The sequence below is a fragment of the Jiangella endophytica genome (assembly GCF_003427025.1).
Taxonomy (GTDB): domain Bacteria; phylum Actinomycetota; class Actinomycetes; order Jiangellales; family Jiangellaceae; genus Jiangella; species Jiangella endophytica.
Genome location: NZ_QVAI01000003.1, coordinates 402,144 through 456,619, shown reverse-complemented (window position 1 = coordinate 456,619; position 54,476 = coordinate 402,144). Strand labels below are relative to the sequence as shown.

Genomic DNA, 54,476 nt, shown 5'->3' with positions numbered 1-54,476 from the left:
CGGTTTGGTCTGCGATGATTTCCGAAACCTATGCCGTGGAAGGGCCTAAACGTAGTAGTGGTGGCGAACCAGGATCATCTTGTTAGGACACTGTGACCTTGGACATCAGCCGTCAACACCCACGACTTCCCAGGCTCCGTCGCGCAGTACGCTGAACCGCACGCCGCCGCCGGCGCGGTCGCCGAACCCGTCGAACGAGACCTCTCCCGTGGCTCCGGCGAAGTCCAGTTGACTCATCTCGCCCAGGCAGCCGCGGCGGGCCGACGACGCCGAACTGGCCGGGGGAAGACAGCGCGCCAGCACCGTGCCCACCGCCGTCCCGGCGTCGTAGGCGGCGGCGCCGAACTCCCCCAGCGCGACGCCGATCTCATCGGCCAGCCGGCCCGACCGCACCCCGGCCGTCGCGTCGAGCTCGGCCGGTCGCGCCCGCACCGCGCCGGAGGCCGCGTCGTCGGCGAAGTCACCGCCGAACGCCGTCGCGCCCAGCAGGGTCGCCTCCAGCCGTGAGCTGCGGACCTGCCGGTCGACCCGGGCCGCGACCTCCCGGTCGCCGGCCACGAACACGGCGGTGGCGCCCTCGGTCTTCGCCTTCGCGATGACGGTGGCGACGTCGGTACCACTGGCCACGACCGTGCCGCCGAGGTCGTCGACGGTCTCGGTGAACGCCCGCGCCTCGGCGGCGTCTCCCCCGTCGACGACGGCGACGGACTCCGCCCGCAACCCGCTGACGGCGTACCTGGCCAGCGCCGCGGCCGGCGGCTCGGCGCCGATCGCCGTGCGGAAGTAGGAGCGGTACGGCCGCAACGGGGCGCTCGGGTCGGCGCCCAGGGTGTGCGCCGGCACGACGTCGGCCGGCGACACGAACAGCACGTCGTCGTCGTCGAGGACCGGCTGTGCCGCCCGCACGGCCCGCGTGTTCAGCCCGCCGACCACCGCGACAGCGTCGCCGTCGACCAGCTCCGTGACGGCGTCGGCCGTCGCCTCGCCCTTCTCACCCTCGTCGACGGCGACCACCTCGACCGTCCAGCCCGCGATGTCGCCCGCCGTCTCCTCGACGGCGGCGCGGACCGCCGCCAGCACCGCCTCGCCGTCGGCCTGCTGCCAGCCGCTCCCGGGCACCAGCACGCCGACGGTCGCCGTCTGCGCGCCCGCGTCGTCGTCGCCCAGCGCGCCGAGCATGCCGCAGGACGAGAGCAGGACAGCAGCCGCCGTCAGCGCGGCCCACCCCGCGCCACGACGCAACGACATGTCAGCTCTTCGGCTCGCCCTCGGTGTCGGACAGGACGACCTTCGCGACCTCGCGCATGGACGTGCGCTTGTCCATGGCCGCCTTCTGGATCCACCGGAACGCGTCGGGCTCGCTCAACCCGTACTTCGTCTGCAGGACCCCCTTCGCGCGGTCGACCAGCTTGCGCGTCTCGAGCCGCTCGTTGAGGTCGGCGATCTCGTTCTCGAGCTGGGTGAGCTCTTCGTGCCGCGACAGCGCCATCTCGATGGCCGGCACGAGGTCGGCCTTGCTGAACGGCTTCACCAGGTACGCCATGGCCCCCGCGTCGCGGGCGCGCTCGACGAGGTCACGCTGGGAGAAGGCGGTCAGGATGAGGACGGGCGCGATGCGCTGCTCGACGATGCGGGCCGCGGCCGAGATGCCGTCGAGCACCGGCATCTTCACGTCCATGACGACGAGGTCGGGGCGGTGCTCCTCGGCCAGCCGGACGGCGCTGGCGCCGTCGGCGGCCTCTCCCACCACCTCATAGCCCTCTTCACCCAGCATCTCGATGAGGTCGAGGCGGATGAGCGACTCGTCCTCGGCGACGAGAACACGTCGGGCGGGCGCGGCTGGCGTAGGCGTTTCGGTCACTCGCGAAGCCTACTCGGCGCATGTTACGGATGAGGGTAGGCTGGGCCCCTGTCGCCGCCAGAGCGCGGCCCGGTAGGCAAATTGGCAAAGCCGCCGCACTCAAAATGCGGTGTCTGTGGGTTCGAGTCCCACCCGGGCTACCAGCACAAACACCCTCTGAACAGTTACTTTCAGGCCGCCCTGTGAGCACAGTGAGCAGGCGTTCCCCCGCTCCCTCACAGCCGGGTCCAGGCCGACGCGAGCCGGTCAAGCAGGTCAGCCAGCTCCTGCGCATCCGTGTCGAACAGGTCCGCGTAGACATTCAGGGTCATCGAGGCGTCCTTGTGGCCCAGCATCCTCCGGACGGCGAGCACGCCGGCCCCGGAGGCGATGGCGATGCTGGCCGCGGTGCGCCGTAGATCCCGCGGCGTGACGGTGGGCAACCACGAGCTCGGCGCCATCTCCGGGGCCTCGATCCTGGGGATCCCCGTCCGCTACGTCGACGGCGACGAGGCCCCGAGGCTGTCGAATCGAGCTGGTCGGGGCCGGTAGCGTCCGGCCTGACTCCGCGCCGAACCCCGGTGGGCGGCGCTGACCCAACGCCAGCGCCGCCGCGGGTCGGGACCGTTAGCAGCAACCGGTGTCGCAGCAGTCCGCTGTCTGGTCGTCGCAGCAGTCCATCGTGGTCACCTCCCCTCACGCACGAGCGGTGGGGCGCCGGTCAGGTGGTGACGCAGCAGGCAGTGCCGCGGCGGGCGGCACGTGTTGCCCAAGCGTCGCGGATACGCGCTGTCGCGCGTCCTAGGGCGCCCGGGCGGCAGCAGGTCGCCAACGCGGCGAGACGGTTGCGGGCGGCCTCGGCGAACAGGTCGCGCCGGCGCTCCGCGGCCATCGTCTCGGGCAGGTACGGGTCCATGACGCCTCCTCGGCAACATCCACGGGGCCGGAACAGACCGACCTTGTTTCGATGTTCATCTAAACACTGATTCGATGAATGTCAAAACAAACTTCGAGAATCATGGAAACAGCGGATCGCCCGAGGTAGCCTGGAGCGACGATGACCACCACCGCGATCAGCCCTATCGCGCCGGGGAGCGCTCGCACCCTGCCGGTGCTGAACGACTGCTGCACGCCAAGCTCGACCATGAGCGACGACGACGCCTCGCTGCTGGCCGGCATGTTCAAGGCGCTGGCCGACCCGGCCCGGGTGAAGATCCTGTCGATGCTGCTCAACGCCGACGAGGTCTGCGCCTGCGACTTCTCGGCCAGCATCGGCAAGACGGCGGCCACCACCAGCCACCACCTCAAGCTGCTGCGCGACGCGGGCCTGATCACCGGAGATCGTCGCGGCACCTGGATCTACTACCGCGTGATCCCGGAGCGCCTGGTTGCCATCCGCGACGCCCTGTCATTGGGCCGGTGACGTCAGGGCGGCTGGAGGTAGAGGGGCTGCCCGCGGAGATGACGCTCAGGGCGCTCATAACGTTGCCACCCCAGAGACGACCAGAACTCGTCGGCGTGCTCACTGAGCGCCATGAGCCGGCAGCCCGGGTGGAGGGCCGCGATGCGCGTGACCACCTCGGTTCCGATGCCCCTACCACGGTAGGCAGGCGCAACTTCGATGAACTGGATCTCGAGTGCGGCAGCACCCAGTTGGGGTGCACCGAAGTCGCGGGCGAAGCCAACCCGATCGTCGAGTTCGACGCGGGCAACCTCAACGCCGTCCAGACGCACCTCAAAGTAGGTCGCACTGTCATCGAAGAGCCGCGGCTCGTTCCACCAGCGTTCGTTGAAGTGCTCGCTCAGCTCGAACCGCTGCCAGGTGTAGCGGTCGTCGTCGGGCCTTCGGCGCTTCTCGATCAGCACCAGACGCACGGCGTTCAGCAGCAGACCTTGAGGTAGTTCTGCAGGTCATCGAGCGCGCGGGCCATGCCGTCCTTGTCAGCGCGGTAGTAGACGGTCTTGCCGTCGCGCCGCGAGGTGACGATGCCACCGCGCCGCAGGAACTTGAGCTGCTCTGACGCGGTCGACTGGCCGATGCCGGCGAGTTCGGCGATCTGCCCCACCGACAGCTCGGCGCCACGAGCGAACAGCAGCAGGATCTTCTGCCGCGCCGGACTGGCGAGCGCCTTGAGGAACTCGAGCGTCGCGTCGCCGAGCTCGGCCAAGTCGTCGGTGACCAGCGGCAACGACCTGCGCTCCCCCGCTTGGACGACATCGCTCACGCCGTCGAGCATACGCAACACATCGCCATTTTGATATATCGCGATTCGACGATACGTTGTCGTGATGACCAGCCCAGCACACCCTGTGATCGTCGTCGGCGCCGGCCAGTCCGGGCTCGCCGCGGCCCGCGCCGTCCGCGACGCCGGCCTGCACCCCGTCATCCTCGAGGCGAGCGATCGCGCGGCCGGATCCTGGCCGCACTACTACGACAGCCTGCGGGTCTTCTCCCCCGCCCGCTACAGCGCCATGCCGGGCTTCCCGATGGACGGCGACCCCGACCGCTACCCGACCCGCGACGAGGTCGCCGACTACCTCGACCGCTACGCCCAACACCTCGACGCCGACATCCGCACCGGCACCCGGGTGACCGCGGTGGAGGCCGACGGCACCGGGTTCGTCGTGCACACCGCCGACGGCGACGCTCTGTCGGCCGCGGGCGTGGTCGCGGCGTCCGGGTCGTTCGGCAGCCCGATCGTCCCGAACCTGCCCGGCCAGGAATCGTTCGCCGGGGAACTGCCGCACGTCGCCACCTACCGCGGCCCCGCCCCGTACGCCGGCAAGCGTGTCATCGTCGTCGGCGGCGGCAACTCGGGCGTGCAGATCGCCGACGAGCTCGCCGCCGTCGCCGACCTGACACTGGCCACGCTCACACCGGTGCACTTCCTCCCCCAGGTGGTCCGCGGCCGCGACCTGCACCACTGGCTCGAGGTCACCGGCTTCGACCACCTGCCCGCGGCCTGGCTGCGCCACATCGTCCGAAAGCCGCTCGTGCTGGACACCGGCCGCTATCGCGAGGGCATCGAGTCCGGCCGCATCCCCCGCCGGGCGATGTTCACCGCCTTCGACGGCGACGGCGTCAGCTGGCCGGACGGCGAGCGCGAGCACGTCGACGCCGTCGTCTTCGCTACCGGCTATCGGCCCAGCGTCGACTACCTGCGCCCGCTCGGCGCCCTGGACGAGAACGGCCTGCCGCTGCACGTCGACGGCATCTCCACCACCCATCCCGGGCTGGTCTACCTGGGACTGGAGTTCCAGCGCTCGTTCTCGTCCAACACCATCCGCGGTGTCAGCCGCGACGCCGACCACGTCGCACGGCCGCTGGCCGCGCACGTCCGGCAGGCACACGCGATCATCGGGCTGTGAGACGAGTCCGCCCGAGCGGGGATCAGCGCGGTTCCAAGCTCGCCGGTCCCCGCGGCGTGTTGGCCGCCTTGTGCCTGACCCAGATCGTCGGCTGGGGCGTCCTGTACTACTCGTTCCCGGTCGCGCTGCCCGCGATCACCACCGGCACCGACTGGTCCGAGTCATCGACGACGGCGGCGTTCTCGGCCGCCCTCGTCGTCGCGGCCGTCGCCGGCATCGCGGTCGGCCGGATCATCGACCGGCACGGCCCACGCTGGGTCATGACGCTCGGGTCGGTCATCGGCGTCGCCGCGACGCTCGCAGTGGCCTCCGCACCGAGTGTCGGCTGGTTCGCCGCCGCCCCGCCACCGCGGCCCTGCTCGACCACCTCTCCTGGCGGCAGACCTACCTCGCCCTAGCGGTGCTGCTGGCCGTCACGACCATTCCGGGCCACGCGTTGGGCCTCAACGCTGCATGGCCGACCACCGACCACACAGCGCACGCGCGACTGCGAAACGGCCACGTCCACACGGTCGCGACCAGCCGGGCGTTCATCTGCCTCACCATCGCCTCGGCACTGACCGCGTTCGCCATGGCCCTCGCGCCCTGGGCCGGCAGTGCCATCGCCGCCACCGTCGGCTCCTACCCGGCCATGTTCGCCGTGCTCACCGCGATCGCCGGTGCCGCTGCCCTCATCGCACTCGGGACGGCAACCATCAACGATGCCGCCAGATCTTGATCGCCGACAGCAGGAGCAGAGTGACGAGAGCGGGGATCAGGACGAGGTCGGACACCACGCCCAGGAGCAGGCCACCGATAACGGTGCCGGCGATGGAGCCCGCCGTCATGATGATGACGAACCGGGACTGCTGGCGCACGACGACGAAGCTGCGGTCGCGGCTGTACCGGGCGAACGCCACCAGCATCGTCGGCAGTGATACGGCCAGCGACAGACTTCCAGCGATCTTGATGTCCACCCCGTAGAGCAGCACGATCGTCGGGATGAGCAGCTCACCACCAGCCACCCCCATGAGGGCCGCGACCACACCGATCCCGACCCCGGCCATGACGCCGACAACGACGGTCAACCCCGCTGGCAGATCGAGTCCGTCAGCCGGCCCGAGATGATTGGCTGCCAGAGCGGCGGCGATGGCCACGAGCAGCACGGCAAGAACCCTGTAGAGCGTGGCCGAGCGCACCCGCGTCGCCCAGGTGGCTCCCAGCCAGGCCCCGACGAGGCTGCCGAGGAGCAGATTGACCACGACGTCCCAGTGCGGTGTCAGGTCCTCCAGAGGCACCGCAATCAAGCGGGCCGGGATCGCGGTGAGAACGACGACAAGGCTCATCGCCTTGTTCAGGATGACCGCGGCCAGTGCGGCGAACCCGAACACGCCGATCAGGAGCGGCAGCCGGAACTCGGCTCCGCCGAGCCCCATCATCCCGCCGACGAGGCCGACGACGGCACCGGCACCCAACACCACCACCGGGTGACGACGCCACCCGGCCCGCGCGGCGCGGTCCGCCATCGGCGCGGACTCCCCCGAGGGTTCCACCGGCACATCGTACGAACGGCGCCGACGGCGGACCCGTGCCTATCCGCGGGTCAGCGCACGCACCTGCGTCGGGAGCTGGTGCTCGCGGACCCAGGCCTGGGTGGCCATCTGGGTAGCGTCCCAGGGTGAGCCGAGCGGCGGGGTGTACGACAGGTCGAGCTCGCTGAAGGCGTCGACGGTCATGGCGTGGAACAGCGCGGTGGCGTAGGTGTCGAGGCGTTTGGCGGTCTCGGTGCCGCGCGGCCCGACCAGCTGGGCACCGAGGAGCAGGCCGGTGCCGGCGTCGCCGGTGATGCGGATGGTGATGGGCTGGGCGCCCGGGTAGTAGGCCTTGTGGTCGTCCGGTGTGGCGGTGCTGCTGACCGGCGTGAACCCGGCCACCGTCGCTTCGTGCTCGCGCAGTCCGGTGCGGGCGGCGACGAGGTCGAACACCTTGACGACCTGGGTGCCGAGGCTGCCCGCGTATCGGGTGGCACCGCCGAGCGCGTTCTCGCCGGCCACCCGGCCCTGCTTGTGCGCCGTCGTGCCCAGCGGCAAGTAGGTGACGCCGAGCTGGCGGTGGTGGGTGACGACGCAGTCGCCGGCGGCCCAGACGTGCGGCAGCCCGGTGGCCATGGTCTCGTCGACGACGACGGCGCCGCGCGGCCCGGTCTGTGCCCCGGCGGCGACGAGCAGGTCGGTGTCCGGGCGCACCCCGACCACGACCAGGACGACGTCGACGTCCCAGGCGAGCGGCTCGCCGTCGGGCCCCGCGGCGTCGACGTGCAGGCCTGCGGCCCCGCGGGAGATCGACGTGACGGTCGACTGCGTGTGGACGGTGACGCCGTGGCGGTCCAGCTCGGCATGCACCAGCGCGCCGAGTCGGGCGTCGACGGTGGGCAGCACCTCGGGCAGCATCTCGACCTGGGTGACGGCGATCCCGCGGGCGGTCAATCCCTCGGCCATCTCCAGCCCGACGTCACCGGCGCCGACGATGAGCACCGTCGAGGGCTTGATGCGATCCAGGCTCTGCTCGAGCGCGAACGTGTCGCCCATCGAGTGCAGCACGTGCACGCCGTCGGCCGCGCCGAGCTCGTCCAGGCCGGTGATCGGCGGGCGCACCGGCAGCGCGCCTGTGCCCACGATCAGCTCGTCGTAGCCCAGGGTCGTCTCGGTGCCGTCGCTCTCCCGCAGCGCGAGCCGCCGCCCGGTGACGTCGATCGCGGTGGCCAGGGTGTCCAGCCGCAGCCGCATACCGGTGGCCTCCAGGTCGGCGTGGGTGCGGTGCGCCAGGTTCGACCAGTGCCCGACCTCGCCGGAGATGTAGTACGGGATCCCGCAGATGGAGAAGTTCGGGTAGGCGTCGGCGACCACCACGTCACCTCGGCCGACGGGTCCAGCTCGCGAGCGCGCAACGCGGCGGAGATGCCGGCGTCGCTGCCGCCGATGGCGACGATGTGCACGGGTGCCTCTCAGGCTCGGGCGGGTTCGGCATCGACGATGACGGCGTCGGCCGTGCGGACCGCGATCGGGTACAGGACGAGCACCAGCAGGACGCCGACGGCGCCGCCGGCCAGCTGGGCGCCGACGAACCCCGGAACCGAGGACGGCGCGATACCGGCGAACGTGTCGGTGAACATCCGCCCGACGGTGACGGCGGGGTTGGCGAACGAGGTGGAGCTGGTGAACCAGTACGCCGCCCCGATATAGGCGCCGACCGCCGGAGCGCCCAGCGCGGCCCGGCCGGATCGGGCGAGGGCGAAGATCAGCAGCACCAGCCCGGCCGTCGCCACCACCTCACCGACCAGCAGGCCGGCGCCGCTGCGTTCCGTCGTCGCCAGCCCGGCGTCGACGGAGAACATGACGTTCGCCAGCAGCGCCCCGCCGATGCCGCCAGCACACTGGACGACCACATAGGCCCCGAGTTCGCTGCCGGAGAGCCCGCTGCCCGATCGGCGGCCCAGCCACCAGTCCGCCAGCGACACCACCGGGTTGAAGTGCGCCCCCGACACTGGCCCGAACAGCAGGATCAGCACCGTGAGCCCCAGCACGGTCGCGGTGCTGTTCTGCAACAGCTGCAGCCCTACGTCGCCCGGCGACAGCCGCTGCGCAGCGACCCCGGAGCCGACAACGACGGCCACCAGCAGACCCGTGCCAAGGAACTCGGCGAGCAAACGTCTCCGCATCACGGCCACATCTTGACGGAGCGGATTAGCTCAGTCAAGATTGAGGCAATGAATGTTGAGCGAACCGAGTTGGAGCGGCGCGCCGCGACGCACGCAGCGCTGTCCGATCCGGCGCGGCTGCACATGGTCGACCTGCTCAGCCTCGGCGATCTCTCCCCCAGTGAGCTGCAGGAACGGCTCGGGATGCCGTCGAACCTGCTGGCCCACCACCTCAGGGCGCTCGAGGCGGCGGGACTGCTGACGCGCCGCCGGTCCGAGGCAGACCGGCGGCGCAGCTACGTCCGGCTCAACCCCGGCGCACTCGACGGGCTGTCCCCCGGCGCCGTCGGGCACGCGCACCGCGTGGTGTTCGTCTGCACCGCCAACTCCGCCCGCTCGCAGCTCGCAGCGGCACTCTGGCGGCGCGCCAGCAGTATCCCCGCGACGTCGGCCGGCACCCACCCCGCCGCGCGCATCGACCCCGGTGCCGTCGCCGCCGCACGCCGCCATGATCTGCCGATACGACCGGCACGTCCGCGCCGGCTGGCCGACATCGCCGCCGACGACGACTTCGTCATCACCGTCTGCGACCACGCACACGAGGAGATCGGCGACCTCGGCGGCCTGCACTGGTCCATCCCGGATCCCGTCCCGGCCGGCACGAACGAGGCCTTCGATGCCGCCGTCACGACACTCGCCGACCGCGTGGGCGGCCTCGCCCCACGACTCACCGCTTCCTGAACGGAGCACCTCATGTCGAACACCTACGAACGCGAACCGCTCACGCTGGACCAGCAGGTCGCCCTCACTACCGCCGCCACCCGCCTGGCCAGCGACTTCGAAGGGACCTTCGGCACCGAGACGATCGAGCGGTTCCTGCACACCTCCTACGACCAGTTCGCCGGCCGAGCCGTCGTCGCGAACTTCCTCCCGCTGCTGGCCGAACGGTTCGCCCGCCAGCGCCTCACCGCCCTCGCCCGGGTCGAGGGCCTGAGCCACGACGGCCGACCCACCGTGCTGTTCCTGTGCGTGCACAACGCCGGCCGCTCCCAGATGGCCCTCGGCTTCTTCCGCCACCACGCCGGCGAGAACGCGATCGCCTGGTCCGGCGGCTCCGAACCAGGCGAGCAGGTCAACGCGATCGCCGTCGCCGCCATGGCCGAACGCGGCATCGACATCGCCGCCGAGTTCCCCAAGCCCTGGACCGACGAGACCGTCCGCGCCGCCGACGTCGTCGTCACCATGGGCTGCGGCGACGCCTGCCCCGTCTTCCCCGGCAAACGCTACGAGGACTGGACCCTCGACGACCCCGCCGGACAGAACCTCACCGCCGTCCGCCCCATCCGCGACGAGATCGAACGCCGCGTCCTCACGCTCCTCGACGAACTCGAGGTCAGTGCCGGAAGACGAGCCTGAGTCCGGAGGTGCTCCGAACCGCACCGATCGTGCTCCACCAGGCGCACGGGTCGCGAGCCTCGGCCATCCAGCGCGGACGCTGAGGCTCGCGGCGCCGCTCGAGGTGATCGACCAACTCGTCACGCACGGCAACGACGCCGGCCTCGCAACGCAAGGCGCCGTGTCACCGGGTCGTCTCGTCAGCGAGAACGAAGTAGTTCTCCTCCTCCTGCGCGAAGTGAAGGAGGAGGACCATGTGCAGCCCGTAGAGCGAGGCGAGCAGGTCGTCGAACTGCTCCGGACGCACCCCGCCGGCCGCCTCGGCGACGGCGAGATGATGCCCGATTCTTCGGGCGAGGCGTTCGATCTCCGCATGGCTCCTACTCATGGTGGCGGTGGCTTCGGAGCCACCGAGCACCTCTGCGAGCGCCGGATAGAGATCGGCCTCCTCGGCTCGCTCGTGCGGGAGCAGTTGCTCCGTCAGGTAGCCGACGACGCCGCGCAGGGCAACGAGGGCCTCGTCGTCGACGCCGCGGCTGAGCTGGTCGGCGGCCCGGCGCAGGACGGTCAGGGTCTTGCGGAGGTCGTCGTGTTCCGCGGCGAACCCCTGTACCAGGCGCGCGGTGCCGCCGGGCAGCGCCACGTCCGTGCCACGGCCGCCGCGCAGCGCTCGCAGCGCGTTGAGGATCACTGCCACGTCGATGCCCTCCTGCAGCAACGCGCCGGCCGCCGGAGGCAGCCAGCCGATCGCGGCGACGCCCATGGCCGCGATCGACAACGCCATACCCACGACCGCGCTCTGCACGGCGATCCGGCGAGAACGACGGGCGATCTGCATGGCGTCGCCCAGCCGGTCCAGCCGGTCCGCCATGAGCACGATGTCGGCGGCCTCCGACGAGGCGGTGGAACCGCGCGCACCCATGGCGACGCCGACGCTCGAGGCCGCCAGGGCGGGGGCGTCGTTGACCCCGTCGCCCACCATGACGGTGACCGCGCGTTGCCGCTCCGCACGGACGGCGGCGACCTTGTCCGCCGGACTCTGCTGGGCGTACAGATCGTCGAGACCGAGCACCGACGCGACTTCCGCCGCCGGCTCACGCCGGTCACCGGTCAGCATGATCAGCCGCGTCAGACCCGCGCTCCGCAACCGGCGCAACGTGCGCGGAGCGTCCCGTCGCACTGGATCGCGCAGAAGCACCGCACCGACCGGCTCGGTATCGACACTCACCCAGGCGATCGCCGCAGCGTCGAGTGCGGCGCGGTTGAGCGCCGCACTCGCCCACGACACGTCGGGAGGTGAGCCGCGCGCACCGCCCACCTCGACCCGGTGTCCGTCGACGGTCGCGCTCACTCCCCTGCCGGGCTCCTCCACCACACCGACCGGATACGACAACGCCAGCCTTCTCACCCGCGCCTCGGCGACGATCGCGGAAGCAAGCACGTGCGGTGACAGTTGATCGGCCGATGCGGCCAGCCTCAGCACCTCGTCCGGTTCCCAGCCCGGCGCGCAGGCGACATCGAGGACCGCCGGCCGCCCGGCTGTCAGTGTCCCCGTCTTGTCCATCACCAGAGTCGTCGCGTGTCCGAGGTTCTCCAGGGCTGCGCCGTCGCGGACCACGACGCCGCGACGAGCGGCCCGCGACAGACCGGCCACGATGGCGACTGGCGCGGCGAGCAACAGCGGGCACGGGGTCGCCACCACCAGCACGGCGACGGCTTGGACGGCCGAACTGCTCACGATCCACGCGACACCGGCCACCAGCAGCGAGAGCGGCAGGAACCAGGCCGCGTACCGGTCCGCCAGGCGGACCACCGGCGCTCCCTCCGCGCCGGCCTGCCGGGCAAGTCGCACGATGCCCGCGTAGGTGCTCTCGTCGGAGGTGGCAGTGGCCCGCAGCTCGAATGCGGGCCCGGCGTTCACCACGCCGCTTCGCACGGGCTCACCGGCGTCCCGCTCGACCTGCAGCGACTCACCGGTCAGGACGGACTCGTCCAGCACCGCCGCGCCGCCGGCGACCTCACCGTCGACGGGCACGACCTCGCCGGGTCCGACGACCAGCAGGTCACCAGGACGCACGTCGCGCAGCGCAACCACGGTCACCTGGTCGCCGACGCGACGCCGGGCGACCCGCGGCGCGTGCTCGATCAAGGCATCGAGGTCGTGCGACGCGCGGCGTTGTGCGGCTGCTTCGAGCGTGCGGCCGGTCGCGAGCATCACCGCGACCAACGCGCCCGCGGCGTACTCGCCCACCAGGGCCGTCCCCACGAGCGACAGGACGGCGATCAGGTCGACACCAGCTCGACGCCTGAGCAGCTCGGCCACGACCCAGCCCACCGCCGGGATCAGCGCGACCAGCGTCCCCACGAGCCAGCACACATCCGCGGCCGCTGGGGCGTCCATCAGCCAGGCGATCACGCCCACCACGAACAGCACCGTCGTCGTCACGAGCAGCGCCGGAGCCACGAGGCCGCGCCACTCACCGGCAGACGTCGCGAGGCGCCTGGCCTTGCCCGATGTCGCCGTCACGCTGGTCTCCTCGATCGGCTCCGTTCCAGTCGATCGCATGAGTGGCCGTGCTGACAGAGCCGAAGGCCCCGCGCCCCAGCGGCCGTTCGGCGGCGCGGCGGAGGACCAGCCGGGCACGAGGCCGGAGCGTACTTCGCCGAGCCTCGACCTGGAGCCAAAGGTCCCGATGTCACGGGCCCAACGAAGGTGGTGTCACGCCGCGCGCGGGTCGAAGGTCGAAGCACCGGGAGTGGGCGTCCACCACTGAGGCAGTGGACGGGAGGTGACCACTGTGACCACCGATCCCCGCACGCGCATGACCATCCTGGGCGAGGACCTCTGCTGGAGTCTGCTGAGCACCGCCGCCCTCGCCCGGGTGGCCGTGGCGATCGCCGGTGATGTCGAGGTCTTCCCGGTCAACATCGTCGTTGACGAGCACACCGTCGTCTTCCGGACCGGCGAGGGCACGAAACTGGCTGCCGCGGTCATCGCTCCCCGGGTCGCCGTCGAGGCCGACGGTGTGGATCCCGCCACCGGCAGAGCGTGGAGCGTCGTCGTCAAGGGACGTGCCGAGCGGTTGGAACGGTTCGCCGACATCTACCGCGCCGAGGAACTGGAGCTGCCGTCGTGGACGGCGTACCCGAAGCAGTGGTTCGTGCGGGTCCACGGCGACCAGATCACCGGCCGGTCGTTCGAGCCGACGCCGGACTGAACCCGCTGCGCCGGCCTGACGACCGTGGCGTCCGGGTCTCGGCCACCTGGCTCAGCCTCAGGCTGATGTCATGGCAGCCACCAAGCACTGGACCGTCGACCTCGACACCGGCGAGCACGACGACGGGGAGACCGATGCCGAAGCTCGCCTCACCACCCGCACGACGGCGGGCGCAGATCGCCGCCGCCCGCGCGATGCGGGCGCTCGCCGACGAGTTGCTCGACATGGCGACGGCGGACGTCGAGGACATGACCCACGAGTCCGTGCACCTGAGGAATCGGTGATCGCCATGCGTACTACTCCCCGGCAGTGCGCATGGCGTGCCGCGGCCGGCGACGCGGGGCGCGTCCGCTCAGGTGGGCTGTCTCTGCTCGGGAATCATGGTGATGGCGCCGGCAGGGCACTCCGCGGCGCAGAGCCCGCAGCCCTTGCAGTACTCGAGGTCGATCTCGTACCGCAGGCCGGGCCCGAGCTTGATGACGGCGTCGTCCGGGCACACGCTGTAGCAGTTGTCGCATTCGAAGCAGCCGCCACAGGACAGGCAGCGGCGTGCCTCGAACAGCGCCGTCGCGGGGTCCAGGCCGGCGACCACCTCGTCGAACGTCGACGTGCGGCGTGCGGCCTCGAGCCTCGCCCTGTGCTGGCGCGGCGCTTCGGTGTAGTACCACGGGTTGAGCAGGTCGTAGCCCGCTTCGCGGACCAGTGCCTCCTCCGCCGTGGCCCTCCCCCGCAGCCAGGCGTCGATCGCCTGCGCTGCCCGGCGGCCGTGGCCGACGGCGCTGGTGACGGTGCGGTCGCCGGAGATGGCGTCGCCGCCGGCGAACACGCCGGGCAGGCCGGTCATGAACGCGGAGTCGACGACGATGCGGCCGTGCGCGGTCGCGACCGACGGTGCTTGCGACACCAGGCCGAGGTCGCTGTCCTGCCCGAGCGCGAGCACGACGGCGTCGGCGTCGAGCTCGTCGAACTCACCGGTCGGCTGCGGGAAGCCGGACTCGTCCAGCCGCATCCGCTCGACGGTGATCCGGCCTTCGCCGGCCCGGGCGATGGTGGACAGCCAGCACATCCGCACGCCCTCCTCCTCGGCCTCAGCGACCTCGGACTCGTGGGCGGGCATGCGGTCGCGGGTACGCCGGTAGACGATGACCGCGTCGGCAGCGCCGAGACGCCGAGCGGTACGGGCGACGTCGACGGCGGTGTTGCCGCCGCCGTACACTGCGACCCGGCGACCGAGCAGCGGCGGGGCGCCGCCCGCCGTGTGGCGCAGGACGGAGAGCGCGTCGAGAAGCCGCGCGGAGTCGCCGGCCGGCACGTAGGTGCGGTGGCTGAGCTGCGCGCCGACGGCGAGGAACACCGCCTCGAACCCGTCGGTCTCGCGGACGGCGGCAACGTCGTCGACGCGGGTGTTCAGCTCGAGCGTCACGCCGAGGTCGACGATGCGGCGGATCTCCGCGTCGAGGACGTCGCGTGGCAGCCGGTACGCCGGGATGCCGAAGCGCATCATGCCGCCGGGTTCCGGGCCGGCGTCGCGCATCGTCACGTCGTGCCCGAGCAACCGCAGGTGGTAGGCGGCAGCCAGGCCGGCCGGCCCCGCGCCGACGACCAGTACGCGCCGCCCGGTGGACGGGCCGGCCGACACCGTCCAGCCGGCCCGGACGGCCTCGTCGCCGAGGAACCGTTCGACCGAGTTGATGCCGACGGTCTCGTCCAGCTGCCCGCGGTTGCAGGCGGTCTCGCACGGCCGGTAGCAGACCCGGCCCATGATCGCGGGAAGCGGGTTGATCCGCATGATCTCCCGCCAGGCCGCCTCGTAGTCGCCGTTCTGCGCCAGTCGCAACCACTCACGGACGTTCTCGCCGGCGGGGCACGCGGCGGCACAGGGCGGAAACAGGTCGCGGTAGACGGGTCGCTCGACGCGCCAGGCGCCGGTCCGATTGGTCCGGCTCGACGCCGAGCCGAGCGTGATGGCGTACGGGGTCTCCATCAGGCCACCTCCTCGGGTGGCGGTGCGGCCAACAGGCCGTACCGGGCGATGTTCCGATCGGCCTGCGCCTGGATACGGGCGACCACGTCGGCCCGCTCGCGTGGCCGGAACAGGTGGGCGTACCTGGACTGCCGGCGCAGGTACCCTCGACGGGGACGCGGCGGCGGATCCGGGTCGCTGCGGTGACCTCGCCGTACGCGGCCTCGAGGACGGGGAACAGCCCGCACTGGGTGGCCAGCCGCGCGAGCCGGATCGTGTCGTGCGCCTCGCTGCCCCAGCCGAGCGGGCACGGCACGAGCACGTGCAGGTAGCGCGCGCCTTGCACGTCCATGGCGCGGGTGACCTTGGCCTCCAGGTCGCGCAGGTCGGCGACGGTGGCGGTCGCGACGTACGGGATCTCGTGCGCCATCGCGATCGCGGGGAGGTTCTTGCCCTGGCCGAACACGTTGCCGGGCTCAGTGCCCACGGCCTGTGTGGTGGCCGTCCGAGCGGCCGCCGGGGTCGCGCCGGACCGCTGCACACCGGTGTTCATGTAGGCCTCGTTGTCATAGCAGACGTAGAGCACGTCGTCGTTGCGCTCGAACATGCCGGACAGGCAGCCGAAGCCGATGTCGACGGTGCCGCCGTCGCCGCCCTGGCCCAGGACACGGACGTCGGCGCGGCCCGTGGCGCGCAGCGCCGCGGCCACGCCGGTCGCCACGGCGGGCGCGTTGCCGAACAGCGAGTGCAGCCACGGCAGCTGCCACGCGCTTTGCGGATACGGAGTCGAGAACACCTCCAGGCAGCCGGTGGCGTTGACGGCGATCAGCCGGTTGCCGGTCGCCCGCAGGGCGGCGTCCACCACCCAGCGCGCGCCGAGCGCTTCGCCGCAGCCGCGGCAGGCCCGGTGGCCGCAGGTCAGCGAGTTGGCACGGTCCGGCCGGGCCTGGCCGGACCGTTGCTCGGGGGCGAGCAGGCGGTTCCCGGCGACCAGGCTGCCGGTCTGCTGGTGCGGGATCTGTTCCACAGGCATTGCCGAGCACTCCCTTCAGCCGGTGGGGGTGCGCGCAAGCTCGCGCTCGACGAGCCTCAGGTCGAGGTCGAGGAAGGTCAGCGGCTCGAGCCGGCCGCCGTGTGCGTCGGCCAGCACCTGGCGCAGCGACGCCCGGGTGATCGGGCGGCCGCCGAGTCCGGCGACGACGGTGACGGTGCCGGCGCCGGCGCCGGGCAGGGCACCGCGGACGTCGGCGGTGACGATGCCGCCGGTGCCGGCTGAGAACGCCCGTTCCAGTACGACGATCCGCCGAGCACCGCCGAGCGCGGCGCGGACCGCGGCGGATGGGAACGGGCGATAGGTGGTGACGCCCAGCACGCCGACCCGCAGGCCGCCGTCGCGCAGTTCGTCGACGGCGTCCTTCAGGGTGCCGAGCACCGAGCCGAGCGCAACCACGACAGTGTCCGCGTCGTCCACGCGGTACGGACGCACCAGGCCGCCCGTGGACCGTCCGAAGGCCGCCGCGAAGCCCGCGGCGATGGCCGGGACCGCGTCGAGCGCACGCAGCTGGTTGACATGGGCGAGGTAGCGGACCTCGGTGAACGCCTCCGGGCCGACCATCGCGCCGATGGTCACCGGGTCTGCCGGGTCCAGCCGCTGGCGCGGCCGGTACGGCGGCAGGAACGCGTCGACGGCGTCCTGTTCGGGCACGTCGACCCGCTCGAACGCGTGCGTGAGCACGAAGCCGTCCATGCACACCATGACCGGCACCGACAGCCGCTCGGCCAGCGCGAACGCCTGCACGTGCAGGTCGGCCGCCTCTTGGTTGTCCTCGGCGTAGAGCTGGACCCAGCCGGCGTCGCGCATGACCATCGAATCGCTGTGGTCGTTCCAGATGTTGATCGGCGCGCCGATGGCCCGGTTGGCGATCGTCATGACGATCGGCAGGCCGAGCCCGGCGGCATTGTAGACGGCCTCGGCCATGTACAGCAGCCCCTGACTGGCCGTCGCGGTGTACGCACGGGCGCCGGCGGCCGACGCGCCGATGGCGACGGACATCGCGGCGAACTCGGACTCGACGTTGATGAACTCGCACGACGCCAGTGCGCCGGACTTCACCGTCGCGCTCAGCGCCTCGACGATGTGCGTCTGCGGTGAGATCGGATAGGCGCAGATCACCTGCGGCCGGCAGGCCGCGACGGCGGCCGCGACCGCCTGCGAGCCCTCGATCTGCCTAAGCACGGGCGGCACTCCCCTGATCGGATCGGACCAGGTCGTACGCCTCGGTGGCCGCGGCGAGATTCCCCTCGGCCAGACCGTCACCGAACCGGCCGCGGATGGCAGCCATCACCGAGGCGGCGGAGACGACGCCGGTCAGCGCGGCGAAGGCGCCGAGCAGCGCCGCGTTCGGGACCGGCCGGCCGAGATGCCGCTGGGCCAGCTCGCTGGCGGGGACGGTGACGACCCGGCCGGGTGGATACCATCGCAGCCGCTCGACCAGGCCCAGCTCGCTCGCCGGCACGGGCGCGTTCAGCAGGGCATAGCCGTCCTGTCTCAGCCCGGCGAAGACGTCGATGCCCTCCAGCAAGGTGGTGTCCTGGACGATGATCGCGTCAGGGTCGACGATCGGCTCGCGCCGCCTGATCGCGACATCGGAGATCCGGCAGAACGCGACCACCGGCGCGCCGGTGCGCTCGGAGCCGAAGCTCGGGAACGCCTGGGCGTACCGGCCCTCGACGAACGCGGCGACGGACAGCAACTCGGCCGCCGTCACGACGCCCTGCCCGCCGCGTCCGTGGATGCGCACCTGGAACATGGAGCTGGACATCGCCGTGCCCTTTCCTCACAGCCGGTCGGCGACGTACGCGGTGAGGTCGGCCAGCTGCGCGGCGTAGCCCCACTCGTTGTCGTACCAGCCGAAAACCTTGACCAGCTCACCGTTGGCCTCGGTGAGACTGGAGTCGAACAGGCAGGCGGCAGAGTCGCCGATGACGTCGCGGGACACGATCGGCCGCGTGACATAGGACAGCCGGCCGGCCAGCGGCCGGCTTCCCGCGGCCAGCTGGAACGCCCGGTTGACCTCCGCGACGGTGACCTCGCGGTCCAGCACGACGGCCAGGTCGACCAGCGAGCCGTCCTCGACCGGCACCCGCAGCGCGACGCCGTCGAGCCGGCCGGCCAGGTCCGGGATCACGACGCCGACGGAGCGGGCGGCGCCCGTGCTGGTCGGGATGATGTTGACGGCGGCCGACCGCGCACGGCGCAGGTCCTTGTGCGGGCCGTCCAGCAACTGCTGGTCGCCGGTGTAGCCGTGCACGGTCGTCATGAAGCCCTTGACGATGCCGAACGTGTCGTGCAGGACCTTGACCATCGGGGCGACGCAGTTCGTGGTGCAGGACGCGTTGGAGACGACGTCGTGCACCGCGGGGTCGTAGACGTACTCGTTGACGCCCATGACCAGGGTCGCGTCGACGCCCTTGCCCGGCGCGGAGATCAGCACCTTGCGCGCGCCGGCCTTGAGGTGTCCGGCCGCGTCGTCACGGGTCCGGAACCTGCCTGTCGACTCGATGACGATGTCCACGCCGAGATCGCCCCAGGGCAGCCGGGCCGGCTCGGTCTCGGCGAGAACGGCGATGCGCCGTCCGTCGACGAGCAGCGCCGAGCCGTCGGTCTCGATCTCCCGGCGGAGTCGTCCGTAGGTGGAGTCGAAGGCGAGCAGGTGCGCCAGCGTGTCGACGTCCGCGACATCGTTGACGGCCACCACCTCGACCCCCTGCTCCAGCGCGGCGCGCAGGTAGGTGCGCCCGATGCGGCCGAACCCGTTGATGCCCACTCGTCCAGTCATGATCCGCCTCCGCGAGGTCTCTCGCTTCCACCATCCAGCCTTGGCCGCAGCAGCGGAAGGACACAGAGACGAAGGTCCTGGCCCGCCAGGCCGTGCGGCAGGACTTGCGGCTCCACCCGCCGTCGAGCGGCAGCGCGACGGTGTGGCCATGTCCGATGCCGCGGTGACCGATCTCCACGAGGTGACGATGGCGCTGCCCTACCTGCGCGAAGGGGATGACGGATCCGGCCACCCTGCGGCCTGTCCGCGCGCGACTTTCACCCGGCCGCGGGCTCCTGGTCGCGGCCGGGGTCTCGACGGTCGCGGGCGTTCTCGAGCGCTGGAAGGTGGGCACGTCAGCGGACGCCCCCTGTCTCGACACGGCATACAAGCTGGTCGCCTACGGGTGGCGCCCGGTGATGGAGCTGTCGGCGGGGAGAGGCACGCGCCGGGTGAGACTCGTCGAGGAGCTGTCGCGCGCGCTCACCGCCCGGCGGACGTACGACGGCGGGGTGGATGGCGACCCGGCGTCCTGAGCGGGGCTTCGGTCCTCCCGGATCGGGGACGGACGGCTCTGGTGACGTCCTCACCGCCGGTGGAGGCTGAGAGTGACGCCCACCAGCAAGGAGAGCGACACCCCGGAGCGTTGGAGTGGCAGCCGATGGGCTGCGAAGCTCACCATCGCCGCGATGGATCAGCTCCGGCGGGATCACACCGGCTGGCGGGCGTCCAGCCACCCGGCGATCGACCCGGCGGCGTTGGCGGCCTTCCGCACGAGGACCGGTGCCGGCCTCAGCCGGGGCTCCGGCCCGAGCCCGGCTGCAGCGGGCGGCGGCGGCCGCCTCGACGAGCGTGCCGCGCGGGAGGTTCGTCCGCGGCGAACAGCCCGACGACATGGCCCTCCGGGTCCGTGAACATCGCGAACTCGCCCATGTCGCGGATCTTCGTCGGCTTGACGACCGTGCTGCCGCCCAGATCCTCGGCCCGATGCAGCATGGCGGCGAGGTCGTCGACGGACACGTAGACCGTCACGTAGGGCGCCACGTCGGCGGGCAATTGCATGATGCCGCCGCCGACGCCACCGTCCGTGTCGGCCACCACCGGATATGCCGGATCGGTCCGGTCGAACGTCCAGCCGAACAGCGCGTGGTAGAACGCGGCCAGCCGGCCGGCGTTCTCGGCGCCGATCTCGAAGTGCACCACAGTGTGCGTCATGTCCACTCCCCTCACGGTCGTGCCACCGCGTCGCGCGGTTCCGACGGCAGGCGCACGCGCACGGGGATGACCACGACAGGACACGCGGCGTTGCGGATGCAGTACTCGCTGATCGAACCCATGAGCGCGGTGAAGACGCGACGACGGCCGTGGCTGCCCGCGACGAGCAGGTCAGCCCCGCGCGTCGCTTCGGCCAGGACCGGTCTCGGCGCGCCCTCGACGACCGTCGTGGCGATCGGGGTGCTCCCACCGCCGGGAAGCACCCGCGCGGTCGTCTCGACGCCGACGACGACCAGGAGTCGTTCACGCGTGTCCATGGCGTCCTCCCGCCGATCCCTCCTGCTCCCACCGTCGCCACGAAGTCCTCGGGTCGGCAGAGCCCAAGGTCCCGACGTTGGTCACCGCGACCGCAGGCGACATCCGAGCGGCGGGCCGCTGGACCCGGTCGGGCCGAAAGTCCCGCGCTCACGGCCTTCCGGCTCTACGTCTCCCGCGCCCACAAGGCGGACGCTCGAGGCATGAGGACGCGGACCGGACCGGTGCCCGCGGCGCGACGGCGCCGGAGCGGATGCTGACCGCGTCACCACCGCCGCATCGAGGGGCGATCACGATGACGACTCGGCCGACGATGACCCAGCTGGGGCTGAACACGGGCAAGAAGGCGCGCCTGCACCGCATCCTCTTCGAGCACGGCCTGCGCAACGGAACAGCGCTCTTCCTCCCGTACGACCAGGGCCTCGAGCACGGACCGCGCGACTTCTTCGCCAACCCGGAGGCGAGCGATCCGGCGTACATCGCCAGGCTCGCACGCGAGGGAGAGTTCAACGGGATCGTCACCCAGATCGGGCTGGCGGAGAAGTTCTACTGGGACTATGCCGGCGAGATCCCCTTGATCCTCAAGCTCAACGGCAAGACCGACATCCCACCCGACGACGCGGCGCTCTCCCCCGTCCACGCGACGGTGCAGGACGCCGTCCGGCTGGGCGCGGACGCCGTCGGCTACACCATGTACGTCGGCACCCCAGCCCAGGAACGGGACTTCGCGCAGTACCACGTCGTCCGCGCCGAGGCCGAGCGGCTCGGCATGCCGCTCATCGTCTGGGCATACCCACGCGGATCGGCGATCGAGGCCAAGGGCGGCAAGGACTCGTTCTACGCCGTCGACTACGCCGCCCGTACCGCCAGCGAACTCGGAGCCGACATCGTCAAGGTCAACTTCCCCCACCCGGAGAAGCGCACCGGCGTCAAGCCGCCATACGACGTCGGCGTCACCCCACAGCACGCGATCGACGCCGTCGTGCGCTCCGCCGGCCGCACGCTCGTGCTGGTCTCCGGCGGGACGCGGGCCGGCGACGACGCGATGCTGGAGAAGGCCCGTCAGACCATGGAGGCCGGCGCCACGGGCCTGATCTTCGGCCGCAACATCTGGCAGCGTGACCACGACTCGTCGCTGCGCTTCGTCGACGGCCTCAAGGACATCCTCGCCAAGTACCCGAGCCGACCCGGCCACCCGAGCCCAGACCCGTCATGACCGGCAACACGATCGCCGTCGCGCACACGTGAGGAGGCGGACACATGGCGGACAAAGGAGCCACCGCCGGCGGCGGGGCCATCTACGGACTCGGGATCTTCGGAGCGCTGGTGTTCTTCTGGCAGCAGGCCGACACGTTCTGGGAACACGTGCTAGCCGTCCTCCAAGGTCTGTTCTGGCCGGCGTTCATGGTCTACGAGGCCTTCCGAGCACTGAACTGACCCGAGAAGTGCCTCGTCGTACGGACTCGGCCGGGGGCCCCGATCCCGGCCGCGCGTCATCCTTATGCTGCTGACGTGGGGGAACCACGGATCCTGGTGGTCGAGGACGACGCCCGGCTGTGCGCCATGCTCACCGAGCTGCTCGAGGGCGCGGGTTACGGCGTCGCGGTCGCGCGCGACGGGCAGCGGGCGCTGCACGAAGGGCTGGCCGGCGCGTACGACGTGATCCTGCTGGACCGCGGGCTGCCGGCGCTCGACGGCCTCGATGTGCTCACCCGGCTGCGCCGCAGTGGAGTGACGACGCCGACGCTGGTGCTGTCGGCGCTGGGCAACCCGGCCGACAGGGTCGAGGGCCTGGACCGCGGCGCCGAGGACTACCTGGCCAAGCCGTTCGACGTCGCGGAGCTGCTGGCCCGGCTGCGCGCCCTGCTGCGCCGGCACGAACTGGCGGCGCCCGCGCTGCGGGTCCCGGGCGGGGTCCTGGACGTGACGACGCGCAGCGTGCGGCTGGACGACGGCGGCGAGGTCGCGCTCTCCGAGCGCGAGTGCGGCCTGCTCGAACAGCTGGCCCGCCATCCACGACAGGTCCTCTCCCGGCGCGAGCTGCTGGCGGCGGCGTTCCCCGAGGCCGACGATCAGGGTGTGGTCGACACCTATGTCCACTACCTGCGGCGCAAGCTCGGCCGCACCGCCGTGCGGACCGTGCGCGGGCTCGGCTACCGCCTCGGCGCTGCGACATGACCAGCGGCGACGACGTCCAGGTGCACCGCGGCGCCCGGCGGCTGGCCGCCCTCCTCACGCTGCTGATCGTCGTACTGCTGGCCGGGGTCGCCGCCCTGGTACTGGTCATCGTCGCCCGCAGCCAGGCGGAGGACAACCGCCACCTGCTCGCCGACACCGCGCGCACCGCCTCGGTCGACGATGCGCCGCCGGGCGTGTTCGTCGCGGTGCTCGCGGACGGCAGGCTGCTGCTCTCGTCCGGCATGCCGGACGGATTACCGGACCGCGACGCGCTGGAGGAGGTCGCCCGGACCGGCCACCCGGTCGAGCGGGACGTCGATACCGGCGACAAGGACTTCCTCGTCCGGACCACCCACGAGCGCGGCCGCATCGTCCAGGTCGCCGTCGACCAGCACGAGAACGCCGAGGAGCTGACCCGGCTGGCCTGGGCGCTGGCGATCGCCGGTCTGGCCGCAGTGCTGGTGGCAGCGCTGATCGCGGCGTGGATGGCCCGGCGCGCGATGGCGCCGCTGGCCGCGTCGCTCGCCCTGCAGCGGCGGTTCATCGCCGACGCCAGCCACGAGCTGCGCACCCCGCTGACGCTGTTGCGCACCCGCGCCCAGCTGCTCCAGCTGCGCGTCCGCGAGCGGCCGGACCTGGACGAGCCGGTCGGCGCCGGCGTCGACGAGATCGTCACCGACGCCCAGCGGCTCACCGACATCCTGGAGGATCTGCTGCTCGCCGCGGATCCGCGCGAGGTGGTCGACGACACGCCCGTCGACCTGGTCGCGCTCGCCGACGAGACGGTCCGCAGCCACCGGGCGGAGGCCGACCGCCGCGGGCTGCGGCTGGACCGCACCGGCGCGACGACGCCCGTCACGATCCGCGGTTCGCGGGTGTCGCTGGCGCGGTTGTGCTCCGCGCTGGTCTGGAACGCGCTGGACCACGCGCGCTCCACCGTCACCGTCACCGTCGAGACGGCCGGCCAGGACGCGCAGATCCGGATCAGCGACGACGGTCCCGGGTTCCCGCCCGGCACCGAGCGTCAGGCGTTCGAGCGGTTCGCCGGCGGCCGCCGGTCCGGCGACTCCACCGGTCAGCGGCACTACGGCCTGGGGCTGGCGCTGGTCGCCGAGGTGGCGCACCGGCACGGCGGCGACGTGCGGGCCGGCCGCGACGAGGGCAGCGGCGGCGCCGTCGTCACCGTGCGGTTGCCCCGGCAGCCCTGACCGGCTCCAAGAATCCTGGAAGATTCCCGCCCCATCGTGGTGGGAGGAGCACCGGTTCCAGGATCGAGGTCACGACATGGTGCCACCAGCCACCGGCCGCCGCCGAGCCGCCACGACCACCGCCGTCGTCGGCCTGACCAGCATCGCCGTCACCGCCGCCGGTGCAGCAGCCCTGTGGTCCGCGAGCGCGCAGGCCACCGGGACGGACACCGGCACCGGCTCGAGCACGGTCTCCGGCACGACCGGCGACGACGACGACAGGGGTTCGGCCGGCCAGTCGCCGGTGCTGCCGGGCCTGGGCACGGCGCCGCACGCGCAGTCGTCGGGGTCGTGATGGAGACCGCGCGGCACGAGTGGCCGCTGTGGAGCACAGCGGCCACCGTGGTGACGGCGCCGGAGGTACTCGAACCGTCGGTGCGGCTGGTCGAGGCCGTTCTCGCCGAGGTCGACGCCGCCTGCAGCCGGTACCGCGACGACTCCGAGCTGGCCCGCGCCGACGGTGAGCTGGCCCGTGGCGTCGACGTCAGCCCGATGCTGGCGACGCTGGTCGAGGGCGCGCTGGAGGCCGCGCGCTGCACCGACGGCGACGTCGACCCCACGCTGGGCGCCCAGCTGGACGCGCTCGGCTTCGGCGTCGACGTCATCGACGTCCCGCTGGAGCCCGCGAAGGCCGCGCCACCCCCGGACTGGACGACGATCCGGCTGCGCGGCCGTCGGCTCACCGTCCCCGGCGGCGTCCGGCTGGACCTCGGCGCGTCGGGCAAGGCGCTGGCCGCGGACCTCGCCGCGCACGCCGCCCACGACCGCTTCGGCGCCGGGGTGCTGGTGTCGCTGGGCGGAGACATCGCGACCGCGGGCGCCGCCGGCTTCCGCTGGCAGGTCGTCGTGCGCGACACCGCGGACGACCCCGCCCAGCAGGTGTCGCTGCGCTCGGGCTGGGCGATGGCGACGTCCAGCACGCGCCGCCGGCGACACCGCTGGAACGGCCGGGAGGTGCACCACATCGTCGACCCGCGCACCGGGCTGCCGGCCGAGCCGGTGTGGCGCAGCGCGACGGTGGTCGCGCCGAGCTGTCTGCTGGCCAACGCGTACAGCACCGCCGCCGTCGTGCGCGGCCACCGGGCGCCGAGCTGGCTCGCGTCACGGCACGTCGACGCGCGACTGGTCGGCGACGGGGCCGCGGTCGTCACCGTCGGCCGCTGGCCGGACCCGGACGGAGGCGCGGGCCGTGAATGAGGCGCTCTGGGCGGCCGGCCGGGCCAGCGGGGTCACGGCGCTGGCGCTGCTGACGGCGTCCGTCGTGCTGGGCGTGCTGAACCGGTCCGGGCGGCCGCTGCCCGGGCTGCCGCGGTTCTCGATCGCGCTGGTGCACCGCGACGTCGCCCTGGCGGCGACCGCGTTCGTCGGCGTGCACGTGCTGACGCTGCTGTTCGACCCGCTGGCCCGGCTCTCCGTCACCGACCTGCTGATGCCCTTCGCCGGCGCGTTCCGTCCGTTCTGGCAGGGCCTCGGGACGGTCGCGTTCGACGTGCTGCTGGCCGTCGTCGTCACCGCGCTGCTGCGCCACCGGCTGGGACTGCGCACCTACCGGACGGTGCACTGGCTGGTCTACGCGATGTGGCCGGTCGCGTTCCTGCACGCCGTCGGCAACGGCACGGACGCGCGCACGAGCTGGTTCCTGGAGGTCGCCGCGGTGAGCCTGATCGCCGTCACGATCGCGGTGGTCTGGCGGTTGTCGGCCTGGTTCGTCGAGTCGTCCCACGCCCGCCAGGAGCTGCGATGAACGCCCGTCCGGCCGCCGTGGCGACCGGGTCGCCCACTCGGCCGGACACCGCCGGCCGGTTGTTCGTGGCCGGCGCGGGCGCCGGCCACGAAGCCCATCTGGCCGCCTACGGGCCGGCGCCGAGCTCCGGCACGGACCTGATCCGTGAGCTGGAGCTCTCCGGGCTGACCGGGCGTGGCGGCGCCGCCTTCCCCGTCTGGCGGAAGCTGGCGGCGACGGCGGCCGGACGACGCCCGGTGGTGATCGGGAACGGCGCCGAGGGCGAGCCGCGCAGCCGGAAGGACGCGACGCTGGTGCAGCATGCGCCACATCTGGTCGTCGACGGGTTGCTGGCCGCGGCCGACGCGGTGCGGGCGAGCCGGGTGTATCTGTACGTGCGCTCCGGTAGCGGGACCCCGATCCGGCGGGCGCTGGCCGAGCGCCCGGACGGCGGCCGGGTCCGAGTGGTCGTCGCGCCGCACACGTTCGTGTCGGGCGAGGCCGGCGCCGTGGTCAACGCCGTCGGACAGGGCGTCGCGCTGCCGACGGACCGGCTGCACCGGCTCAGCGAGACCGGCCTGGACGGCCGGCCCACGTTGGTGCACAACGTCGAGACGCTGGCGCATCTCGGGCTGGTGGCACGCTACGGCGGGTCCTGGTTCCGCGGCGCCGGCACGCTGGAGGATCCCGGGACCCGGCTGGTGACGGTGTCCGGCGATCTCCCGGCCGGCGGGGTGCTGGAGATCCCCGGCGGGACCCGCGTCGCCGACGTGCTCGCGGCCTGCGGCACCGGGCCGGTGGCCGCGGTGCTCGTCGGCGGCTACCACGGTGCCTGGCTGCCGGCAGCGGAAGTGGACGCAAGGCTCTCGCCGTCGGGCCGGGCCGTGCCCGGGGCGGGCGTGCTGATCGCGCTCGGGCCAGGTCGCTGCGGGCTGCATCTGACGGCGCAGATCGTGCGCTACCTCGCGGGCCAGTCGGCCGGGCAGTGCGGGCCGTGCCGGTTCGGGCTTCCGGCGCTGGCCGGCGCGGTCGGCGAGCTGGCCGGTCGCCCAGCCGTCGGGACCGAGGGCCGGGTGCGGCGGCTGGCGACCACGGTCGCCGGACGAGGCGCCTGCCACCACCCGGACGGCACCAGCCGTCTGGTGCTCAGCGCGCTGGACGCGTTCGCCGACGACGTCGCGGCGCACGCCACCGGCCGGTGCGTCGCGGGTGGGCGGCCGTGAACCGCACCGGCCTGCACGTCGACTGGACCCGCTGCGACGGTCGCGGCCTGTGCGTGGAGCTGCTGCCGGATCTGCTGGGCCGCGACGAGTGGGGCTACCCGCTGCCGCACCGCTCGACGCCCGGCCGGCTGCTCACCGAGGTGCCGCCCGGGTCGGTCGCCGACGCGGAACAGGCGGTCGCGCTGTGCCCGCTGCTGGCGCTGACACTGACGACCGAGGCGGCGACCTAGGATGGGCCGATGCGCCTGGGTGGCCGGTTCTGGCGGTTCTGGACGGCAACGACGCTCGTCAATCTCGGCGACGGCATTCGGGTGGCCGCGTTCCCGCTGCTGGCCGCGTCGCTCACCGACGACGCGTTCGCGGTGGCGGCGGTCGGCGCGGCGACCGCACTGCCGTGGCTGCTGACCGGGCTGGCCGCCGGGTCGCTGGCCGACCGCCGCAGCGCGCGGACGCTGCTCGCCGCGGCCGACCTCGGGCGCATCGTGGTGCTGCTCGGGCTGGTCACGGCGCTGCTGACGGGCACCGCGACGCTGCCGGTGGTCGCCGGCGCGGCATTCGCGCTGGGTGTCGCCGAGACCGTCCGCGACACCGCCGCCCAGACCGTCGTGCCGCGGCTGGTGCCGTCGGAGCTGCTGGAACGGGCCAACGGGCGGCTGGTCGCGGGCGAGGTGGCCGGCAACGAGTTCGTCGGACCGCTGATCGGCGCCTCGCTGTTCGCGGCCGGGGTGGCACTGCCGTTCGCGGCCAACAGCGCGACGCTGGCGATCGCCGTTCTGCTGATGCTCTCGCTGCCCGCGTCGCTGCTGTCCGCGACTGCCCGGGGCGGCGAGGCCGGCGCGCCCGCGGTGGCCGACGGGGTGCGGGCCGGGCTCGGCTGGCTGGCGCGGCAGCGGGTGCTGCGCGGGCTGCTGGGCGCGGTCGCGCTGGTGATGCTGGCCGATGCCGCCTGGTTCGCGGTGTTCGTGCTCTACCTGGACGCGCGGCTCGACGCGGGCGCGCTCGGCTTCGGCGTGTTCCTCGCGATCGGCGCGGCCGGCGGGCTGACCGGCGCGCTGGTCGCCGACCGCCTCATCGGCCGGCGGCGGCACCGGGCCGTGCTGCTGGGCAGCATCGCCGCCATCGCCGTGACCCCGGCGCTGCTGCTGGTCGCACCGACGATCTGGGCGGCGGTGGTCGTCGTGGTGGCGACCAGCGGCGGGTTCGGCGTGCTCAACGTCGCCGCGGTGTCGGTGCGGCAGCGGCTCACGCCGCCAGGACTGCTCGGACGGGTCACCGCGGCCTGGCGGACGGTCGTGTTCGGCGCCGGCGCCGTGGGCGCGCTCGGCGGCGGCGCGGTCGCGTCCTGGCAGGGACTGCAGGCGCCGTTCGTGCTCAGCGCCGTCCTGGGCGTCGTCGCGGTCGCCCTCTGGGGGCGCTCCGCCCGCCCCGGCTCCGGCCCCCTGGTCGCCTAGATGAGTGAGTCCGAATGATGGTGAGGACGGCAGGTCGGGAGTCGAGGACGGGACGGACGGGTCCGCCGCACGGGTAGCTGTCGCGTCGGCGCCACGGCGTGACGTTGTGACCCGGCCCTTCGTCCTTGATGACGATTGACAGCGCCATGAACTGCCGTGCCCGGAGGCAGGTGATCATGCTCGAACCGGATGGGCCGGGGGCTGAGGGGCGGCGATCCCACACCGCTCACCGGACCGGCCGACGCCACCGACGCGATCAGAACCGCGGAACCACCGAAGAACCCCTTCGGACTCACTCATCTAGCGGGTGTCTCGCGGTGGCCGGTCCGGGACCTGCTGGCGCAAATGGCGTCGGCCGCTCCTGCCTTGGTCGTCGCAGGTGTGCCTACGGTGATGTCACCGTGCACATTGACGGTTTCCGTTCGACCGAAGGACCGAGCCGTGCCCGACCGACCCGAGATCGTCTGCATCTGCGGCTCCAGCCGGTTCGTGGACGAGATGCGTGCGGCGAACCGTGACCTGACCTTCGCAGGTGTCATCGTCGTCGCGCCAGGCGAAGCAGACGAGTTGATCACCGATGAGCAGAAGACCGCGCTGGACGCCCTCCACCTGCGCAAGATCGACCTGGCTGACAGGGTTCTGGTCGTCAACCCCGGCGGGTATATCGGCGAGTCCACGAGCAGAGAGATCGCCTATGCCCACGCCACCGGCAAGCCGATCTCGTTCACCGATCCTGTCTGACCAGTAGACGCTTCGTGGTGCGCGCGGGCATCGAGTCTCAGTCAGCACCGTGCGCCACTCGCCTCAGCCGCCTGACCCACGACGCACACACCCGCGCCCACGTCCGGCGACGCCGAGCCGGAGGCCGCACCACCACAGCCCACAACCCGGCCTGACGAACACAGAAAGGATCCCGAGGACGACCGGGTCCGGAGGGGACGCGCCCCTCCGGACCCGCGACGGTCAGGCCCAGGAGTACAGCTCGGCGAATGTCTCGCCGCCGTCGGCGGAGACGACGATCGAGCTCGCCAGTGCCGCGTACACCGCGCCGTCGGGCCCGACGGCGATCGCCTGCGGCCGCTCCCCCAGCCCGCCGCGCTCGTGCCACGTGGTCCCACCGTCGGCGCTGTGCTGGACGAGGCCGTCGGGCGTGACGCCGTACAGCTCGGCCGTGCGCGGCCAGTCGGCGAGGAAGAGCACCGGTGCGCCGCCCAGGGGGCCGAACGTCCGCCCGCCGTCGCTGCTGAGCCGCGGCCCCTGCTCGGTGGTGATGAGCAGGGTCTGGTCGTCGTCGGGGTGGATGGTCAGGTCGGCCAGCGGGACCTGGCCGAGGCGGTCCCAGGTCGTCCGGTCCGCGCTGGCCAGCAGCTCACCGGTGCCGCTGCTCCAGCCGTAGACCATCGAGCCCTTGGCGTCGAGGGCGTGGAAGTCGACCTCGCCGGAGAGCGACCGGCTGACCCAGCTGGCGCCGGCGTCGGCGCTCTCCAGCAGGCCGAGGTCACCGGGCAGGTCGGTGCGGCTGCCGGGATGGCCGCTGGCGAGGAACTCCCCGGTGCCGGTCGTGGTGAAGCCCATGAAGTCGTGGTCGTCGGGCCCGGCGAGCACCACCTCGCCTGCGGCGCCGATCTCGTACAGGCCTTCGTGGGTGGCGACGTAGAGCAGCCCGCCGACGGCGCCGAGGCCGTGGATGTGGCTGAACGCGGGCCCGGCGGCCGTGCCGTCACCGCCGCCGAGCATCGCCTCCATCTGCGCGATCTCGGCCTCCTGGGCGTCGACGACGGCCTGGGCCAGCGCCCGCGCCTCGGGGTCGGCGCCCTCGGCCAGCTCGGTCTCGGCCATGGCGATCGCACCGCGGTGGTGCTCGATCATCATCGTGAGCCACGAGCGCTCGAACTCCACGCCGGTCGCCGCGGCGAGCGCGTCCAGGTCCTCGTCCGACATCATGCCGCCGGCGCCCGAGCCGCCGCCGTGGCCGCCGTGGCCACCGCCGGAGCCGGGCGAGGCGCCCTCGCCCCAGCGCTCGAGCATGGCGGTGAGCTGGTCGATCTCCGGCTGCTGGACGGCCTCGACGGCGGCGGCCAGGTCGGTCAGCTCGGGGCTGACACCGTCGGCCGGCACCATCGCCGCCATCTCGATGGCCTGGGTGTGGTGCTCGATCATCTGCCGGGCGAACTCGGCGTCGGCCGCGTTGGCGGCGGACGACGGCACACCCGAGGCGGCGTCCGCGGCCGGGTCGCCGGAGTCGCCGCCGCAGCCGGCGAGCAACAGGCCTGCCGCTGCGATGACGGCGGCGGGCAGGGTGAAGCGCGTGCGATCCATCGTGTCCTCTCGAGGGTGTGCGTGGGCATGCGAACGTGCGGGTCGGAAGCCCGACCCGTCACGTCCGCATGACGCACAGGGACACCAGGAGCGCAGCGCCGTGCGGGCGCGGCGGTGGCCGCGCCGGCGCCGGTGGGGCCAGCGACGCACCGGGCGGCGCGAGCGCCGTCCACCGTCGCGGCCCGAGCAGCAGCCAGCCGGCCAGCAGCAGGACGGCGGCGGACAGCACGGCGAGGCACAGGTGGAACAGTCCGTGACCCGCGCCGTCGTCGTCGGCGGCCTTCGCGCCGTGGCCCGCCGGCGCACGGTCGTCGTCCATGGCCGCGACCATGCCCTGCGGTGCCGGCTCGTCCGAGCCCGCACCGGCCAGGTGGTGCATCGCGACCATCCCGAGGGCCAGCACGACGACGAGCAGCAGCCGCGGCGCCAGCTGCCGCGGTGCGCGTCGTGCGGTCCTCATGACGGCAACCATAGACACGCCCCGGCGCGGCTCTTGCACATACCCCTCCCCCGTATCTAGATTACCCCTACGGGGTATATGTATCAGGAGGAGAAAAATGACGAGCACGCTGCAGGTGGAGATCGACCCGGCGACGGTCGCGGAGACCGAAGCCCTGACCACCATGGTCCGCACGTCGGCCGCCTACACCGGCGAGTACCGGGTGATGGTCGCGAACCAGACCATCGACGCCGCCTACATCGGGCGGCACCTGACCCGCGTCGCGCACGGACCGGACGGCGAACTGCTCGGGTTCGTCACCCTGCAGGTCCCCGGGCGCGGCGGGCCGGGCGAGGGCGAGGTCGACTTCATGTTCGTCGCCGAGGACGCGCAGGGGCGCGGCATCGGGCGGCTGCTGATCGACCACCTGCGGGCTGAGGCGGCGACGCTCGGCCTGCGGCGGCTGCACGTCGTGTCGCACCCGCCGTCGGCCGGGTTCTACCGCAGCTGCGGCTTCCGCGACGTCGGCGTCATCGCGCCGCACGGGCGCATCGGCTGGAGCCGTCCGCACCTGATCATGGAGCTGGGCTGACCCCCGTGACGGCGCCGGCCTGCTCGGCCAGCGTGACGGCGACCAGCCGCTGCTCCAGCCCCGGCCGGGCGATCCGCGTCGCCGCGGTCAGGTAGAACCGGCCGCGGACGGTGCCGCCGAACTCGACGGGCAGCTCGATCTCGTCGTTGGTCGGCAGCCCGTCGCGGTCGACGTCGACCACGATGCCGCGCCGGGTGACCGAGCCGTCACGGTGCAGCCGAGGGTAGGCGCGACCCCGGCCGGCGCCGGACTCGAACCGGACGCCGTCGATGTCCAACACCGACACGATCTGCCGCCCGACGTGCTCGACGACGGCCGGCGGCGGCGCGGAGCCGGACGCGACCAGCTCGGCCGCCGACACGACGCCGGACAGGTAGCCCTCGCGCGCACTGGCCCTGGCCTGCATCCGCCGCCCCCACAGCGCGATCTCGGTGACCGCGAGACCGACGAGCGTCAGCAGGACGGCGGTCTCGATATCGTCGCGGTCGTCGATCGCGAACGTCTGGTAAGGCCGGGTCAGGAAGAAGTCGAACCAGGCGGCGCCGGACAGCGCGGCGACGACGCCCGCGCTCCGGCGGCCGGTCGCCGCGGCCGCCACCACCACCAGGACCAGCACGAGCGCCGCGTTGGCGCTCGCGATGCCGGTGCGGAACGGGGCCAGCAGCGCGCACGCCACCAAGGGCGCGACGAACGCCAGCACCAGGATCAGGGCGGTCCGACCCTCCCGCGTCCTCACCCTTCCATCAACGCCCCGCGGGACACCGTCGTCAAGAGCCTTGACGAGTCCTTAGCGCCTTGCGCAGCTTGCGGCGACGGCGCCAGCCCGGCCTCCGCACGTCGACGCTGCCCATGCTCGCCGTGCCCACGACCTGGATGACGGCGCGAGGCTCGACGGGCGGCGCCTGCACCCTGACGTTGACGCTGGAGAAGCGGGACTCGACGTCGGCGTCGGCGGCGACGTCCTCGGGCACCACGATCTGCACCGACGACGCCGACAGCTCCAGCTCGACGCGGCAGCCGTCGGCAGCGAACGTCGCCTCGGTGAAGTCGAGCAGCACCGACGACATCGACGCCTTGACGATGATGCGCGCCGGCGCGACCCACGGGCCGGAGCGCTGGACGGGCGAGCCCTGGGCCCGGATCACCATCTGCTCCACGGCCGGACGCGCGGCGACGCCGTCGTCACCGAGATCGGCGACGACGGCGTCGAGGTCACCACGCGTGCGCGCGGCCAGGGCCGAACCCAGGCGGTCGTCGAGCTCGTCGAGGCCGAGCCGGCCGTCGGCGGCCGCCGTGCGGATGCGCTCGGCGATCTTCTCGCGCTCGGCGTCGGAGACGCGCTGCACCGCACGCCGAGCGGCGTCGTCATCGGCCATGCCGCGATCCTACGACCGCGGCCCGGCCGGGTGGCTCAGCGCTCCTCGCGGAACTCCACGTGCCGCCGGGCGAGCGGGTCGTACTTGCGCAGCACCATGCGGTCGGGGTCGTTGCGGCGGTTCTTCCGGGTGACGTACGTGTAGCCGGTGCCGGCCGTCGAGCGGAGCTTCACGACGGGGCGCAGGTCGGTGCGTGCCATGGGCGTCCTTTCCAGACGTGAGTGAGACGGCCTCAGCCCTGCCGGGCCTTCAGCCTCGGGTTCTGCTTGTTGATGACGAAGAGCCGGCCACGCCGGCGCACGACCTGCGAGCCCGGCTGGTTCTTGAGCGACTTGAGCGAGTTGCGCACCTTCATCGCGACCCCTTCCCTATGAGAACGATTCCCATAACGTACAGGACCGCGCCGATGTTCCCGCGTTCACGGTCCAGTCGCCTCCTCGCGGCCGGGCGGTCACGTCGCCGCCACCGCGTCCCCGCAGGATGACGACACGTCCCCGCAGGCCACGACCGCGAAGAAGGCCCCACCGTGACCGTGTCCCGCAGCTCACGCGCGACGACACCGTCGACTGAGGCCGCCCCGGCCGACCTCCATAGCAAGAACGCCACCTCGGCGGCCCCGGCGCCCGTTCCGCGCGATTCTCGCTATGGAGGTCGGGCACGACGGCCGCCACCGCGCCGGCGATGACGAACGTTGCCCGCAGGCCGATGAACTAGGAGATCGGACCGGCCAGCGCCATGGATACCGGCATGAGCGAGATGGACACGAAGAAGTCGACACTGGCGAACAGCAGAGTGGCCAGCAGCCACGGCGTGCGCCACATGTATGCCAGCCCTTCGTGCATGCCGATCAGCGCGGCGCCGCCCAGCGCGGACGGTCTCACGAGCCGAGACGCGCCGTCCACCAATTTCCTAGTATTTCAATGGGCAAACTACGCTACGCGGCGTAGACCCGTCCGACCACATGGGGGAACTGTCGTGCGCAGCGCAATGCCGGCCCGGCTGGGAGCGGTCCTGGCGGTCCTGACGATGGCCGCGGCCTGCTCCGGCGGGGACAGCGGCGGCACCGGCCAGAGCGCCACTCCGGACGCCGCCGGCGAGCCGGCCCAGGGCGGCGTGCTGAACTACGTCACCGACGTCGAGCCGACCTGCTGGGACCTGCAGCAGCAGTCGACCATCGCGTCGCAGACGCTGCTGCGCAACGTCCTCGACTCGCTCGTGCGGCTGACGCCCGACGGCGAGTTCCACGGCTGGCTGGCCGAGACGTGGGAGGTCAGCCCTGACGGCACGACCTACACCTTCCACCTGAGCGACGGCGTCACATTCCACGACGGCACCCCGCTCGACGCGGCGGCCGTGACGTTCAACCTCGACCGCTGGATCGCCTCCGGCATCAACCTGGCTCCGTCGGTCCCGTACGAGAGTGCCACCGCCACCGACCCGCGGACGGTCACGGTCCAGCTGACCGAGCCGTACGCGCCGCTGCTGCAGATCCTCAGCATGCCGATCGTCTCGATCGTCTCTCCCGCGTCCGTCGAGCAGTACACGCCGGAGCAGCTGTGCGCGGGCGGCGAGGCGATCGTCGGCTCCGGGCCGTTCCGCTCGGCGGCCTACGTGCAAGGCCAGAGCTGGACCCTGGAGCGCAACGACGACTACGACTGGGCGCCGGAGAACGCCGACCACACGGGCGCGGCCCATCTCGACGGCGTGCAGGTGACGTTTATCCAGGAGAACTCGACCCGCGTCGGCGCGCTCTCGTCCGGCCAGGCGCACCTGGTGTCGAACGTGCCGCCGGTCGACGTCGCGAACCTGCGCGGCGGCGAGACCGACGTGCTGACGGCGGAGGCGCCGGGCATCCCGTACTCGCTGCAGCTCAACACCGCCACCGGCCCGTTCGCCGACCCGGCCGTCCGCGAGGCGCTGCGGGTCGGCGTCGACTACGACACGCTGGTCGAGTCGCTGTACCACGGCCTGTTCCCGCGCGCGTGGAGCCTGCTGACCCCGGCGACGGCGAACGCGTACGACGCGTCGCTGGAGGGCGAGTACGGCCACGACCTCGCCGCCGCACAGCAGCTGCTCGACGACGCCGGCTGGGTCCCGGGCGACGACGGCATCCGGGTTCGCGACGGCGAGCGGCTGGAGGCCGCCTGGATCGTCAACCAGGCGTGGATCCGCGAGCAGCGCGACGTCCTCGGCGAGGGCATCCAGGACGCCGCCCTCGAGCTCGGCATCGACCTGCAGCGCGAGACGCTCGATCCCGGCACGTTCACCGCCCGCGCTCAGGCCGGCGACTACGACCTCACCGACATGAGCCAGTCGCGGGCCGAGGGCGACATGCTGAACCTGGCCTACCGGTCGACGCTGACGCCGTCGGGCGGCGGGGTCAACTACACCCAGCTCGCCGACCCGGACGTCGACCAGCTGCTCGGTGACGCCGCCCGCGCCACCGACCCCGCGCAGCGCTCGGACCTCTACGCCCAGGTGCAGCAGCGGCTCAGCGACGGCAGCGTCGCGATCCCGGTCTACGTCCCGACGTACCTGCTCGGCACCAGCGCCGGCGTGCACGGCGTGCACTTCGACGCGCCGGGCGTGCCGTGGTCGTTCTTCGACGTCTGGCTCGACCAGGCCCAGTGACCGCCCGCGTCCTCGTCGCCGTCCTGCGCCGGGCCGGCTCGGCGCTGGTCGTGCTGTGGGGCGCCGCGACGGCGGTGTTCTTCACCATGCACGCGGTGCCGGGCGACCCGGAGGACGTCATCCTGGGGCAGGAACTGCTGGTCACCGAGGAGCTGCGGGCGCAGGTCCGGGCCGACTTCGGGCTGGACCGGCCGCTGCCGGCGCAGTACCTGACGTTCGTCGGCAACCTCGCACGCGGCGACCTCGGCCGGTCCTACCTGCTGCAGCAGCCGGTCGCGGACCTGATCCGCGACCAGCTGGCGCCGACGTTGCAGCTGGCGGCCGCCGGGCTGCTGGTGGCGGCCCTGCTGGCGACGGTGCTCGCGGTGCTGACGACCGGCCGGTCCGGCATCGCGCGGCAGCTGGCCGTCGTGCTCGAGGTGGTGGCGATCTCCGCGCCGGCGTACTGGGTCGGGATCGTGCTGCTGGCGTTCCTCAGCTTCCGGCTCGGCTGGTTCCCGGCGTTCTCCGACGGTGGTCTGCGCGCACTGGTCCTGCCGGCGCTGACCATGGGGATCGCGATCTTCGGACTGCTCTCCCAGGTGTTGCGCGAGGCCGCGGAGAACGCCGAGCGGCAGCCGTTCGCGCTGACCGCCCGGACCCGCGGGCTGAGCCGGCTCGCCGTCACCGCACGGCACCTGCTCAAGCACGCGTCGATCCCGGCGCTGACGGTGGGCGGCTGGGTGGTCGGCGGGGTCGTCGGCGGCGCGGTGCTGATCGAGGCGGTGTTCGGCCGGCCCGGGCTCGGCCGGCTCACGCTGCAGGCCGTCGTCAACCAGGACATCCCGCTGATCGTCGGGCTGGTGCTGCTGTCGGCGCTGGTGTTCGTGCTGATCACGATCGTGCTGGACGTCGTGTACCGGCTGGTCGACCCGCGGCTGGGGACACGGTCGTGACGCGGCGCGTGCTGCGGGCCGCGGGCGTCGCGCTGCCGGTCGCCGTGCTCGTCGTGCTGGCGCTGATGGCCGCCTGGCCGGGGCTGTTCACGTCGCAGTCGCCGCTGACGAACGACCTCGCCGCGGCACTGCGCCCGCCGAGCCTGGACCACCCGTTCGGCACCGATAACCTCGGCCGCGACGTCTATGCCCGGACGGTGCACGGGGCGCGGACGTCGCTGCTGGTCGGCATCGGGGCGACGGCGATCGGCGCGACCGGTGGCGTGCTGCTGGGCGCGCTCGGCGCGCTGGGGCCGCGCTGGCTGGACGCGGCGCTGCTGCGCGTGCTGGACGTGCTGCTGGCCTTCCCGAACCTGCTGTTCGCCCTGGTGGTGATCGCGTTCTTCGGCAAGGGGACGGTGAACGTGCTGGTGTCGATCGGGATCGCCGCGATCCCCGGCTTCGCCCGGGTGGCCCGCGCCGAGATCATGGTCGTGCGCGGCGCCGGCTACGTGACGTCGGCCGTCGCGATCGGGTCGCCGCCGCGCCGGTACATCCTGCGGCGGATCCTGCCGAACTCGCTGACGACGGTGGTCGTGCTGGCCGCGCTCGGCATCGGCACGTCGATCATCGCCGCGTCGGGGCTGAGCTTCCTCGGCCTCGGCCCGGAGCCGCCGGCCCCCGAGTGGGGCCTCATGCTGGCGGCGGCCCGCGACCTGCTGGCGCACGCCTGGTGGACCGGGTTCTTCCCCGGCCTCGTGCTGACGGTGACGGTGGTCAGCGTCACCCTCGTCGGGCGGCGGCTCAAGGCGCGGTTCGACCGGAGGACGGCATGACGGCGACGGGCGCGGCTCAGGCGCCGCTGCTGCGGGTGCGCGGGCTGTCGGTGCGCTTCCCCGGCGCCGACGCTCCGGCGGCCGACGACGTCGGGTTCGAGCTGCGTGCGGGGCGGGTCGTGGCGATCGTCGGGCAGTCCGGGTCCGGGAAGTCGGTGACGGCGCGGGCGCTGGTGGGGCTGGTGGGCGGGGGTGCGGCCGTCGGGGCGGAGGAGCTGACGCTTGACGGCGCCGACCTGCGGTCGCTGTCCGAGCGCGGCTGGCGCAGGATCCGTGGCCGGCGCATCGGCTTCGTCCTGCAGGACGCGCTGCAGGCGCTGGACCCGTTGAAGCGGGTCGGCTCCGAGGTCGGCGAGGTGCTGCGCGAGCACCGGCTGGCCGGGCGGTCCGAGCGCGTGGTGCGGGCCCGTGAGCTGCTGGCCGACGTCGGCGTGCCCGACCCGGAGCTGCGCGCTCGGCAGTATCCGCATGAACTGTCCGGCGGACTGCGGCAGCGGGCGCTGATCGCGTCGTCGATCGCCGCCGGGCCGGGAGTGCTCATCGCGGACGAGCCGACGACGGCGCTCGACGTCACGGTGCAGGCGCAGGTGCTCGGCGTGCTGCGGCAGCTGCGCGACGCCGGGACCGGCATCCTGCTGATCTCGCACGACCTCGCCGTCGTCTCCCAGCTGGCCGACGAGGTGCTGGTCATGCACGGCGGCCGGGTGGTCGAGCACGGCCCCGTGGACGAGGTCCTGCGGGCGCCGCGACACCAGCACACCCGCGACCTGCTGGCCGCCGTGACGCGCGGACCGGCGGTGGCCGACCCGGCGTCCGACGAGGCGCCGCGGGTTCCCGTCCTCACCGGACGCGGCCTGCGCAAGACCTACCGGCTGCCCGGCGGCGGCGAGCTGGTCGCCGTCCGCTCCGCCGATCTCGACCTCCCGGAGGGCCTGGTCACCGGCGTCGTCGGCGAGTCCGGCTCGGGCAAGAGCACGCTGGCGGCGCTGCTGCTCGGGCTCACGCCGCCCACCGCGGGCGTCGTCGAGTACGACGGGCAGCCGTTCTCGCAGCTCACCGAGGCGCGACGGCGGCCGCTGCGGCGCGAGATCGGGCTCGTCCCGCAGGACCCGTACGGCTCGTTCGATCCGCGCTCGCGGGTGGGCGGCATCGTCGAGGAACCGCTGATCCTGCACACGCCGCTGCGCCGGGCCGAGCGGCACGACCGGGTGGTCGAGCTGCTGGCCGAGGTCGGGCTCGGACCGGAGCTGCTCCAGCGGACGCCGGCCCAGCTGTCCGGCGGCCAGCGGCAGCGGGTGGCCATCGCCCGCGCGCTGATCACGTCGCCGCGCGTGCTGGTCTGCGACGAGCCGCTGTCCGCGCTGGACGCGACCGTGCAGGCACAGATCCTCGACCTGCTCGGGGAGATGTCCCGCAAGCGCCGGCTGACGATGCTGTTCATCTCGCACGATCTCGGCGTCGTTCGGCGGATCTGCGACCGGGTCGTCGTCATGAAGGACGGCGACATCGTCGAGGAGGGCGCCGCGGACGCGCTGTTCGCCGATCCGCGGCACCCCTACACCCGCGACCTGCTGGCCGCCGTCCCCGTGCTGCGAGTGTGACGCGGTCAGGCCGCGCGCAGCGGCGCCAGCGCGCCGGCCCAGGCGACCAGCTCGTCGAGCATCGTCCCTGCCAGCGCCGCCTGCCGCTCCCGCGGCGTGGGCCGCACGAAGTCGGTGAAGTCGTCGTACAGCGACAACGCCACCTGCGCGCGGACGTCGGCCACCAGCACCATGCCCATCACTCCGCGCAGGTGCTCGACCGCGCGGATGCCGCCGTCGGCGCCGTAGCCGACGAAGCCCGCCGCCTTGTGCTGCCACTCGGCGTAGACCAGGTCGATGGCGGTCTTCAGGACGCCCGGGTAGGAGTGGTTGTACTCCGGCGTCACGAAGACGAAGCCGTCGAACGACGCGACCGTCTCGGCCAGCTGAAGGGTGTGCGGGCGGGTGTACTGACCGGTCGACGCCGGCAGTGGCTCGTCGAGGTGCGGGAGGTCGAAATCGGCCAGGTCGACCAGCTCGTAGTCGGCGTCGCCGCGCTGTTTGGCCAGGTCGAGGAGCCAGTGGGCGACGGTGGGACCGACCCGGTCCGGCCGCGTGCTGCCGATGATGATCGCGATGCGTGTCATGCCTTCGACGCTAGGAACTCCACCCGGGCCGTGGCCATGGGCGGACGTCTCGCCGTCCTGCGCGATCGTCTCGCGGCCGAGCCGCGAGCGAGACGATCGCCGTAGGGTGGCGCCATGGACCCGTTGAGCCAGGTCGTCTCCGTCATGCGCACCGGGCGGCCGCGCTCGTTCCGGCTGCAGGGAGCCGGCGAGTGGGGCTGGGGCTATCCGCCGGTGCGCGGCGCCGCCTTCCACGTCGTGCTGCAGGGGTCGTGCTGGCTGCGTCCCGAGTCCGGCGAGCCCATCGCGCTGAGCGCCGGCGACGTCGTCCTGTTCCCGCACGGCACCGGGCACGGACTCTCCGACGCGCCCGGCACGCCGCTCGCGGAGCTCTGCGCGGGCGATCCCGGGCACCGCGTGCTCACCGCCGGTGCGCAGTCGGCGACGCCGGAGCTCGTCGTGCTGTGCGGCCAGTACCTCGTCGACCGCGACCGCCCGCATCCCATGCTGGCCGCGCTTCCCGACGTCGTGCACCTGCCGAACCGGCTGGGCCGGCACCCGTCGCTGCGCGCCGCCGTCGAGCTGCTCGGCCGCGAGGTCGACGCCGCCGAGGCCGGCTCCGAGGCCGTCGTGCCGGCCCTGCTCGACGTGCTGCTGCTGTACCTGCTGCGGGCCTGGTTCAGCGACGAGACCTGCGCGGGCGCGCACCCCACCGGGTGGGGCGCGGCGCTGGCCGACCCCGCCGTCGCCGCGGCGCTCGCCGCCATGCACGCGAGCCCGGAGCGGCCGTGGACGGTCGAGTCGCTGGGCGCGGTGGCCGGACTGTCGCGGGCGGCGTTCGCCCGCCGGTTCACCACCCTGATCGGCAGCGCGCCGCTGGCGTACCTCACCTGGTGGCGCATGACGACGGCGGCGCGGCTGCTGGCCGAGACCGACCTGCCGGTCGGCTCCGTCGCCCGCCGGGTCGGCTACACGTCGGAGTTCGCGTTCGCGGCCGCGTTCAAGCGCGAGTACGCCCGGCCGCCGGGCCGGTATCGCAACGAGCGGACGGCCGCCTGAGCTCCATCACAGCCGCGGCCAGCAACCCGGCGTGCCGGCGCGCCCAGGCGTCGGCCAGTACCGCCACGTCGGCCAGCTCTCCCTCGTCGACGACGAACGACGCGACCGGCAGTGCGGCGCCTAGGCTGTCGAGGACGGGGCGCAGCTGCAGGTCGGCGGCCTGCCGCTCGGCAGCGTCGTGCGACAGCGTCACCGGGATCACGACCGTGCCGGCCAGGGCGTCGTCGGGCAGGCGATCGAGGAAGAGCTTGAGCACACCGGTGTAGGACGCGCGGCTGACCGGCGTCGCCAGCACCACGACGTCGGCCGCGAGAACCGTGTCGACCAGCTCGGCGACCCGTGCCGACGGGACGCCGGCGAGGTCGGGCACGTGCTCCGTGAGGTCGACGACGTCGCGCCAGACCGGCGGCCGCGGCAACCGGCCGGCCAGCTCGACCGCGAAGGCCGCAGCGACCGCCCGGATGCGCGACGACGGCGCTGTCCCCGCCGTCAGCACCACCAGGTCGATGGGGCGATCGTGCTGCTCAACCGGCATGGCGGCCTCCTCGGTCGGCGTCGGTGGCCTTATCCTATCAATTCAGTAGGATTTGGTGCAGGGGTCAGAAACTCCCGCGCGGGCGGCACCGGCCGGATGTTACCGTCACCGCCATGCAGCGCGCTCATGTGACGACGACGCCGGAGACCGTCCCGGCGCGCTGATTCCTGTCCGACGATGCCCGGGGCGAGTGCCCCCGCGGCGTCGCCGTGTGGTCACTCGCCTCGCCCTCACCGAGGAGACCACGATGCACGACCACCGAAAACTCGGCCGCGAGCTGGAGCTGTTCGGCTCCGACCCGCTCATCGGCGCCGGCCTGCCCTACTGGCTGCCGGCCGGCGCCGCCGTTCGGCACGAGCTCGAACAGTACGTCCACGCCGTCGAGGGGCGGGCCGGCTACCAGCACGTGCACTCCCCCGTGCTGGCGAAACGCGAGCTGTACGAGCTCTCCGGCCACTGGTCGCACTACCGCGACGACATGTTCCCGCCGATGCCCGTCGGCGGGGAGTCGCTCGTGCTGCGGCCGAGCCTCTGCCCGCACCACGCGCTGATCTACCGGTCCCGCGGCCGTTCGTACCGGGAGCTGCCGCTGCGGCTGGCCGAGCTCGGCGGCATGTACCGCTCCGAGCCGTCCGGCGTGCTCGGCGGGCTGACCCGGGTGCGGTCGATCCAGCTCAACGACGCGCACGTGTTCTGTGCCGTCGACTCCGCGGCCGAGGAGGCGGCGGCCGCGCTGGAGCTGATCCGCGACGCGCATCGCGCCATGGGGATCCGGCCGGCCCGGCTGCGGTTGTCGCTACCCGGTGCCGGCGGGAAGTACGCGGGTTCATCGGTGCAGTGGGATCGGTCGGCGGCGCTGCTGAGGGAGGCGCTGTCCGCATCCGGGGTGTCGTACGAGGCCGAGGAGGGCGAGGCGGCGTTCTACGGCCCCAAGATCGACGTCCAGATCGCCGACGCCGCGGGCCGCGAGTCGACCCTGTCCACCGTCCAGATCGACTTCCATCAGCCGTCCCGGTTCGACCTCGGGTACGTCGGCGCCGACGGTGGGCAGCACCGGCCGGTGATGGTCCATCGCAGCATCATCGGCAGCCTGGAGAGGGCGGTCGCGCAGCTCATCGAGGTGCACGGAGGCGCGTTCCCGCCGTGGCTCGCGCCCGTCCAGGTCGTGCTGGTGCCAGTCGGCTCCGGCCAGGACGCGGCCGCGCGCGCTCTGGCCGGTCGCGCTCTCGACGCCGGGCTGCGAGTGGAGGTCGCCGGCGCGGAGCAGGACAGCGTCGGCGCCCGCATCAACGCCGCCCGGCCGGCTCCGTACGTCGGGGTCGTCGGGCCGCGCGAGGCCGCCGCGGACGAGGTGGCGCTGCGGCTGCGCGACGGCCGCCGGCTCGACCCACTACCGGCCGCCGAGGCGATCGCCCGCCTCGCGGCCCACGTCTCCACCCACTCCGCCGACCTCTGGTGACGACCACCCGCACGTGCCCATGATCACGGAGACGATTCGGAGGCCGCCGCCATGGGTTCGAGCTCACCGATCTTCGTGCGCAGCCGCCGGAGGATGCGGATCAGCAGCCGGGACACCTGCATCTGGGTGACGCCGAGCTCGTCGCCGATCTCCTGCTGGGTGAGGCCGCGGAAGAAGCGCAGGTAGAGGACGCGCGAGTCGCGCGGGGACAGGGCGCGACACGCGGCGGCGAGGGTCGCCACGGCCTCGGTGTGGGCATAGCCGGGGTCGGCGCTGCCAAGGAGGTCGCCGAGGGTAGCGCCGTCGCCGTCGGAGTCGAGGGTGGGATGGTCGAGGGAGACCGCCGCGTAGCAGTCGCCCGCGCGGCCGGCCTCGAGGACCTCCGGAAGATCGGCGCCGAGATGGGCGGCCAGCTCGGCCGCGGTCGGGAGGGTGCCGCGGGTCTGCGACAGTTCCTCCGCCGCCGCGGCCATCGACGCCCGGAGCTCCTGGATGCGACGGGGTGGGCGCACGGTCCAGCCGTGGTCGCGGAAGTACCGCTTCACCTCTCCGACGATGGTGGGGACGGCGAACGAGAGGAAGTCGCCGCCGCGATCGGCGTCGAAGCGCTGGGCGGCGGCTACCAGGCCGGCGCTGGCCACCTGGTGCAGGTCCTCGGCATCGATGCCGCGCCCCGCATAGCGGCGGCTGATCGCCTCGGCCAGCCCCAGGTTACGGACGACGACGTCCTCGATGGCGCGCTGCCGGTCGCGACCGGACAGGCGGGCGGCCCGGCGCAGGAGATCGTTGGTGAGGTCGTCATGCTCGCGCCGCTCGCGCCATCGGTCCTGCCGATCGGGACGGAGACGCGTCTGGCCGAGGGACGAATCGGACGAGGTTCGAGTCGGCATGCACACACCCCTTCGCAAACGAAGCAGGTGGCACGCTGTTTGACCACGGGCTCCACGGCCGGGCAACGGGACGCGCCCGGCCATTGTGAGAATTCCATCTCCTCGCATTTCCCGGCCGATGTCAACCGATCCGCAGAGATCGAACGGCGGCCGGCGCGACCAGGCGTCCCACGGGCGCAGGGCGGTGCGCCTACCGCTCCCGGACGGCGTAGGTCAGATGCGTCACCCTCGGGGACGCCTCGGTGCGCAGCGGCTCCAAGGCCACGCGACCCGCGTCGACGCCCTCGAACAGGCGGACTCCCGAGCCGAACAGCACGGGTGACAGCGCGACCGAGAACTCGTCGATCAGGCCCGCGTTCAGGTACTCCAGGATCGTCACGCCGCCGCCCGCGATGCGGACGTCGCGGTCGCCGGCGGCCCCGCGGGCCCGGTCGAGTGCGGACTCGACGCCGTCGTTGACGAAGTGGAAGGTGGTACCGCCCGGCCGGTCCCAGGGATCACGCTTCTCGTGCGTCACGACGAACACCGGCGTGTGGAACGGCGCCTCCTCGGGCCACATCTCCTCGCCGGCGTCGAACATGCGCTTGCCCATCACGCTCGCGCCGGTGCGCTCGAACGTCTCCCGCGCGATGTCGTTGTCGCGCCCGTCCTCACCGCCTCCGCCGAGCTTCAGGTTCTCGCGGGTGAACCGCAGCGGGAACATCCACGCCTGCAGCTCCACCCACTGCCGCCCCATCAGCTCCGAGAGGGACTCGGGCGCGATGAAGCCGTCCAGCGACATCGACACGCTGAAGAACACCTTGCCGGCCATCAGCTCCCCGCTCCCTTCCGAAGGTGCTCCGCGACGTAGGCGGCCAGGTTGCTCAGAGTCTGCTGCCCACCCTCGACCGCGTGGTACTTCTCGACCGCCTCGTCGCGCAGTTCCTGGGTGGGGAACACCGTGCGCATCCGGATCCGGGTCGCCGCGCTGTCGGACTCGAAGGTCAGGACCGACTCGAAGGCGTTCGGGTCGTCGCGGGACTCGCCGTGAAGGAACTCGATCCGCTCCGGCGGGGTGATCGCGGTCCAGGTGATCCACTCGGGGTAGTCGGTGCCGTCCGGCCCGTGCATCACGAAGTCCCACGCCCCGCCGACGCGGAACTCGAACGCCCGCGTGGTCGTGGTGAAGCCGTCCGGCCCCCACCACCGCGACAGGTGCCGGACCTCGGTGAACGCCTCGAACACCAGCTCCCGCGGCGCCTCGATGGTGCGGGAGACGACGATCTCGCGGTCGGCGGTCCCCGGCTGCGCCGGCAGGTTCCGTCCCGTCGTACTCATTCGGCTGCTCCTTCGTTCCTTGCCTGCTCGAGGTTCCGCACATAGGCGTCCAGCCGGTCGAAGCTCTCGTTCCAGAACCGCTCGAACCCTCCGGCCCACTCGTGGACCGGTCGCAGCCCGCGCGCGTCGAGGCCGTAGAGGCGCTGCTTGCCCACCTTGCGGTCGCGCACCAGCCCGACCTCCCGGAGCACGCGCAGGTGCTTGGACGCCCCCGGCTGGGTCATCCCCAGCTCCTGGGCCAGCTCCGTCACCGGCCGCTCACCCGACCGCAGCAGCACCAGGATCTCCCGGCGCTGCGGCTCGGCGATCGCGTTGAACACGTCCGACGTCGTCGCTGCTCGTGCCACGCCGTCATCATATGCCGATATCGGCATGCGTCAAAGGCCGAGCAGAACAGGCCGCGGCCAGGTGTACTCGGCCACCTCGCGCACCTCGGCCAGGGCGGCCCGAGGGTCACTTCGACTGCGGCAGCTTCACCGACCCGCGGCGGGGCGCGGCGGCCGACGGCGGGGGCACGACGGGGCCGATGTCGCCGTCGGGGGCGTCGTCGAGGTCGACGATGACCGGGGCGTGGTCGCTGGGACCGGTGCCCTTGCGGGCGTGACGGTCGACCCAGGCGGCGGCGACGCGACCGGCGACCGGCGCGCCGGCCAGCACGAGGTCGATGCGCATGCCGAGGTCCTTGTGGAACATGCCGGCGCGGTAGTCCCAGTAGGTGAACACGCGCTCGGACGGCCAGCGGTCGCGGACGACGTCGCGCAGGCCGGCGGACTGCAGGTCGGCCAGGGCGGCCCGCTCGGGCTCGGTGACGTGGGTCTGGCCGACGTAGGCGTCGGGGTCGAATACGTCGGCGTCGGCGGGCGCAATGTTCATGTCGCCGCAGACCATGACGGCGTCGGGGCCGGCCTCGACCTGCGCCCGCAGCGCCGCCAGCCACTCGAGCTTGTAGGCGTAGTGGTCGGAGCCCGGCTCGCGGCCGTTGGGGACGTACACCGAGTGGACCCGCACTCCCCCGCACGTCGCCGAGACCGCGCGCGCTTCCTGGTGCGGGAAGCCCGGCCCGCCGGGCAGCCCGACCACGACGTCGTCGAGGCCGGCCGTGGAGAACAGCGCGACGCCGTTCCAGCGCGCCTCACCGTGGTAGGCCGCCTGGTAGCCGCGCTTCTCGAGCTCGGCGCCGAGGAGATCCTCGATGAGGTCGTCGGCGAGTTTGGTCTCCTGCAGGCAGACGACGTCGGGCCGGCGCTGGTCGAGCCAGGGCAGCAGCCGCGGCAGGCGCTGTTTGACGGAGTTGACGTTCCAGGTGGCGACTCTCACCGGACCTACCGTAGCGGCGTCCGCCGACACGTTCGACGGCGACGGCGTCAGCGGTGCTGCAGCGCCAGCCGCAGGCCGAAACCGACCAGCACGACCCCCGTCACGCGGTCGGCCACCCGGGCGAACCGGGACCGGCCCAGCGCCCGCACCATGAATCCGGCGCCGCCGATGACGAACGCGAACCAGATCATTCCGATCGCGTTGTGCACGACCGCCAGCAGAATTCCCATCAGCAGCGGCGAGGTGCCGTCGGGAATGAACTGCGGAATGGTCGCCACATAGAACACGCCGATCTTCGGATTGAGGATGTTCGTGCCCAGTCCGGTGAGCCACGAGCCCCACAACGAGCCGCGGCCGGACGACTCGGCCGCCGGCGACTCGTCGTCGTCGCGGCGGCGGAAGCTGCTCCACAGCAGGTGCGCACCGAGACCGGCCAGATAGACCGCACCGGCCAGCGTGAGCACGCGGTACGCCGTCTCCGATGCCACCAGCAGCGCCGACGCACCCACGGCCGCGGCCACGCCCCACGCCAGGCAGCCGGCGCCGATCCCCAGCGCGGCGGCGACGGCGTGCGCACGGCCGCGGCTGACGGCGGCGCGCAGCACCAACGCGGTGTCGAGCCCGGGGATGACGGTGAGGAGAGCGGCGACGACGGAGAACGAGAGCAACGCTTGCCCGATGGTCACGGATCATCCTCACCCGGGGCGAAATCGGACGAATTACCGGCGACAGCCAGGGCGCATTTTACGCGTCCCCACATTCGGGAACAAGACTGTGCGCCGAGCGGCCGATTCGGTTATCGTCCGAAAGGAGCAGCTGCACTTTCCGAGCGCGAGAAACGAGGCCGCCCATGGACCGTCTCCAGCACATCGCGACGTTCTGCGGCAACTGCGACTGCGGGTGTCCGGAGCTGTTCCTCGACCAGAACGCTCCCCCGGAGCGTCGCGTCGTCATCACCGACGACTTCGGTCAGCGGGTGCAGATGAGCCTGGCCCAGTTCCGGGTCATCGTCGAGTCGGCCAAGGAAGGCCAGCTCGATGAAGTGCTGCAGCCGGCCAACGCCTGAGCGTCGGCCGGCCGCGGTGTCAGCCGGTCAGTGGTAAGCCGGCGCGACCTTGCCGACCGCGTCGCCGATGCGGTGGACGCGCATGGCGTTGGTGGAGCCGGGGATACCGGGCGGCGACCCGGCGACGATGATGACGAGGTCGCCCCGACGGCACCGCTCCTGCTCGAGCAGCATGCGGTCGACCTGCTTGACCATCTCGTCGGTGTGGTCGACGTGCTCGGCGGTGAAGGCCTCGATGCCCCACGACAGCGCCAGCTGGTGCCGGGTGGCGCTCAGCGGGCTGAACGCCAGCAGCGGGATGTCGGGCCGCAGCCGGGCCATCCGGCGCGCGGAGTCGCCGCTCTGCGTGAACGCGACCAGGTACTTCGCGCCCAGCAGGGCACCGGTCTCGACGGCGGCCTTGGTGATGGCGCCGCCCTTGGTGCGGGGCTGGGTGCCCAGCGGCGGGATGCGCTCGAGCCCGTGGTCCTCGACGGTCTCGACGATCTTCGCCATGGTGGCGACGGTCTCGATGGGATAGGCGCCGACGCTGGTCTCGCCGGACAGCATGACGGCGTCGGCGCCGTCGAGGACGGCGTTGGCGACGTCAGAGGTCTCGGCGCGGGTCGGACGGGGGTTGGTGATCATGGAGTCGAGCATCTGGGTCGCGACGATGACCGGCTTGGCCCGTCGCCGGCACAGCTCGACGGCACGCTTCTGCACCAGCGGGACGTCCCACAGCGGCAGCTCGACGCCGAGGTCGCCGCGGGCGACCATGACGCCGTCGAAGGCGTCGACGATCTCGGCGAGGTTCTCGACCGCCTGCGGCTTCTCGACCTTCGCGATGACCGGCAGCCGCACGCCCTCCTCCGCCATGATGCGGTGGACGTCGTCGACGTCGGACGCCGACCGGACGAACGACAGCGCGATCATGTCGGCGCCGATGCGCAGCCCCCACCGGAGGTCCTCGATGTCCTTCTCGGACAGCGCCGGCACGCTGACGGCGGTGCCGGGCAGGTTGAGGCCCTTGTGGTTGGAGACCCTGCCGCCGATGACCACCGTGGTGACGACGTCGGTGTCGGTGACCTCGGTGACCTCGAGCGCGAGCCGGCCGTCGTCGATGAGCACGGTGTCGCCGGCCGTGACGTCGCCGGGCAGCCCCTTGTACGTCGTCGACGCCCGCTCGGCGGTGCCGTCGACGTCCTCGACCGTGATGACGAAGGTCTGGCCGACCTCGAGCTCGGCCGACCCGCCGGCGAACTCACCGAGCCGGATCTTGGGGCCCTGCAGGTCGACGAGGACGCCCACGTTGCGCTCGGCCTCGGTGGCCGCCTTGCGCACCCGCAGGTACCGCTCCTCGTGTTCCGCGTGGCTCCCGTGGCTGAGGTTGAACCGGGCGACGTCCATGCCGACGTCGATCAGTTCCCGCAGCCGCTCCGGCGAGTCGGTCGCTGGACCAAGAGTGCAAACAATCTTCGCTCTACGCACGTCCGCCAACACTACTCATGCTCAGGCTCACACCGCGAGCGGGCGGTCGGTGGGCGAGACCGGGGACGGCAACCGGTCGACTCCGGTCAGCTTCCGGTCGACCGCCGCCGCGACCGATCGGCCCTCGGCGATGGCCCACACGATGAGGGACTGGCCGCGCCCGGCGTCGCCGGCCACGAAGACGCCCGGGATGGTCGTCTCGAAGGAGTCGTCGCGGACGATGTTGCCCCGCGTGTCGAGCTCGACGCCGAGCTGCTCGACCAGCGCCGACTTCTCCGGGCCGACGAAGCCCATGGCCAGCAGCACGAGGTCGGCGGGGAGGTCGCGCTCGGTGCCGGGCACCGGCTCGAAGCCCGACGACGTCCGCTCGACCTCGACCAGCCGCAGCGCCGTGACGCGGCCGTCCTGGCCGGTGAACTCCAGCGTGGAGACGGCGTAGACGCGCTCGCCGCCCTCCTCGTGGGCGCTGGACGAGCGCAGCATGAGCGGCCAGGTGGGCCACGGCGTCGACGTGTGCCGGGCGCCGGGCGGCTCGGGCATGATCTCGAGCTGCGTGACCGACGCCGCGCCCTGCCGGTGCGACGTGCCCAGGCAGTCGGCGCCGGTGTCGCCGCCGCCGATGATCACGACGTGCTTGCCCTCGGCGGTGATCTGGCCGGGGACGGTCTCGCCGAGCGCGCTGCGGTTGGCCTGCGGCAGGAACTCCATGGCCTGGTGGACGCCGTCGAGCTCGCGGCCGGGGATCGGGAGGTCGCGCCAGTCGGTGGCGCCCACGGCCAGCACGACGGCGTCGTAGCGCGACCGCAGCTCCTTGCCGGTGATGGCGGCGCCGACCTCGACGCCGGTGCGGAAGATGGTGCCCTCGGCCCGCATCTGGTCGAGCCGGCGGTCGAGGTGCTTCTTCTCCATCTTGAACTCGGGGATGCCGTAGCGCAGCAGCCCCCCGGCGCGGTCGGCCCGCTCGTAGACGGCAACCGTGTGCCCGGCGCGGGTCAGCTGCTGGGCGACGGCCAGGCCGGCCGGGCCGGAGCCGATGACGGCCACCGTGCGGTCGGTCAGCCGCTCGGGCGGCAGCGGCGCCACCCAGCCCTCGTCGAACGCCTTGTCGATGATGGAGACCTCGACGTTCTTGATGGTGACGGCGTCGTCGGCGATGGCGACGACGCAGGCCGCCTCGCACGGCGCCGGGCACAGCCGACCGGTGAACTCCGGGAAGTTGTTGGTGGCGTGCAGCCGCTCGGCCGCCACCTTCCAGTCGTCGCGCCAGACGAGGTCGTTCCACTCGGGGATGAGGTTGCCCAGCGGGCAGCCGTGGTGGCAGAACGGGATGCCGCAGTCCATGCAGCGCCCGGCCTGCTCGACGATGATCGGCAGCAGTGTGCGGCCGATGCCCGGAGCGGGGTAGACCTCGTTCCAGTCGCGCAGCCGCTCCTCGACCGGGCGCGCCTCGGCGCCCTGGCGCTGCGTCTTGAGGAAGCCTCGTGGGTCAGCCATGCGCCGCCTCCATGATCGCGACGTCCACATCGCGTCCTTCGCGCTCGGCGGCGGCCTTGGCGGCGAGCACTCGCTTGTAGTCCGTGGGCATGATGAGCGAGAACCGGGTCATCGAGGCGGGCCAGTCGGCCAGCAGCGCCTCGGCGACGACCGAGCCGGTCTCGTCGCGGTACTTCTCGATGATGCCGTGCAGCCGGGCCAGTTCGCCGGCGTCGGGCGTCTCGACCTCGACCATGTCGGGGTTGACCCGGCTGGTGTCGAGGTCGAGCACGAACGCCGTGCCACCGGACATGCCTGCGGCGATATTGCGGCCGGTGGCGCCGAGGATGACGACGGTGCCGCCGGTCATGTATTCCAGCGCGTGGTCGCCCACCCCCTCGACGACGGCCGTGGCGCCGGAGTTGCGCACACAGAACCGCTCGCCGACCAGGCCGCGGACGAACAGCTCGCCGCCGGTGGCGCCGTAGGCGGCGACGTTGCCGGCGATGATGTTCTCCTCGGCGGCGAAGACGGCCGCGTGGTCCGGGCGCACCACGACCCGCCCGCCGGAGAGCCCCTTGGCGAGGTAGTCGTTGACGTCGCCCTCCAGCCGCAGCGTGACACCGCCCGGCAGGAAGGCGCCGAACGACTGGCCGGCCGAGCCGGTGAACGTGACGTCGACGGTGTCGTCGGGCAGCCCGGCGCCGCCGGTGCGCTTGGTCACCTCGTGGCCGAGCATGGTGCCGACGGTGCGGTTGACGTTGCGCACCTCGAGCTTCACCCGCACCGGCTCGCCCTGCTCGAGGGCGTCGGTGGCGAGCGCGATCAGCTGGTTGTCCAGCGCCTTCTCCAGGCCGTGGTCCTGGCCGACCACCTGGCGCCGGGCGGCGCCGTCGGGCAGGTCGGGCACGTGCAGAATCGGCGAGAGGTCGAGCCCGGCGGCCTTCCAGTGGCCGACCGCGGCCTCGGTGTCGAGGAGGTCGGCCCGCCCGATGGCTTCGTCGAGGCTGCGCAGACCCAGGTCCGCGAGGTACTCGCGCACCTCCTGCGCGATGTACTCGAAGAAGTTGACGACGAACTCGGGCCGGCCGGTGAACTTCTTGCGCAGCTCGGGGTTCTGCGTGGCGACGCCGACCGGGCAGGTGTCGAGGTGGCAGACCCGCATCATGACGCAGCCGGACACCACCAGCGGCGCCGTGGCGAAGCCGTACTCCTCGGCGCCCAGCAGCGCGGCGACGACGACGTCGCGGCCAGTCTTGAGCTGGCCGTCGGTCTGCACGACGATGCGGTCGCGCAGGCCGTTGAGCAGCAGCGTCTGCTGCGTCTCGGCCAGCCCCAGCTCCCACGGGCCACCGGCGTGCTTGAGGCTGGTCAGCGGCGCCGCGCCGGTGCCGCCGTCGTGACCGGAGATCAGCACGACGTCGGCGTGCGCCTTCGAGACGCCCGCCGCGACCGTGCCGACGCCGACCTCGGCGACCAGCTTCACGTGGATGCGGGCCCGCGGGTTGGCGTTCTTGAGGTCGTGGATGAGCTGCTTGAGATCCTCGATCGAGTAGATGTCGTGGTGCGGCGGCGGCGAGATGAGGCCGACGCCCGGCGTGGAGTGCCGGGTGCGCGCGACCCACGGGTACACCTTGTGCCCGGGCAGCTGGCCGCCCTCGCCGGGCTTCGCGCCCTGCGCCATCTTGATCTGGATGTCGTCGGCGTTGCTCAGGTAGTCCGACGTCACGCCGAACCGGCCGCTGGCCACCTGCTTGATGGCGCTGCGCCGCTCGGGGTCGTACAGGCGGTCGGCGTCTTCGCCGCCCTCGCCGGTGTTCGACTTGCCGCCGAGGCGGTTCATCGCGATGGCGAGGGTCTCGTGCGCCTCCTTGCTGATGGAGCCGTACGACATGGCGCCGGTCGAGAACCTCTTGACGATGCTCTCGATGCTCTCGACCTCGTCGATCGGGACGGGCGTGCGCTCGCCGGTCTTCAGCGTGAACAGCCCGCGCAGCGTCATGAGCCGCTTCGACTGCTCGTTCACCTGTTCGGTGTACTGCTTGAAGACGTCGTAGCGGCCGGCCCGGGTGGAGTGCTGCAGCCGGAACACCGTCTCGGGGTCGAACAGGTGCGGCTCGCCCTCACGCCGCCACTGGTACTCGCCGCCGACCTCGAGCTTGCGGTGCCGGGTGGCGCTGCCGCCGCGGGGGTACGCCCGCGCGTGCCGGCGGCGCACCTCCTCGGCGACGACGTCGAGCCCGATGCCGCCCAGTCGCGACGTGGTGCCGGTGAAGTACCGGTCGACGACGTCCTGGGCCAGGCCGACCGCCTCGAAGATCTGCGCCCCGGTGTAGGACGCGACCGTCGAGACGCCCATCTTGCTCATGACCTTGAGCACGCCCTTGCCGAGCGCCTTGATGAGGTTGGCGACGGCCTTCTCGGGGCTGACGTCGGGCAGCAGGGTGCCCTGCCGCACGAGGTCCTCGACGCTCTCCATGGCGAGGTACGGGTTCACCGCGCCGGCGCCGTAGCCGATGAGCAGCGCGACGTGGTGCACCTCGCGCACGTCGCCGGCCTCGATGACGAGGCCGACCTTGGTGCGGCTCTTCTCGCGGATGAGGTGGTGGTGCACCGCGGACGTCAGCAGCAGCGACGGGATCGGCGCCAGCGTGGTGTCGGAGTTACGGTCGGACAGCACGATGATGCGCGCGCCGGACTCGATGGCCTTCGACGCCTCGGCGCTGATCTCCGCGAGCCGGCGGCCGAGCTCCGCTCCCCCGCCCGCGACGTCGTACAGGCCCCGGATGACGTGGGTGGCGTAGCCGGGCAGGTCGCCGTCGCGGTTGGTGTGGATGATCTTGGCGAGTTGATCGTTGTCGATGACCGGGAACGGCAGCACCAGCTGGCGGCACGACGCCGGCCCGGGATCGAGCAGGTTGCCCTCGGGACCGATGGTGCCGGCCAGCGACGTGACCAGCTCTTCGCGGATGGCGTCCAGCGGCGGGTTCGTGACCTGCGCGAACAGCTGCGAGAAGTAGTCGAACAGCAGCCGCGGCCGGTTCGACAGCGCCGCGATGGGCGTATCGGTGCCCATCGATCCGATCGGCTCGGCGCCGGCCTTGGCCATGGGCACGAGCAGCAGCCGCAGCTCCTCCTCGGTGTAGCCGAAGGTCTGCTGGCGCCGGCTGACGCTGGCGTGGGTGTGCACGACGTGCTCGCGCTCGGGGAGGTCGCCCAGGCGGATCAGGCCCGCGTGCAGCCACTCGCCGTAGGGCTCGGCCGCGGCCAGCTTGTCCATGACCTCGTCGTCGTCCATGACCTTGTGGCCGGCGACGTCGACGAGGAACATGCGGCCCGGCTCGAGTCGGCCCTTGCGCACCACCGTGGACGGGTCGAGGTCGAGGACGCCGGCCTCGGACGCGAGCACGACCAGGCCGTCGTCGGTGATCCAGTAGCGGCCGGGGCGCAGACCGTTGCGGTCGAGCACCGCGCCGACCAGGCTGCCGTCGGTGAAGACGACCGCCGCCGGGCCGTCCCACGGCTCCATGATGGTGCTGTGGAACTCGAAGAAGTCGCGTCGCGCCTTCGGGATGCCCTGGTGGTTCTCCCACGCCTCGGGGATCATCATGCGCACCGCGTGCGGCAGGCTCCGGCCGCCGAGGTGCAGCAGCTCGAGCACCTCGTCGAAGCTGGCGGAGTCGCTGCCGTCGGGCGCGATGACCGGGTACAGCCGCGACAGGTCACCGCTGATGACGTCGCTGGCCAGCTCGGACTCGCGGGCGCGCATCCAGTTGCGGTTGCCCTGGACGGTGTTGATCTCGCCGTTGTGCGCGACGAAGCGGTACGGGTGCGCCAGCGGCCAGCTCGGGAACGTGTTGGTCGAGAACCGCGAGTGCACGACGGCGATGGCGCTGGCCAGCCGCTCGTCGGAGAGGTCGGGGAAGAACGGCTCCAGCTGGCCGGTCGTCAGCATGCCCTTGTAGACGATGGTGCGCGACGACAGGCTCGGGAAGTACGCCTCCGTGCT

61 protein-coding genes, 1 tRNA gene and 2 pseudogenes (1 of these 64 only partly in view) are annotated in these 54,476 nt (G+C 72.5%); 29 read left to right on the top strand and 35 right to left on the bottom strand.

Annotation, left to right across the window (positions count from 1 at the left end; all coding sequences use genetic code 11):
* Positions 1–105: 105 nt before the first annotated feature.
* On the bottom strand, positions 106–1,248 hold the full coding sequence (locus DZA62_RS09035; protein WP_116948508.1) for an ABC transporter substrate-binding protein: 1,143 nt from the start codon (positions 1,246–1,248) through the stop codon (positions 106–108).
* 1 nt (position 1,249) lies between these two features.
* Positions 1,250–1,861, bottom strand: a complete 612-nt coding sequence (locus DZA62_RS09030) for an ANTAR domain-containing response regulator (RefSeq protein ID WP_232827315.1) — start codon at positions 1,859–1,861, stop codon at positions 1,250–1,252.
* Between the two features lie 66 nt (positions 1,862–1,927).
* On the opposite strand from DZA62_RS09030, the gene DZA62_RS09025 reads away from it, so the two are divergent.
* A tRNA-Leu gene (locus DZA62_RS09025) sits at positions 1,928–2,004 on the top strand.
* 72 nt (positions 2,005–2,076) lie between these two features.
* Here the strand turns inward: DZA62_RS09025 and DZA62_RS09020 are convergent.
* Together DZA62_RS09020 and DZA62_RS35595 are read right to left on the bottom strand one after the other, a co-directional pair.
* Positions 2,077–2,301, bottom strand: a complete 225-nt coding sequence (locus DZA62_RS09020; RefSeq protein ID WP_116948507.1) for a tyrosine-type recombinase/integrase — start codon at positions 2,299–2,301, stop codon at positions 2,077–2,079.
* Positions 2,302–2,561: 260 nt separating this feature from the next.
* Positions 2,562–2,756: a hypothetical protein gene (locus DZA62_RS35595; protein WP_157987559.1), complete on the bottom strand. Its 195-nt coding sequence runs from the start codon at positions 2,754–2,756 to the stop codon at positions 2,562–2,564.
* A 141-nt stretch (positions 2,757–2,897) separates the two neighbouring features.
* Here DZA62_RS35595 and DZA62_RS09015 point away from each other — a divergent pair, with 141 nt between their 5' ends.
* Entirely contained in the window at positions 2,898–3,263 is a 366-nt protein-coding gene (locus DZA62_RS09015) for an ArsR/SmtB family transcription factor (RefSeq protein WP_116948506.1), read from the top strand.
* 2 nt (positions 3,264–3,265) lie between these two features.
* Here DZA62_RS09015 and DZA62_RS09010 read toward each other — a convergent pair whose 3' ends face one another.
* Positions 3,266–3,715: a GNAT family N-acetyltransferase gene (locus DZA62_RS09010; RefSeq protein WP_198663566.1), complete on the bottom strand. Its 450-nt coding sequence runs from the start codon at positions 3,713–3,715 to the stop codon at positions 3,266–3,268.
* Positions 3,716–3,720: 5 nt separating this feature from the next.
* Positions 3,721–4,029, bottom strand: a complete 309-nt coding sequence (locus DZA62_RS09005; protein ID WP_408618447.1) for an ArsR/SmtB family transcription factor — start codon at positions 4,027–4,029, stop codon at positions 3,721–3,723.
* 100 nt (positions 4,030–4,129) lie between these two features.
* On the opposite strand from DZA62_RS09005, the gene DZA62_RS09000 reads away from it, so the two are divergent.
* From DZA62_RS09000 to DZA62_RS36270, 3 genes are read left to right on the top strand one after another with little or no spacing between them, the layout of a single operon-like run.
* Positions 4,130–5,209 (top strand): flavin-containing monooxygenase, encoded by a 1,080-nt coding sequence (locus tag DZA62_RS09000; RefSeq protein WP_116948504.1) that lies wholly within the window; start codon positions 4,130–4,132, stop codon positions 5,207–5,209.
* Positions 5,206–5,607 carry an MFS transporter gene (locus DZA62_RS36275; protein WP_198663564.1) on the top strand — a complete coding sequence of 134 codons (402 nt, stop codon included), beginning with the start codon at positions 5,206–5,208 and terminating at the stop codon, positions 5,605–5,607. The genes DZA62_RS09000 and DZA62_RS36275 overlap by 4 nt, the downstream gene beginning before the upstream one ends.
* Positions 5,608–5,609: 2 nt before the next feature.
* Positions 5,610–5,927, top strand: coding sequence for a hypothetical protein (locus DZA62_RS36270; RefSeq protein ID WP_198663563.1), 318 nt, complete (start codon positions 5,610–5,612; stop codon positions 5,925–5,927).
* On the opposite strand, the gene DZA62_RS08990 is transcribed toward DZA62_RS36270, so the two are convergent.
* The 3 genes and pseudogenes from DZA62_RS08990 to DZA62_RS08980 all read right to left on the bottom strand — a co-directional run bounded on the left by DZA62_RS08990 (position 5,905) and on the right by DZA62_RS08980 (position 8,906).
* Positions 5,905–6,714, bottom strand: coding sequence for a sulfite exporter TauE/SafE family protein (locus tag DZA62_RS08990; protein WP_116948503.1), 810 nt, complete (start codon positions 6,712–6,714; stop codon positions 5,905–5,907). The genes DZA62_RS36270 and DZA62_RS08990 overlap by 23 nt on opposite strands.
* Positions 6,715–6,780: 66 nt before the next feature.
* Positions 6,781–8,183: pseudogene (locus DZA62_RS08985) on the bottom strand (FAD-dependent oxidoreductase).
* A gap of 9 nt (positions 8,184–8,192) precedes the next feature.
* Positions 8,193–8,906, bottom strand: a complete 714-nt coding sequence (locus DZA62_RS08980; protein ID WP_116948638.1) for an aquaporin — start codon at positions 8,904–8,906, stop codon at positions 8,193–8,195.
* 48 nt (positions 8,907–8,954) lie between these two features.
* Here DZA62_RS08980 and DZA62_RS08975 point away from each other — a divergent pair, with 48 nt between their 5' ends.
* Both DZA62_RS08975 and DZA62_RS08970 read left to right on the top strand, forming a co-directional pair.
* Positions 8,955–9,626, top strand: coding sequence for an arsenate reductase/protein-tyrosine-phosphatase family protein (locus DZA62_RS08975; RefSeq protein ID WP_116948502.1), 672 nt, complete (start codon positions 8,955–8,957; stop codon positions 9,624–9,626).
* 12 nt (positions 9,627–9,638) lie between these two features.
* A complete protein-coding gene (locus tag DZA62_RS08970) occupies positions 9,639–10,301 on the top strand; it encodes an arsenate reductase ArsC (protein ID WP_116948501.1) in 663 nt (220 codons plus the stop codon).
* A gap of 163 nt (positions 10,302–10,464) precedes the next feature.
* Here the strand turns inward: DZA62_RS08970 and DZA62_RS08965 are convergent, their stop codons facing one another.
* Positions 10,465–12,846 carry a heavy metal translocating P-type ATPase gene (locus tag DZA62_RS08965; RefSeq protein WP_116948500.1) on the bottom strand — a complete coding sequence of 794 codons (2,382 nt, stop codon included), beginning with the start codon at positions 12,844–12,846 and terminating at the stop codon, positions 10,465–10,467.
* A 232-nt stretch (positions 12,847–13,078) separates the two neighbouring features.
* Between DZA62_RS08965 and DZA62_RS08960 the strand changes: the two genes are divergently transcribed.
* The gene (locus DZA62_RS08960) at positions 13,079–13,498 is read left to right on the top strand and encodes a pyridoxamine 5'-phosphate oxidase family protein (RefSeq protein WP_198663558.1); all 420 of its coding nucleotides are present in this window, start codon (positions 13,079–13,081) and stop codon (positions 13,496–13,498) included.
* A gap of 134 nt (positions 13,499–13,632) precedes the next feature.
* Positions 13,633–13,782, top strand: a complete 150-nt coding sequence (locus tag DZA62_RS08955; RefSeq protein WP_157987558.1) for a dsRBD fold-containing protein — start codon at positions 13,633–13,635, stop codon at positions 13,780–13,782.
* 68 nt (positions 13,783–13,850) lie between these two features.
* Here the strand turns inward: DZA62_RS08955 and DZA62_RS08950 are convergent, their stop codons facing one another.
* The 5 genes and pseudogenes from DZA62_RS08950 to gap form a co-directional block, all read right to left on the bottom strand.
* The gene (locus DZA62_RS08950) at positions 13,851–15,482 is read right to left on the bottom strand and encodes an NAD(P)-binding protein (RefSeq protein WP_198663557.1); all 1,632 of its coding nucleotides are present in this window, start codon (positions 15,480–15,482) and stop codon (positions 13,851–13,853) included.
* Positions 15,482–16,494: pseudogene (locus DZA62_RS36790) on the bottom strand (thiamine pyrophosphate-dependent enzyme). Before DZA62_RS36790 ends, DZA62_RS08950 begins: the two are co-directional and overlap by 1 nt.
* Positions 16,495–16,509: 15 nt before the next feature.
* Positions 16,510–17,697, bottom strand: a complete 1,188-nt coding sequence (porA, locus tag DZA62_RS08940; protein ID WP_116948635.1) for a pyruvate ferredoxin oxidoreductase — start codon at positions 17,695–17,697, stop codon at positions 16,510–16,512.
* A complete protein-coding gene (locus tag DZA62_RS08935; protein WP_116948634.1) occupies positions 17,690–18,271 on the bottom strand; it encodes a 2-oxoacid:acceptor oxidoreductase family protein in 582 nt (193 codons plus the stop codon). The genes porA and DZA62_RS08935 overlap by 8 nt, the downstream gene beginning before the upstream one ends.
* A gap of 27 nt (positions 18,272–18,298) precedes the next feature.
* Positions 18,299–19,300, bottom strand: a complete 1,002-nt coding sequence (gene gap, locus DZA62_RS08930; RefSeq protein ID WP_116948498.1) for a type I glyceraldehyde-3-phosphate dehydrogenase — start codon at positions 19,298–19,300, stop codon at positions 18,299–18,301.
* 215 nt (positions 19,301–19,515) lie between these two features.
* Between gap and DZA62_RS08925 the strand changes: the two genes are divergently transcribed.
* Complete coding sequence (locus DZA62_RS08925; RefSeq protein ID WP_116948497.1) at positions 19,516–19,815, top strand: hypothetical protein; 300 nt, start codon at positions 19,516–19,518, stop codon at positions 19,813–19,815.
* A gap of 256 nt (positions 19,816–20,071) precedes the next feature.
* Here DZA62_RS08925 and DZA62_RS08920 read toward each other — a convergent pair whose 3' ends face one another.
* Together DZA62_RS08920 and DZA62_RS08915 are read right to left on the bottom strand one after the other, a co-directional pair.
* A complete protein-coding gene (locus DZA62_RS08920) occupies positions 20,072–20,494 on the bottom strand; it encodes a VOC family protein (RefSeq protein ID WP_157987557.1) in 423 nt (140 codons plus the stop codon).
* A gap of 11 nt (positions 20,495–20,505) precedes the next feature.
* Positions 20,506–20,871, bottom strand: coding sequence for a universal stress protein (locus tag DZA62_RS08915; RefSeq protein ID WP_269813862.1), 366 nt, complete (start codon positions 20,869–20,871; stop codon positions 20,506–20,508).
* 233 nt (positions 20,872–21,104) lie between these two features.
* Between DZA62_RS08915 and DZA62_RS08910 the strand changes: the two genes are divergently transcribed.
* The 11 genes from DZA62_RS08910 (at position 21,105) to DZA62_RS08865 (ending at position 29,372) form a co-directional block, all read left to right on the top strand.
* Complete coding sequence (locus DZA62_RS08910; RefSeq protein ID WP_116948495.1) at positions 21,105–22,025, top strand: class I fructose-bisphosphate aldolase; 921 nt, start codon at positions 21,105–21,107, stop codon at positions 22,023–22,025.
* 44 nt (positions 22,026–22,069) lie between these two features.
* Positions 22,070–22,246 carry a hypothetical protein gene (locus DZA62_RS36265; protein WP_198663555.1) on the top strand — a complete coding sequence of 59 codons (177 nt, stop codon included), beginning with the start codon at positions 22,070–22,072 and terminating at the stop codon, positions 22,244–22,246.
* A gap of 75 nt (positions 22,247–22,321) precedes the next feature.
* Complete coding sequence (locus DZA62_RS08905; protein ID WP_232827314.1) at positions 22,322–22,987, top strand: response regulator transcription factor; 666 nt, start codon at positions 22,322–22,324, stop codon at positions 22,985–22,987.
* Positions 22,984–24,195 carry a sensor histidine kinase gene (locus DZA62_RS08900; RefSeq protein WP_116948494.1) on the top strand — a complete coding sequence of 404 codons (1,212 nt, stop codon included), beginning with the start codon at positions 22,984–22,986 and terminating at the stop codon, positions 24,193–24,195. The genes DZA62_RS08905 and DZA62_RS08900 overlap by 4 nt, the downstream gene beginning before the upstream one ends.
* Positions 24,196–24,271: 76 nt before the next feature.
* Complete coding sequence (locus DZA62_RS08895) at positions 24,272–24,529, top strand: hypothetical protein (protein WP_116948493.1); 258 nt, start codon at positions 24,272–24,274, stop codon at positions 24,527–24,529.
* Entirely contained in the window at positions 24,529–25,431 is a 903-nt protein-coding gene (locus tag DZA62_RS08890; RefSeq protein WP_116948492.1) for an FAD:protein FMN transferase, read from the top strand. The genes DZA62_RS08895 and DZA62_RS08890 overlap by 1 nt, the downstream gene beginning before the upstream one ends.
* The gene (locus DZA62_RS08885) at positions 25,424–25,978 is read left to right on the top strand and encodes a ferric reductase-like transmembrane domain-containing protein (protein WP_116948491.1); all 555 of its coding nucleotides are present in this window, start codon (positions 25,424–25,426) and stop codon (positions 25,976–25,978) included. The genes DZA62_RS08890 and DZA62_RS08885 overlap by 8 nt, the downstream gene beginning before the upstream one ends.
* Positions 25,975–27,180 (top strand): NADH-ubiquinone oxidoreductase-F iron-sulfur binding region domain-containing protein, encoded by a 1,206-nt coding sequence (locus tag DZA62_RS08880; RefSeq protein ID WP_116948490.1) that lies wholly within the window; start codon positions 25,975–25,977, stop codon positions 27,178–27,180. Before DZA62_RS08885 ends, DZA62_RS08880 begins: the two co-directional genes overlap by 4 nt.
* Entirely contained in the window at positions 27,177–27,410 is a 234-nt protein-coding gene (locus tag DZA62_RS08875; RefSeq protein WP_116948632.1) for a ferredoxin, read from the top strand. Before DZA62_RS08880 ends, DZA62_RS08875 begins: the two co-directional genes overlap by 4 nt.
* Before the next feature lie 9 nt (positions 27,411–27,419).
* Entirely contained in the window at positions 27,420–28,631 is a 1,212-nt protein-coding gene (locus DZA62_RS08870; protein ID WP_116948489.1) for an MFS transporter, read from the top strand.
* 441 nt (positions 28,632–29,072) lie between these two features.
* A complete protein-coding gene (locus DZA62_RS08865) occupies positions 29,073–29,372 on the top strand; it encodes a hypothetical protein (protein ID WP_116948488.1) in 300 nt (99 codons plus the stop codon).
* Between the two features lie 222 nt (positions 29,373–29,594).
* On the opposite strand, the gene DZA62_RS08860 is transcribed toward DZA62_RS08865, so the two are convergent.
* Both DZA62_RS08860 and DZA62_RS08855 read right to left on the bottom strand, forming a co-directional pair.
* A complete protein-coding gene (locus tag DZA62_RS08860; protein WP_116948487.1) occupies positions 29,595–30,950 on the bottom strand; it encodes a F510_1955 family glycosylhydrolase in 1,356 nt (451 codons plus the stop codon).
* 58 nt (positions 30,951–31,008) lie between these two features.
* Positions 31,009–31,410, bottom strand: a complete 402-nt coding sequence (locus tag DZA62_RS08855) for a DUF6153 family protein (protein ID WP_116948486.1) — start codon at positions 31,408–31,410, stop codon at positions 31,009–31,011.
* A 97-nt stretch (positions 31,411–31,507) separates the two neighbouring features.
* On the opposite strand from DZA62_RS08855, the gene DZA62_RS08850 reads away from it, so the two are divergent.
* On the top strand, positions 31,508–31,981 hold the full coding sequence (locus DZA62_RS08850; RefSeq protein ID WP_116948485.1) for a GNAT family N-acetyltransferase: 474 nt from the start codon (positions 31,508–31,510) through the stop codon (positions 31,979–31,981).
* Here the strand turns inward: DZA62_RS08850 and DZA62_RS08845 are convergent.
* From DZA62_RS08845 to DZA62_RS35590, 5 genes are all read right to left on the bottom strand, one after another.
* Positions 31,965–32,717, bottom strand: coding sequence for a DUF4118 domain-containing protein (locus tag DZA62_RS08845; protein WP_116948484.1), 753 nt, complete (start codon positions 32,715–32,717; stop codon positions 31,965–31,967). The two genes, DZA62_RS08850 and DZA62_RS08845, sit on opposite strands and share 17 nt — an antisense overlap.
* 31 nt (positions 32,718–32,748) lie before the next feature.
* A complete protein-coding gene (locus DZA62_RS08840) occupies positions 32,749–33,357 on the bottom strand; it encodes a DUF1707 SHOCT-like domain-containing protein (protein WP_116948483.1) in 609 nt (202 codons plus the stop codon).
* A gap of 35 nt (positions 33,358–33,392) precedes the next feature.
* Positions 33,393–33,557: a 50S ribosomal protein L33 gene (gene rpmG, locus DZA62_RS08835; protein WP_116948482.1), complete on the bottom strand. Its 165-nt coding sequence runs from the start codon at positions 33,555–33,557 to the stop codon at positions 33,393–33,395.
* Positions 33,558–33,589: 32 nt separating this feature from the next.
* Positions 33,590–33,712: a type B 50S ribosomal protein L36 gene (gene ykgO, locus DZA62_RS08830; RefSeq protein WP_116948481.1), complete on the bottom strand. Its 123-nt coding sequence runs from the start codon at positions 33,710–33,712 to the stop codon at positions 33,590–33,592.
* A 355-nt stretch (positions 33,713–34,067) separates the two neighbouring features.
* Complete coding sequence (locus DZA62_RS35590; protein WP_157987556.1) at positions 34,068–34,238, bottom strand: hypothetical protein; 171 nt, start codon at positions 34,236–34,238, stop codon at positions 34,068–34,070.
* Positions 34,239–34,332: 94 nt separating this feature from the next.
* On the opposite strand from DZA62_RS35590, the gene DZA62_RS08825 reads away from it, so the two are divergent.
* From DZA62_RS08825 to DZA62_RS08810, 4 genes are read left to right on the top strand one after another with little or no spacing between them, the layout of a single operon-like run.
* The gene (locus DZA62_RS08825) at positions 34,333–35,988 is read left to right on the top strand and encodes an ABC transporter substrate-binding protein (RefSeq protein ID WP_157987555.1); all 1,656 of its coding nucleotides are present in this window, start codon (positions 34,333–34,335) and stop codon (positions 35,986–35,988) included.
* Positions 35,985–36,923, top strand: coding sequence for an ABC transporter permease (locus DZA62_RS08820; RefSeq protein ID WP_198663554.1), 939 nt, complete (start codon positions 35,985–35,987; stop codon positions 36,921–36,923). The genes DZA62_RS08825 and DZA62_RS08820 overlap by 4 nt, the downstream gene beginning before the upstream one ends.
* The gene (locus tag DZA62_RS08815; RefSeq protein ID WP_198663553.1) at positions 36,920–37,738 is read left to right on the top strand and encodes an ABC transporter permease; all 819 of its coding nucleotides are present in this window, start codon (positions 36,920–36,922) and stop codon (positions 37,736–37,738) included. The genes DZA62_RS08820 and DZA62_RS08815 overlap by 4 nt, the downstream gene beginning before the upstream one ends.
* Positions 37,735–39,339, top strand: a complete 1,605-nt coding sequence (locus tag DZA62_RS08810) for a dipeptide ABC transporter ATP-binding protein (RefSeq protein WP_116948479.1) — start codon at positions 37,735–37,737, stop codon at positions 39,337–39,339. Before DZA62_RS08815 ends, DZA62_RS08810 begins: the two co-directional genes overlap by 4 nt.
* Positions 39,340–39,344: 5 nt before the next feature.
* Here DZA62_RS08810 and DZA62_RS08805 read toward each other — a convergent pair whose 3' ends face one another.
* Entirely contained in the window at positions 39,345–39,905 is a 561-nt protein-coding gene (locus tag DZA62_RS08805) for an NADPH-dependent FMN reductase (protein ID WP_116948478.1), read from the bottom strand.
* A 114-nt stretch (positions 39,906–40,019) separates the two neighbouring features.
* Here DZA62_RS08805 and DZA62_RS08800 point away from each other — a divergent pair, with 114 nt between their 5' ends.
* A complete protein-coding gene (locus tag DZA62_RS08800) occupies positions 40,020–40,943 on the top strand; it encodes an AraC family transcriptional regulator (protein WP_116948477.1) in 924 nt (307 codons plus the stop codon).
* Here the strand turns inward: DZA62_RS08800 and DZA62_RS08795 are convergent.
* On the bottom strand, positions 40,885–41,478 hold the full coding sequence (locus tag DZA62_RS08795; RefSeq protein ID WP_116948476.1) for an NADPH-dependent FMN reductase: 594 nt from the start codon (positions 41,476–41,478) through the stop codon (positions 40,885–40,887). The two genes, DZA62_RS08800 and DZA62_RS08795, sit on opposite strands and share 59 nt — an antisense overlap.
* 211 nt (positions 41,479–41,689) lie before the next feature.
* Here DZA62_RS08795 and thrS point away from each other — a divergent pair, with 211 nt between their 5' ends.
* Entirely contained in the window at positions 41,690–42,937 is a 1,248-nt protein-coding gene (gene thrS / locus DZA62_RS08790) for a threonine--tRNA ligase (RefSeq protein ID WP_269813858.1), read from the top strand.
* A 23-nt stretch (positions 42,938–42,960) separates the two neighbouring features.
* On the opposite strand, the gene DZA62_RS08785 is transcribed toward thrS, so the two are convergent.
* From DZA62_RS08785 to DZA62_RS08760, 6 genes are all read right to left on the bottom strand, one after another.
* A complete protein-coding gene (locus DZA62_RS08785) occupies positions 42,961–43,827 on the bottom strand; it encodes a SigB/SigF/SigG family RNA polymerase sigma factor (RefSeq protein ID WP_116948475.1) in 867 nt (288 codons plus the stop codon).
* Between the two features lie 190 nt (positions 43,828–44,017).
* Positions 44,018–44,638, bottom strand: a complete 621-nt coding sequence (locus DZA62_RS08780; RefSeq protein WP_116948474.1) for a dihydrofolate reductase family protein — start codon at positions 44,636–44,638, stop codon at positions 44,018–44,020.
* Entirely contained in the window at positions 44,638–45,144 is a 507-nt protein-coding gene (locus tag DZA62_RS08775; RefSeq protein ID WP_116948473.1) for an SRPBCC family protein, read from the bottom strand. Before DZA62_RS08775 ends, DZA62_RS08780 begins: the two co-directional genes overlap by 1 nt.
* A complete protein-coding gene (locus tag DZA62_RS08770) occupies positions 45,141–45,491 on the bottom strand; it encodes an ArsR/SmtB family transcription factor (RefSeq protein ID WP_116948472.1) in 351 nt (116 codons plus the stop codon). The genes DZA62_RS08775 and DZA62_RS08770 overlap by 4 nt, the downstream gene beginning before the upstream one ends.
* A 106-nt stretch (positions 45,492–45,597) precedes the next feature.
* Complete coding sequence (locus DZA62_RS08765; RefSeq protein ID WP_116948471.1) at positions 45,598–46,461, bottom strand: exodeoxyribonuclease III; 864 nt, start codon at positions 46,459–46,461, stop codon at positions 45,598–45,600.
* 47 nt (positions 46,462–46,508) lie between these two features.
* Positions 46,509–47,147: a LysE family translocator gene (locus DZA62_RS08760; protein WP_116948470.1), complete on the bottom strand. Its 639-nt coding sequence runs from the start codon at positions 47,145–47,147 to the stop codon at positions 46,509–46,511.
* Between the two features lie 164 nt (positions 47,148–47,311).
* Between DZA62_RS08760 and DZA62_RS08755 the strand changes: the two genes are divergently transcribed.
* A complete protein-coding gene (locus tag DZA62_RS08755; RefSeq protein WP_116948469.1) occupies positions 47,312–47,527 on the top strand; it encodes a hypothetical protein in 216 nt (71 codons plus the stop codon).
* A gap of 27 nt (positions 47,528–47,554) precedes the next feature.
* On the opposite strand, the gene pyk is transcribed toward DZA62_RS08755, so the two are convergent.
* The 3 genes in view from pyk to gltB are tightly spaced (at most 27 nt apart) and all read right to left on the bottom strand, a layout consistent with a single transcriptional unit that may run on beyond the window.
* The gene (pyk, locus tag DZA62_RS08750) at positions 47,555–48,994 is read right to left on the bottom strand and encodes a pyruvate kinase (protein WP_116948628.1); all 1,440 of its coding nucleotides are present in this window, start codon (positions 48,992–48,994) and stop codon (positions 47,555–47,557) included.
* A 27-nt stretch (positions 48,995–49,021) separates the two neighbouring features.
* Entirely contained in the window at positions 49,022–50,488 is a 1,467-nt protein-coding gene (locus tag DZA62_RS08745; protein WP_116948468.1) for a glutamate synthase subunit beta, read from the bottom strand.
* Positions 50,481–54,476, bottom strand: partial view of a glutamate synthase large subunit gene (gene gltB, locus DZA62_RS08740; RefSeq protein WP_116948467.1) — the 3' portion only. 564 nt of this gene lie beyond the right edge of the window; only the last 3,996 of its 4,560 coding nucleotides appear in the window; its start codon lies beyond the right edge, outside the window; its stop codon occupies positions 50,481–50,483. The genes DZA62_RS08745 and gltB overlap by 8 nt, the downstream gene beginning before the upstream one ends.

What these genes read in the sequence shown, in the direction of transcription:
- DZA62_RS09035 (WP_116948508.1), bottom strand. Translation starts at nt 1,248, where the DNA reads ATGTCGTTGCGTCGTGGCGCGGGGTGGGCCGCGCTGACGGCGGCTGCT.
- DZA62_RS09020 (WP_116948507.1), bottom strand. Translation starts at nt 2,301, where the DNA reads ATGGCGCCGAGCTCGTGGTTGCCCACCGTCACGCCGCGGGATCTACGG.
- DZA62_RS35595 (WP_157987559.1), bottom strand. Translation starts at nt 2,756, where the DNA reads ATGGACCCGTACCTGCCCGAGACGATGGCCGCGGAGCGCCGGCGCGAC.
- DZA62_RS09015 (WP_116948506.1), top strand. Translation starts at nt 2,898, where the DNA reads ATGACCACCACCGCGATCAGCCCTATCGCGCCGGGGAGCGCTCGCACC.
- DZA62_RS09000 (WP_116948504.1), top strand. Translation starts at nt 4,130, where the DNA reads ATGACCAGCCCAGCACACCCTGTGATCGTCGTCGGCGCCGGCCAGTCC.
- DZA62_RS08990 (WP_116948503.1), bottom strand. Translation starts at nt 6,714, where the DNA reads ATGGCGGACCGCGCCGCGCGGGCCGGGTGGCGTCGTCACCCGGTGGTG.
- DZA62_RS08980 (WP_116948638.1), bottom strand. Translation starts at nt 8,906, where the DNA reads ATGCGGAGACGTTTGCTCGCCGAGTTCCTTGGCACGGGTCTGCTGGTG.
- DZA62_RS08975 (WP_116948502.1), top strand. Translation starts at nt 8,955, where the DNA reads ATGAATGTTGAGCGAACCGAGTTGGAGCGGCGCGCCGCGACGCACGCA.
- DZA62_RS08970 (WP_116948501.1), top strand. Translation starts at nt 9,639, where the DNA reads ATGTCGAACACCTACGAACGCGAACCGCTCACGCTGGACCAGCAGGTC.
- DZA62_RS08965 (WP_116948500.1), bottom strand. Translation starts at nt 12,846, where the DNA reads ATGCGATCGACTGGAACGGAGCCGATCGAGGAGACCAGCGTGACGGCG.
- DZA62_RS08955 (WP_157987558.1), top strand. Translation starts at nt 13,633, where the DNA reads ATGCCGAAGCTCGCCTCACCACCCGCACGACGGCGGGCGCAGATCGCC.
- DZA62_RS08950 (WP_198663557.1), bottom strand. Translation starts at nt 15,482, where the DNA reads ATGGAGACCCCGTACGCCATCACGCTCGGCTCGGCGTCGAGCCGGACC.
- DZA62_RS08935 (WP_116948634.1), bottom strand. Translation starts at nt 18,271, where the DNA reads ATGTTCCAGGTGCGCATCCACGGACGCGGCGGGCAGGGCGTCGTGACG.
- gap (WP_116948498.1), bottom strand. Translation starts at nt 19,300, where the DNA reads ATGACTGGACGAGTGGGCATCAACGGGTTCGGCCGCATCGGGCGCACC.
- DZA62_RS08925 (WP_116948497.1), top strand. Translation starts at nt 19,516, where the DNA reads ATGACGGATCCGGCCACCCTGCGGCCTGTCCGCGCGCGACTTTCACCC.
- DZA62_RS08920 (WP_157987557.1), bottom strand. Translation starts at nt 20,494, where the DNA reads ATGACGCACACTGTGGTGCACTTCGAGATCGGCGCCGAGAACGCCGGC.
- DZA62_RS08910 (WP_116948495.1), top strand. Translation starts at nt 21,105, where the DNA reads ATGACGACTCGGCCGACGATGACCCAGCTGGGGCTGAACACGGGCAAG.
- DZA62_RS36265 (WP_198663555.1), top strand. Translation starts at nt 22,070, where the DNA reads ATGGCGGACAAAGGAGCCACCGCCGGCGGCGGGGCCATCTACGGACTC.
- DZA62_RS08900 (WP_116948494.1), top strand. Translation starts at nt 22,984, where the DNA reads ATGACCAGCGGCGACGACGTCCAGGTGCACCGCGGCGCCCGGCGGCTG.
- DZA62_RS08895 (WP_116948493.1), top strand. Translation starts at nt 24,272, where the DNA reads ATGGTGCCACCAGCCACCGGCCGCCGCCGAGCCGCCACGACCACCGCC.
- DZA62_RS08890 (WP_116948492.1), top strand. Translation starts at nt 24,529, where the DNA reads ATGGAGACCGCGCGGCACGAGTGGCCGCTGTGGAGCACAGCGGCCACC.
- DZA62_RS08880 (WP_116948490.1), top strand. Translation starts at nt 25,975, where the DNA reads ATGAACGCCCGTCCGGCCGCCGTGGCGACCGGGTCGCCCACTCGGCCG.
- DZA62_RS08870 (WP_116948489.1), top strand. Translation starts at nt 27,420, where the DNA reads ATGCGCCTGGGTGGCCGGTTCTGGCGGTTCTGGACGGCAACGACGCTC.
- DZA62_RS08860 (WP_116948487.1), bottom strand. Translation starts at nt 30,950, where the DNA reads ATGGATCGCACGCGCTTCACCCTGCCCGCCGCCGTCATCGCAGCGGCA.
- DZA62_RS08855 (WP_116948486.1), bottom strand. Translation starts at nt 31,410, where the DNA reads ATGAGGACCGCACGACGCGCACCGCGGCAGCTGGCGCCGCGGCTGCTG.
- DZA62_RS08850 (WP_116948485.1), top strand. Translation starts at nt 31,508, where the DNA reads ATGACGAGCACGCTGCAGGTGGAGATCGACCCGGCGACGGTCGCGGAG.
- DZA62_RS08840 (WP_116948483.1), bottom strand. Translation starts at nt 33,357, where the DNA reads ATGGCCGATGACGACGCCGCTCGGCGTGCGGTGCAGCGCGTCTCCGAC.
- rpmG (WP_116948482.1), bottom strand. Translation starts at nt 33,557, where the DNA reads ATGGCACGCACCGACCTGCGCCCCGTCGTGAAGCTCCGCTCGACGGCC.
- ykgO (WP_116948481.1), bottom strand. Translation starts at nt 33,712, where the DNA reads ATGAAGGTGCGCAACTCGCTCAAGTCGCTCAAGAACCAGCCGGGCTCG.
- DZA62_RS08810 (WP_116948479.1), top strand. Translation starts at nt 37,735, where the DNA reads ATGACGGCGACGGGCGCGGCTCAGGCGCCGCTGCTGCGGGTGCGCGGG.
- DZA62_RS08805 (WP_116948478.1), bottom strand. Translation starts at nt 39,905, where the DNA reads ATGACACGCATCGCGATCATCATCGGCAGCACGCGGCCGGACCGGGTC.
- DZA62_RS08800 (WP_116948477.1), top strand. Translation starts at nt 40,020, where the DNA reads ATGGACCCGTTGAGCCAGGTCGTCTCCGTCATGCGCACCGGGCGGCCG.
- DZA62_RS08795 (WP_116948476.1), bottom strand. Translation starts at nt 41,478, where the DNA reads ATGCCGGTTGAGCAGCACGATCGCCCCATCGACCTGGTGGTGCTGACG.
- DZA62_RS08785 (WP_116948475.1), bottom strand. Translation starts at nt 43,827, where the DNA reads ATGCCGACTCGAACCTCGTCCGATTCGTCCCTCGGCCAGACGCGTCTC.
- DZA62_RS08780 (WP_116948474.1), bottom strand. Translation starts at nt 44,638, where the DNA reads ATGGCCGGCAAGGTGTTCTTCAGCGTGTCGATGTCGCTGGACGGCTTC.
- DZA62_RS08775 (WP_116948473.1), bottom strand. Translation starts at nt 45,144, where the DNA reads ATGAGTACGACGGGACGGAACCTGCCGGCGCAGCCGGGGACCGCCGAC.
- DZA62_RS08755 (WP_116948469.1), top strand. Translation starts at nt 47,312, where the DNA reads ATGGACCGTCTCCAGCACATCGCGACGTTCTGCGGCAACTGCGACTGC.
- DZA62_RS08745 (WP_116948468.1), bottom strand. Translation starts at nt 50,488, where the DNA reads ATGGCTGACCCACGAGGCTTCCTCAAGACGCAGCGCCAGGGCGCCGAG.